General features: G+C 62.7%; 49 protein-coding genes and 1 pseudogene (1 of these 50 cut by a window edge). 19 read left to right on the top strand and 31 right to left on the bottom strand.

The features are described from left to right. Positions 1 to 286, top strand: the final stretch of a protein-coding gene (locus ACIPL0_RS23645) for a peroxiredoxin-like family protein (protein WP_400601268.1). It extends 383 nt beyond the left edge of the window; the window shows 286 of its 669 coding nt (coding positions 384–669); the start codon falls outside the window, past its left edge; it ends in the stop codon at positions 284 to 286. Here ACIPL0_RS23645 and ACIPL0_RS23650 read toward each other — a convergent pair. The 6 genes from ACIPL0_RS23650 to ACIPL0_RS23675 form a co-directional block, all read right to left on the bottom strand. Continuing rightward, the gene (locus ACIPL0_RS23650) at positions 216 to 1,211 is read right to left on the bottom strand and encodes a sulfotransferase family protein (protein ID WP_400601270.1); all 996 of its coding nucleotides are present in this window, start codon (positions 1,209 to 1,211) and stop codon (positions 216 to 218) included. The genes ACIPL0_RS23645 and ACIPL0_RS23650 overlap by 71 nt on opposite strands. Next, a complete protein-coding gene (locus tag ACIPL0_RS23655) occupies positions 1,199 to 2,020 on the bottom strand; it encodes an aspartyl/asparaginyl beta-hydroxylase domain-containing protein (RefSeq protein WP_400601272.1) in 822 nt (273 codons plus the stop codon). The genes ACIPL0_RS23650 and ACIPL0_RS23655 overlap by 13 nt, the downstream gene beginning before the upstream one ends. Continuing rightward, positions 2,002 to 2,571 carry an adenylyl-sulfate kinase gene (gene cysC, locus ACIPL0_RS23660; protein ID WP_400601274.1) on the bottom strand — a complete coding sequence of 190 codons (570 nt, stop codon included), beginning with the start codon at positions 2,569 to 2,571 and terminating at the stop codon, positions 2,002 to 2,004. The genes ACIPL0_RS23655 and cysC overlap by 19 nt, the downstream gene beginning before the upstream one ends. Positions 2,572 to 2,584: 13 nt before the next feature. Then, the gene (locus ACIPL0_RS23665; RefSeq protein ID WP_400601276.1) at positions 2,585 to 4,105 is read right to left on the bottom strand and encodes a TolC family protein; all 1,521 of its coding nucleotides are present in this window, start codon (positions 4,103 to 4,105) and stop codon (positions 2,585 to 2,587) included. 74 nt (positions 4,106 to 4,179) lie between these two features. After that, positions 4,180 to 11,247, bottom strand: coding sequence for an Ig-like domain-containing protein (locus tag ACIPL0_RS23670; RefSeq protein ID WP_400601278.1), 7,068 nt, complete (start codon positions 11,245 to 11,247; stop codon positions 4,180 to 4,182). 51 nt (positions 11,248 to 11,298) lie between these two features. Continuing rightward, on the bottom strand, positions 11,299 to 12,144 hold the full coding sequence (locus ACIPL0_RS23675; protein WP_400601279.1) for a sulfotransferase family protein: 846 nt from the start codon (positions 12,142 to 12,144) through the stop codon (positions 11,299 to 11,301). Positions 12,145 to 12,298: 154 nt separating this feature from the next. Between ACIPL0_RS23675 and ACIPL0_RS23680 the strand changes: the two genes are divergently transcribed. Both ACIPL0_RS23680 and ACIPL0_RS23685 read left to right on the top strand, forming a co-directional pair. Beyond that, positions 12,299 to 12,886, top strand: a complete 588-nt coding sequence (locus ACIPL0_RS23680) for a phage tail protein (RefSeq protein ID WP_400601281.1) — start codon at positions 12,299 to 12,301, stop codon at positions 12,884 to 12,886. A gap of 56 nt (positions 12,887 to 12,942) precedes the next feature. Continuing rightward, the gene (locus ACIPL0_RS23685; protein ID WP_400601283.1) at positions 12,943 to 13,254 is read left to right on the top strand and encodes a DUF6916 family protein; all 312 of its coding nucleotides are present in this window, start codon (positions 12,943 to 12,945) and stop codon (positions 13,252 to 13,254) included. A gap of 547 nt (positions 13,255 to 13,801) precedes the next feature. Here ACIPL0_RS23685 and ACIPL0_RS23690 read toward each other — a convergent pair. Genes ACIPL0_RS23690 through ACIPL0_RS23705 form a run of 4 tightly spaced genes read right to left on the bottom strand, consistent with a single transcriptional unit; the run spans position 13,802 to position 18,544 of the window. Then, positions 13,802 to 14,311 (bottom strand): GNAT family N-acetyltransferase, encoded by a 510-nt coding sequence (locus ACIPL0_RS23690; RefSeq protein ID WP_400601285.1) that lies wholly within the window; start codon positions 14,309 to 14,311, stop codon positions 13,802 to 13,804. Between the two features lie 19 nt (positions 14,312 to 14,330). After that, the gene (locus ACIPL0_RS23695; protein ID WP_400601287.1) at positions 14,331 to 16,427 is read right to left on the bottom strand and encodes a biotin/lipoyl-binding protein; all 2,097 of its coding nucleotides are present in this window, start codon (positions 16,425 to 16,427) and stop codon (positions 14,331 to 14,333) included. Beyond that, positions 16,428 to 17,756: an efflux RND transporter periplasmic adaptor subunit gene (locus ACIPL0_RS23700; protein ID WP_400601289.1), complete on the bottom strand. Its 1,329-nt coding sequence runs from the start codon at positions 17,754 to 17,756 to the stop codon at positions 16,428 to 16,430. Further along, positions 17,753 to 18,544, bottom strand: a complete 792-nt coding sequence (locus ACIPL0_RS23705; RefSeq protein ID WP_400601291.1) for an efflux RND transporter periplasmic adaptor subunit — start codon at positions 18,542 to 18,544, stop codon at positions 17,753 to 17,755. Before ACIPL0_RS23705 ends, ACIPL0_RS23700 begins: the two co-directional genes overlap by 4 nt. Positions 18,545 to 18,883: 339 nt before the next feature. On the opposite strand from ACIPL0_RS23705, the gene ACIPL0_RS23710 reads away from it, so the two are divergent. After that, a complete protein-coding gene (locus tag ACIPL0_RS23710; protein ID WP_400601293.1) occupies positions 18,884 to 19,117 on the top strand; it encodes a hypothetical protein in 234 nt (77 codons plus the stop codon). A 10-nt stretch (positions 19,118 to 19,127) separates the two neighbouring features. Here the strand turns inward: ACIPL0_RS23710 and ACIPL0_RS23715 are convergent, their stop codons facing one another. Next, positions 19,128 to 19,442, bottom strand: a complete 315-nt coding sequence (locus tag ACIPL0_RS23715; protein WP_400601295.1) for a hypothetical protein — start codon at positions 19,440 to 19,442, stop codon at positions 19,128 to 19,130. A 145-nt stretch (positions 19,443 to 19,587) separates the two neighbouring features. On the opposite strand from ACIPL0_RS23715, the gene ACIPL0_RS23720 reads away from it, so the two are divergent. Beyond that, positions 19,588 to 20,361: a ParA family protein gene (locus tag ACIPL0_RS23720; RefSeq protein WP_400601297.1), complete on the top strand. Its 774-nt coding sequence runs from the start codon at positions 19,588 to 19,590 to the stop codon at positions 20,359 to 20,361. A 187-nt stretch (positions 20,362 to 20,548) separates the two neighbouring features. Continuing rightward, positions 20,549 to 20,704 (top strand): hypothetical protein, encoded by a 156-nt coding sequence (locus ACIPL0_RS23725; RefSeq protein ID WP_400601298.1) that lies wholly within the window; start codon positions 20,549 to 20,551, stop codon positions 20,702 to 20,704. 78 nt (positions 20,705 to 20,782) lie between these two features. On the opposite strand, the gene ACIPL0_RS23730 is transcribed toward ACIPL0_RS23725, so the two are convergent. Continuing rightward, a complete protein-coding gene (locus ACIPL0_RS23730) occupies positions 20,783 to 21,052 on the bottom strand; it encodes a hypothetical protein (RefSeq protein ID WP_400601300.1) in 270 nt (89 codons plus the stop codon). Between the two features lie 150 nt (positions 21,053 to 21,202). Next, positions 21,203 to 21,595: an NUDIX hydrolase gene (locus ACIPL0_RS23735; RefSeq protein WP_400601302.1), complete on the bottom strand. Its 393-nt coding sequence runs from the start codon at positions 21,593 to 21,595 to the stop codon at positions 21,203 to 21,205. A 256-nt stretch (positions 21,596 to 21,851) separates the two neighbouring features. On the opposite strand from ACIPL0_RS23735, the gene ACIPL0_RS23740 reads away from it, so the two are divergent. Further along, positions 21,852 to 22,340 carry a cupin domain-containing protein gene (locus tag ACIPL0_RS23740; RefSeq protein ID WP_400601304.1) on the top strand — a complete coding sequence of 163 codons (489 nt, stop codon included), beginning with the start codon at positions 21,852 to 21,854 and terminating at the stop codon, positions 22,338 to 22,340. Positions 22,341 to 22,365: 25 nt separating this feature from the next. Here ACIPL0_RS23740 and ACIPL0_RS23745 read toward each other — a convergent pair whose 3' ends face one another. Beyond that, positions 22,366 to 23,115 (bottom strand): hypothetical protein, encoded by a 750-nt coding sequence (locus tag ACIPL0_RS23745; protein ID WP_400601306.1) that lies wholly within the window; start codon positions 23,113 to 23,115, stop codon positions 22,366 to 22,368. Between the two features lie 255 nt (positions 23,116 to 23,370). Beyond that, positions 23,371 to 24,090: a FadR/GntR family transcriptional regulator gene (locus ACIPL0_RS23750; RefSeq protein ID WP_400601308.1), complete on the bottom strand. Its 720-nt coding sequence runs from the start codon at positions 24,088 to 24,090 to the stop codon at positions 23,371 to 23,373. A 938-nt stretch (positions 24,091 to 25,028) separates the two neighbouring features. Here ACIPL0_RS23750 and ACIPL0_RS23755 point away from each other — a divergent pair. After that, positions 25,029 to 26,249: a putative DNA modification/repair radical SAM protein gene (locus ACIPL0_RS23755; RefSeq protein ID WP_400601310.1), complete on the top strand. Its 1,221-nt coding sequence runs from the start codon at positions 25,029 to 25,031 to the stop codon at positions 26,247 to 26,249. Further along, entirely contained in the window at positions 26,246 to 27,142 is an 897-nt protein-coding gene (locus tag ACIPL0_RS23760; RefSeq protein ID WP_400601312.1) for a TIGR03915 family putative DNA repair protein, read from the top strand. The genes ACIPL0_RS23755 and ACIPL0_RS23760 overlap by 4 nt, the downstream gene beginning before the upstream one ends. A 4-nt stretch (positions 27,143 to 27,146) precedes the next feature. Here ACIPL0_RS23760 and ACIPL0_RS23765 read toward each other — a convergent pair whose 3' ends face one another. The 8 genes from ACIPL0_RS23765 to ACIPL0_RS23800 form a co-directional block, all read right to left on the bottom strand. Then, positions 27,147 to 28,187 (bottom strand): alpha/beta hydrolase family protein, encoded by a 1,041-nt coding sequence (locus ACIPL0_RS23765; RefSeq protein ID WP_400601314.1) that lies wholly within the window; start codon positions 28,185 to 28,187, stop codon positions 27,147 to 27,149. A 380-nt stretch (positions 28,188 to 28,567) separates the two neighbouring features. Further along, complete coding sequence (locus tag ACIPL0_RS23770) at positions 28,568 to 29,173, bottom strand: FMN-dependent NADH-azoreductase (protein ID WP_400601315.1); 606 nt, start codon at positions 29,171 to 29,173, stop codon at positions 28,568 to 28,570. Positions 29,174 to 29,336: 163 nt separating this feature from the next. Then, complete coding sequence (locus ACIPL0_RS23775) at positions 29,337 to 30,803, bottom strand: ArnT family glycosyltransferase (RefSeq protein WP_400601317.1); 1,467 nt, start codon at positions 30,801 to 30,803, stop codon at positions 29,337 to 29,339. A 136-nt stretch (positions 30,804 to 30,939) separates the two neighbouring features. Beyond that, positions 30,940 to 31,638, bottom strand: coding sequence for a VacJ family lipoprotein (locus ACIPL0_RS23780; RefSeq protein ID WP_400601319.1), 699 nt, complete (start codon positions 31,636 to 31,638; stop codon positions 30,940 to 30,942). Positions 31,639 to 31,717: 79 nt separating this feature from the next. Further along, on the bottom strand, positions 31,718 to 34,345 hold the full coding sequence (locus tag ACIPL0_RS23785) for an MMPL family transporter (protein ID WP_400601321.1): 2,628 nt from the start codon (positions 34,343 to 34,345) through the stop codon (positions 31,718 to 31,720). Continuing rightward, positions 34,342 to 35,091 (bottom strand): purine and other phosphorylase-like protein, family 1, encoded by a 750-nt coding sequence (locus tag ACIPL0_RS23790; RefSeq protein ID WP_400601323.1) that lies wholly within the window; start codon positions 35,089 to 35,091, stop codon positions 34,342 to 34,344. The genes ACIPL0_RS23785 and ACIPL0_RS23790 overlap by 4 nt, the downstream gene beginning before the upstream one ends. Then, a complete protein-coding gene (gene shc, locus ACIPL0_RS23795; RefSeq protein ID WP_400601324.1) occupies positions 35,088 to 37,070 on the bottom strand; it encodes a squalene--hopene cyclase in 1,983 nt (660 codons plus the stop codon). Before shc ends, ACIPL0_RS23790 begins: the two co-directional genes overlap by 4 nt. 137 nt (positions 37,071 to 37,207) lie before the next feature. Then, on the bottom strand, positions 37,208 to 38,302 hold the full coding sequence (locus tag ACIPL0_RS23800) for a phytoene/squalene synthase family protein (protein ID WP_400601326.1): 1,095 nt from the start codon (positions 38,300 to 38,302) through the stop codon (positions 37,208 to 37,210). A gap of 179 nt (positions 38,303 to 38,481) precedes the next feature. Here ACIPL0_RS23800 and hpnA point away from each other — a divergent pair, with 179 nt between their 5' ends. Continuing rightward, on the top strand, positions 38,482 to 39,459 hold the full coding sequence (gene hpnA, locus ACIPL0_RS23805) for a hopanoid-associated sugar epimerase (RefSeq protein WP_400601327.1): 978 nt from the start codon (positions 38,482 to 38,484) through the stop codon (positions 39,457 to 39,459). A 1-nt stretch (position 39,460) separates the two neighbouring features. Here the strand turns inward: hpnA and ACIPL0_RS23810 are convergent, their stop codons facing one another. The 5 genes from ACIPL0_RS23810 to hpnI form a co-directional block, all read right to left on the bottom strand. Further along, on the bottom strand, positions 39,461 to 40,354 hold the full coding sequence (locus ACIPL0_RS23810) for a ferritin-like domain-containing protein (RefSeq protein WP_400601329.1): 894 nt from the start codon (positions 40,352 to 40,354) through the stop codon (positions 39,461 to 39,463). Continuing rightward, positions 40,344 to 41,369: a flippase-like domain-containing protein gene (locus tag ACIPL0_RS23815; RefSeq protein WP_400601330.1), complete on the bottom strand. Its 1,026-nt coding sequence runs from the start codon at positions 41,367 to 41,369 to the stop codon at positions 40,344 to 40,346. The genes ACIPL0_RS23810 and ACIPL0_RS23815 overlap by 11 nt, the downstream gene beginning before the upstream one ends. After that, a complete protein-coding gene (gene hpnK, locus ACIPL0_RS23820) occupies positions 41,366 to 42,196 on the bottom strand; it encodes a hopanoid biosynthesis-associated protein HpnK (RefSeq protein WP_400601332.1) in 831 nt (276 codons plus the stop codon). Before hpnK ends, ACIPL0_RS23815 begins: the two co-directional genes overlap by 4 nt. Beyond that, a complete protein-coding gene (gene hpnJ, locus ACIPL0_RS23825) occupies positions 42,197 to 43,624 on the bottom strand; it encodes a hopanoid biosynthesis associated radical SAM protein HpnJ (protein ID WP_400601333.1) in 1,428 nt (475 codons plus the stop codon). Positions 43,625 to 43,701: 77 nt separating this feature from the next. Continuing rightward, positions 43,702 to 44,862, bottom strand: a complete 1,161-nt coding sequence (gene hpnI / locus ACIPL0_RS23830; RefSeq protein WP_400601334.1) for a bacteriohopanetetrol glucosamine biosynthesis glycosyltransferase HpnI — start codon at positions 44,860 to 44,862, stop codon at positions 43,702 to 43,704. 132 nt (positions 44,863 to 44,994) lie between these two features. Between hpnI and idi the strand changes: the two genes are divergently transcribed. The 7 genes and pseudogenes from idi to ACIPL0_RS23865 all read left to right on the top strand — a co-directional run bounded on the left by idi (position 44,995) and on the right by ACIPL0_RS23865 (position 52,473). Next, complete coding sequence (gene idi / locus ACIPL0_RS23835; RefSeq protein ID WP_400601336.1) at positions 44,995 to 45,582, top strand: isopentenyl-diphosphate Delta-isomerase; 588 nt, start codon at positions 44,995 to 44,997, stop codon at positions 45,580 to 45,582. A 35-nt stretch (positions 45,583 to 45,617) separates the two neighbouring features. Further along, positions 45,618 to 46,745: an adenosyl-hopene transferase HpnH gene (hpnH, locus tag ACIPL0_RS23840; protein WP_400601338.1), complete on the top strand. Its 1,128-nt coding sequence runs from the start codon at positions 45,618 to 45,620 to the stop codon at positions 46,743 to 46,745. Positions 46,746 to 46,749: 4 nt separating this feature from the next. After that, positions 46,750 to 47,856 carry a glycosyltransferase gene (locus tag ACIPL0_RS23845; RefSeq protein WP_400601340.1) on the top strand — a complete coding sequence of 369 codons (1,107 nt, stop codon included), beginning with the start codon at positions 46,750 to 46,752 and terminating at the stop codon, positions 47,854 to 47,856. Between the two features lie 181 nt (positions 47,857 to 48,037). Then, a complete protein-coding gene (gene ispA / locus ACIPL0_RS23850; protein WP_400601341.1) occupies positions 48,038 to 48,949 on the top strand; it encodes a (2E,6E)-farnesyl diphosphate synthase in 912 nt (303 codons plus the stop codon). 98 nt (positions 48,950 to 49,047) lie between these two features. After that, positions 49,048 to 50,970: a 1-deoxy-D-xylulose-5-phosphate synthase gene (gene dxs / locus ACIPL0_RS23855; protein ID WP_400601343.1), complete on the top strand. Its 1,923-nt coding sequence runs from the start codon at positions 49,048 to 49,050 to the stop codon at positions 50,968 to 50,970. Positions 50,971 to 51,056: 86 nt separating this feature from the next. Then, positions 51,057 to 52,016, top strand: coding sequence for a LysR substrate-binding domain-containing protein (locus ACIPL0_RS23860; protein ID WP_400601345.1), 960 nt, complete (start codon positions 51,057 to 51,059; stop codon positions 52,014 to 52,016). A 113-nt stretch (positions 52,017 to 52,129) separates the two neighbouring features. Then, a pseudogene (locus ACIPL0_RS23865) lies at positions 52,130 to 52,473 on the top strand (MmcQ/YjbR family DNA-binding protein). A gap of 122 nt (positions 52,474 to 52,595) precedes the next feature. Here the strand turns inward: ACIPL0_RS23865 and ACIPL0_RS23870 are convergent. Next, the gene (locus tag ACIPL0_RS23870) at positions 52,596 to 53,030 is read right to left on the bottom strand and encodes a DUF1294 domain-containing protein (RefSeq protein WP_400601348.1); all 435 of its coding nucleotides are present in this window, start codon (positions 53,028 to 53,030) and stop codon (positions 52,596 to 52,598) included. Between the two features lie 4 nt (positions 53,031 to 53,034). Next, the gene (locus ACIPL0_RS23875; protein WP_400601410.1) at positions 53,035 to 53,865 is read right to left on the bottom strand and encodes an undecaprenyl-diphosphate phosphatase; all 831 of its coding nucleotides are present in this window, start codon (positions 53,863 to 53,865) and stop codon (positions 53,035 to 53,037) included. A gap of 324 nt (positions 53,866 to 54,189) precedes the next feature. Between ACIPL0_RS23875 and pnuC the strand changes: the two genes are divergently transcribed. Further along, on the top strand, positions 54,190 to 54,753 hold the full coding sequence (gene pnuC / locus ACIPL0_RS23880; RefSeq protein WP_400601350.1) for a nicotinamide riboside transporter PnuC: 564 nt from the start codon (positions 54,190 to 54,192) through the stop codon (positions 54,751 to 54,753). Between the two features lie 4 nt (positions 54,754 to 54,757). Further along, positions 54,758 to 55,285 (top strand): AAA family ATPase, encoded by a 528-nt coding sequence (locus ACIPL0_RS23885; RefSeq protein ID WP_400601352.1) that lies wholly within the window; start codon positions 54,758 to 54,760, stop codon positions 55,283 to 55,285. Between the two features lie 80 nt (positions 55,286 to 55,365). On the opposite strand, the gene ACIPL0_RS23890 is transcribed toward ACIPL0_RS23885, so the two are convergent. After that, positions 55,366 to 56,685, bottom strand: coding sequence for a sigma-54-dependent transcriptional regulator (locus tag ACIPL0_RS23890; RefSeq protein WP_400601354.1), 1,320 nt, complete (start codon positions 56,683 to 56,685; stop codon positions 55,366 to 55,368). Between the last annotated feature and the right edge of the window lie 159 nt (positions 56,686 to 56,844).

Below are 56,844 nucleotides of genomic sequence, written 5' to 3' on the forward strand. Positions count from 1 at the left end.
CCAGAACAAGCTGGGCTTCCCGATTCTGGTCGACCCACAGGGCGAACTGGCTGACGCCTTCGGCATCCGTTTCACCTTCCCGGACTACCTGATCGACATCTACAAGAACGTGTTCAAGAACGATCTGGCAATCGTCAACGACGATCCTTCCTGGAACCTGCCGATGCCGGCGCGCTACGTCATCGGCCAGGATGGGGTCATCGCTTTCGCCGAGGTCAACCCGGACTACACCCGCCGCCCGGAACCTGCCGAATTGCTGCCGACACTGGATCGTCTGCGTGGTTGAGGCGCAGCGCTTCCAGCTCCCGGTAAGCCGGCTCGCAGTATGACTGCAGCCACCGCCTGAGTTCCGCCGACGCGCTCCGCTGTTTGTCCTGGCTGTCGGCGACAAAAGTCTGATGAGGCGCCTTGGCGTGTTGCCCGACCGCCGTGAACGCCTGTTCACGCTGGTCGGCGTTCAGGTCGAAGAAGGTTGCCAGGCGTTCGCTCATGGCGGTCGGCAGTTCGTTGTAGTTCACCGGCACGCCGTTGTATGCGCGGCAGAAATCGGCGCCCTGTTGCAGGATCTGTCCCAGGCGGCGGGCGATGCCTTCTTCCTGTGACAAATCACCCGGCAGGTCGTCTGGACCGTTGCCACCGAGCAGGCCCGGCACCATGTGCATGCCGGGTCGGCGCAGGTGCGATACGGCAATTTCCAGCGGATCCCGGTAGACGAACAGCCACGGCGTCTCGGCAAAACAGTCGCGCAGCAGCGGCAGCTGGGCGATGTTCCAGGCGTCGAGCTTGATCACCAGCGCACGCTCCGGGCCCCGGCGACATTGGCCGTAGGCGGCGAGCAAGCCACGCAATGCGGCGTCACGCAGGTCAGCGGGCAATGGCGCGCGCAACAGCGTATCCAGCGGTGGCGGTTCGGAGACGACGATGTGATCGTCAAGCTGCGCCAGCATCTGGCTGATCAGCGTCGAGCCACAACGGGAGGCGTGATAAATGAACGCGGTGGGCGCCAGCGCCGGCAATGACCACTGACACAACACCGCCAGCGGCGTTTCGCGGCGAAAGGCCTGATTGAACGGCAGGCGCAACGCCTCGTCCACCGACTCGCGAAAGAACGGCCGAGTCAGCGCATGCTCGCCGAACCAGCACCAGTCCACCCACCATTCCCCGGTGCGCTGATAAATACTGATCGGCAGCCAGCCCTTCAGACTGTCCATTGGCGATTCCAGCGGCTGCGGCCTTCGCGCATGGCGGCCCGCAACACCGGTTCCGACAGGCTTAGCCCGTGCTCGGCGGCCAGTGCCAACGCGCGGGCAATGAACGTCGAACTGTCGGCGATGCCCTGCAGCGCCGCGCACAACTGCGGGTCGTTTTCCAGCCGCTCGCGAAATCGCGCCAGTGCCTGCTGCGCACGACCGACACCTGCTGCCGGCGTGGTCGCCAACCCCGACTGGATCTGCTGGTCGAGCCAGCCATTGGGGCGGCAATCGAGGACCAGGTGAATACGCGCATGAGCGCCGTGATTGTCCACGCTGTGGGCGCGGGCCAGGTCGAGAAACCAGCATTCGCCGGCACTCATCGGCACCCGCCGATCTTCCAGCATGAAGTCCACGTCGGGCGGGCTAAGCAGCGGAATGTGCAGGCGCCGATCGGCATCTTCGCCGTGCAGGTCGTAGTCGCGGTGCTCATGGATGCAACTGCCCGGCCCCAGCCGCAGCAAGCGAGCCGAGCGAATCTCCAGCAGCAGATCCTTGAGCGCCAAACGCCAGTGCGGATCGCCCAGCCAGGGCGCACGCTCGACCGCCGGGCCCTGCCCCGGCGCCAGTTCGCTTGGCGCATCGGCCTGGGAAATCAGTGCCACGCCCGCCCAGTCGCCGCTGTAATGACCGCTGTTGAAGTGCGCCTGCCACTGTGGCTCGGTGATCCGCGACAACGCCCGCAGCAACAGCGGCAGATTGACCGCCACCGGCAGGCGCGAGAAGGCCGCGACGTTTTCGCGATCGGCGCTCAGGCAATCAGTCGGCATGCACTCAGCCAGCCCAGCAGTTGATCGACACAGGCTTCCACCGACTGTGTGGCGGTGTCGAGCACCAGCCCCGGCGCTTGCGGCACTTCATAGGGCGCCGACACCCCGGTGAAACCCGCCAGTTCGCCGCGTCGCGCACGGGCGTAGTGGCCTTTGGGGTCGCGCTGCTCGCAGATGTCCAGCGGCGCATTGCACCAGACTTCGCGATAACGCTCGCCCAGCCGCCGGGCGAACAGTTCGCGCTGCTCGGCCTGTGGCGCGATCATCGCCAGAATCACCACCTGGCCGTTGTCCACCAGCAGACGCGCCAGCTCGCTGGCCCGACGAATATTTTCGTGGCGGTCCTCGGCGGAAAATCCAAGGTCACTGCTCAGCCCGCTGCGCAGCACGTCGCCATCGACCACCATGCTGTGCAACCCCTGACGCAGCAACTGCCGGTGCAGCGCCCGGGCCACGGTGGATTTTCCAGCGGCCGGCAACCCGGTGAGCAGAATGGCCGCACCCCGAGCGGTCGTACACTCCGGCACCGCCTGCATTTCACGGTTTGGCATGTGCGCGGTCATGTCATTTGCTGCCTTGCGGTTGGCTGACCGCTGCCGTGGCGATGTTGCCAGCTGCCCATTGCGATTCCCGCGCGGCCATCGCGCCGGCAATCGCTTGCACCTGGGTCGAGGAGACTTCCTGCGGCAGCGGGTCGAGGCCGGCACTGGCGAAGATCTGCCCGTAGGCGTTGCGCAGGTCGGCATAGGCCAGGTCGCGGCGCAGGTCGGCCTGCAAGTTGTTCAGCTCGCCCTGGATCAGTTCCAGTTCGCCGATGCCGGCCGCCTGACGGCGATTGCGCAGCTGGCCGACGATCTGGCCGTCGATGTCCGACAGTTGCTGGCTGGTCTTGAACTGATGCAGCGCCTCCTGATAGTTGGCGTTGGCGACGTAGAGCTGCGCCAGCACGGCGATGGACATTGCCTGACGGCGCGCCGCCGCGACCTGCTCGCCGGCCTTGGCGACGTCGATGGCCGCCGGTGCCGAGATCACATTGAACAGGTTCCAGGTGACCTTCACGCCGTAGTCCGCCCAGCGATCGTTGACCAGAAACGAGTTGCTGTCGTAATGCCCGCCGGCGGAAAACTCCAGCCCCGGCAACAGACGCAGCATGGCCTTGCGGGTTTCCGCCGAGCTGATGCGGGTCTGGTAATCCTGCTCGCGCAGTTCGGGGCGGCTGGTCAGCGCCTCGTGTTCAAGCTGCGCCATGCCGACTTTCAGTTCCGGCACCTCGTAAGTGTCCGAAGTCGCCAGGGTCAGTTCGCTGCCCAGCGGCAGGTTGATCAGCGTCGCCAGTTCGGTCTTGGCCAGAGACAACGCCTTGCGCTGCTCTTCCAGTTGACGGGTCGCTTCGATCAGCGAGCGCTGATAGCCCAGCGCCTGGATCGGGTCGCCGATGCGCTGGTCGCTCATCTGCTGACTGTTGTTGCGAGCCTGATCGACCCGTGCCATCAGGCTGTCGATCTGCTTGAGCAGCCGTTCGGCCGCCACCGCCCGCCAGTAGGCCGAGCGCACGTCCTGCACGATGGTGTTGATCACCTTGCGCCGGCGTTCCTGCACGATCAGGCGCTGGTCGCCCTGCTGCTTGGCGCTGATGTAGCTGACGCCGAAGTCGAGGACGTTCCACACCATAGTAAGGTCGGCGACGCGGCGGTCGCGGTCCTGAGAGGTCGACGGTTCCAGGGACTGGGTGTTGGTCAGCACGCTCTGACTACTGGAGGCGCCAACGTTGTTGCGACCGGCATAACCGGCGGACAAGGCCATGCGCGGCAGCATGTCGAAACTGGCCAGGTCCAGCTGACGCTTGGCCAACGCTTCTTCCATGACTTTCAAACGGGCTTCGAGGTTGTATTTCACCGCCCGGGCCATGGCCTGGTGCAGGGTCAGCGGCCCGGACAGCGGCTCCTGATCCTTGTACATGGCGACCAGATCGCTCTTCGCCCGCTGCTCGCTGACGCTGCGCTCGATCGGCTGGGTGGTCACCGCACAGCCGCTGATCGCCAGTGTCAGCAGACTGACACCGAATACCTTTTGACTTCTCTTCATCCTTGCACGCCCCTGACGACAACTTTTCTGTTCACAGGCGCCGACCCCTGCCGACGCGGATTTTTTATTCGGCTTCAGGCCTCGGTTTCGCGGGTGCCGATCTCTTTCGAGCTCAAGGCCCAGGCCAGTGCGTGGAGCTGTTGTTGTTCCGTGTCCCTGAGTTGCTGCAGCTGCTGGCCCAGGCTCGGTGCGCCAAAGATGCCGCGCAGCCCCTGCGCCGGATCCCCCAGACTCTTGGCGCCGCCGGGGCGGTCGAAGGTTTTCAGGCCGCTGCTTTCGCTCGACGTGTCGCGGTTGAACACCCCGGACAGCGTGCTGCTGCCGAACACGCCGCCGTCGCCGCCACCAAAACCGAGGAAACCGCTGCCATTGCCGTCGCTGGTGCTGAGATTGCCGAACACTTGGGCGATGAAGCTGTGCGCCAGTGCGCCGTTGTTGATGAAGATGCTGCCCAGCGGCGGCATGTCGGCCCCGGACGTGCGCACCTCGAACAATGGCGGGAAGCCCAGCGGTGCGCCCAGATCCCCCCTCGGTGGCGCGAAGATCACCGGCTGCAGCGGTGTGTCCGGCAGCGAGGGCAAGGCTGGCGCCACCGAGCCGTGAACCAGAAACTCGGTGTCGCCGACCTGTGTGGCCGGATCGCCCGGTTGAGTCGGTTGGGTCGGCTGCGTCGGTGGGTTGATGGCGAAATTGTTGGAATTGGCAAAGCTGCTGCCGGCGTTGCCTGCCAGGTCAGTGACGTTGCTGGTGTCCAGGGTGATGAAGTTGCTCGGGTCGGTAACGCCAGTCGCCGCCGTCAGCGTCGCCGTCCAGGTCTTGCCGCCGTCACTGCTGGACAGGTTGCTCAAGGTCCCGTTGGCGACGCTCAGGTCCGACAGGTCGAAGCCCTTCACCGCCTCGCTGAAGGTAAAGGTCACCAGCGTGCTCTGCCCGTCTTTCAGGTTCGGGTTGGCGATGACAATGGTCGCGGTCGGGCGGTCGGCATCGAGGGCGTAGTTGTTGGAGATCGCAATCTGCGAACCGGTGTTGCCCGCCGCATCGAAGACCCGCCCGGTGTCGAGCACGATCAGGTTACTCGGGTCGGTGACGTTGGCGGTCGGGGTCAGCGTCGCGGTCCAGGTCTTGCCGCCATCGCTGCTGGTCAGGTTCGACAGCACGCCGTTGGCCACGCTCAGGTCCGACAGGTCGAAACCGGACACCGTCTCACTGAACGTGATGGTGACTGTAGTGCTCTTGCCGATGCCCAGTATCGGGTCGGCGACCACGATGCTCGCGGTCGGACGCGCAGTGTCGATGGCGTAGTTGTTGGACACGGTGGTGCCCACACCCGGGCTGCCGCCCAGATTCTGCACGCCGGCATTGTTCAGGGTGATCAGGTTGGTCGAGTCGGTGACGTTGGCGTTCGGCGTCAGCGTGGCCGTCCAGGTGATGCCGCCGTCGCTGCTGGACAGCCCTGACAGGTGCCCGTTGGCGACACTCAGATCACTGAGGTCGAAACCGGTGACCGCGTCGCTGAAAGTGATGGTCACCAGCGTCGTCTCGCCGGCGGTGAGTGACGTGTCGGCCACCACGATGGTGGAGGTCGGGGCCAGGGTCTGCACGCTGTAGTTGGCCGAATCGGTAGTGCCGGTGCCGCTGTTGCCGGCCAGGTCCGTGTAGCCGCTGTTGTCCAGGCTGATCACGTTGGTGGCGTTGTTGACACCCGAGGCCGGGGTCAGCGTTGCGGTCCAGGTGACGCCGCCATCGCTGCTGGACAGGTTGCTCAGGGTGCCATTGGCCACGCTCAGGTCGGACAGGTCGAAGCCGCTGACCGCCTCGCTGAAGGTGATGGTCACCACCGAGGTTTCCCCCGAGTGCAGCTCGGTGTCGCTCAGGGTGATGGTCGCGGTCGGCCGGTCGTTGTCGATGACGTAATTGTTCGAGAGCGTGGCGCCGGTGCCCGTGTTGCCGGCCAGATCGGCGACACCGCTGTTGTCCAGGGTGATCGTGTTGGTCGCGATGGTGCCGACGGTAAACGGTGTCAGCGTCGCCGTCCAGGTGATGCCGCCATCGCTGCTGGAGAGGTTGGACAACACGCCGTTGTCGGTCGTCAGATCGCCGAGGCCGAAGCCGGTCACCGCTTCATTGAAGGTGATGGTCACCTGCGTGGTCTCGCCGATGCCCAGTGTGCTGTCGGCGACCACGATGGTCGCATGGGGACGCTCGGTGTCGATGGAGAAGTTGTTCGAATCGGTGGTGCCGACGCCAGCATTGCCGGCCAGATTCTGAACCCCGCTGTTGTTCAGGGTGACCAGGTTGGTCGGGTCGGTGACATTGGCGGTCGGCGTGAAGGTGGCCGTCCAGGTGATGCCGCCGTCGCCGCTGGTGACATCGCTCAACGTGCCGTTGGCGATGGTCAGGTCACTGTTGTCGAAACCGGTCACTGCCTCGCTGAAGGTGATGGTCACCAATGAGGTTTCACCGACCTTGAGCGATGGGTCGGACACGACGATGGTCGCGGTCGGCACTTGAGTGAATACGGTGTAGTTGGCCGAGCTGGTCGTGCCGGTGCCGGCGTTGCCCGCCAGGTCGGTAATACCGGTGTTGTTGAGGACGATCAGGTTGGTGGTGTCGTTTACCCCGACGTTCGGCGTGAACGTCGCGGTCCAGGTGGTGCCGCCGTCAGCGCTGCTCACCGCACTCAAGGTGCCGTTGGCAACGCTCAGGTCACTGTTGTCGAAACCGGTCACCTTTTCGCTGAAGGTGATGGTCACCTGGCTCGTTTCACCGGGTCGCAGGTCAGTGTCGGTCATGACGATGGTCGCGGTCGGCCGCTGACTGTCGACAACGTAGTTATTCGAAAGTGTGATACCGCTGCCGGTGTTGCCGGCCGCGTCGGTAACGCCGCTGGTGTCGAAGGTGATCAGGTTGGTGGTGTCGGTGACGCCGGCCATCGGTGTCAGTGTGGCGGTCCAGGTGATGTTGTCCGAGGTCGTCAACCCACTGAGGGTGCCGTTTTCGACAGTCAGGTCGGCCACCGTGAAACCGCTCACCGCCTCGCTGAAGGTGATGGTGACCTGTGAGGTCTGACCAACGCCCAGTGCCGTGTCTGCAACCACAATGGTCGCTGTCGGACGCTGGGTGTCGATGGCGTAGTTGTTGGAGTTCGAAACGCCGACACCCGCATTCCCCGAGCTGACCCCTTGCACGCCGCTGTTGTCCAGCGTGATGACGTTGCTGGCGTCGGTGATGCTGGCGGTCGGGGTCAGGGTCGCGGTCCAGGTGAGGCCGCCGTCACTGGTGCTCACCGCGCTCAAGGTGCCGTTGGCAATGCTCAGGTCGGCGTTGGTGAAGCCCGTCACCGCCTCGCTGAAAGTGATGGTCACCAGCGAGGTTTCGCCGATTTTCAGGCTGCTGTCCGCCACCACGATGGTGGCCGTCGGCGCCATGGTGTCGATGGTGAAGTTGCCGGAACTGGTGGTGCCGGAGCCGGCGTTGCCCGCGATGTCGGCAATACCAGTGTTGTTCAGGCTGATGATGTTGGTGCTGTCGCTGATACCGGCGGTTGGCGTGAACGTCGCCGTCCAGGTGATACCGCCGTCGCTGCTGCTCACCGCCGTCAACGTGCCGTTGGGCACGGTCAGGTCGGCGTTGGTGAAGCCGGTCACCGCCTCGCTGAAGGTGATGGTCACCAGGCTGGTTTCCCCGGCAGTCAGGCTGGGGTCGGCCATCACGATGGTCGCGGTCGGGCGCTGAGTGTCGATGGCGTAGTTGTTCGAGTCGGTGCTGCCGGAACCGGCGTTGCCCGCCTGGTCGGTCACGCCGGTATTGTCCAGGCTGATCAGGTTGGTCGAATCGGTAATGTTGGCGGTCGGCGTGAACGTCGCCGTCCAGGTGATACCGCCATCGCTGCTGCTCACGGCCGTCAAGTTGCCGTTGGCAATGGTCAGGTCGGCATTGGTGAAACCGATCACCGCCTCGCTGAAAGTGATGGTCACCAGCGAGGTCTCGCCGATTTTCAAACTGTTATCCGCCACCACGACAGTCGCCGTCGGGCGCTGGGTATCGATAGCGTAGTTGTTGGAGTTGGTGGTGCCAGCACCGCTGTTGCCACTGGCGTTCTGCACCCCGCTGTTGTCCAGGGTGATCAGGTTGGTCGAGTCAGTGATATTGGCGGTCGGCGTGAGCGTCGCCGTCCAGGTGATGCCGCCGTCGCTGCTGCTCACCGCACTCAGGGTGCCGTTGGCGATGGTCAGGTCAGCGTTGGTAAAGCCCGTCACCGCCTCGTTGAAGGTGATGGTAACCAGCGATGTCTCACCGACTGTCAAGCCGTTGTCAGCCACCACAATGGTCGCCGTCGGCTGTTGGGTGCTGATGGCGTAGTTGTTGGAATTGGTGCTGCCCGTACCCGCGTTACCGGCCAGATCGGCAACACCGGTATTGTTCAGGCTGATCAGGTTGCTGGCGTTGTTGACGTTGGCCGACGGCGTGAAGGTCGCGGTCCAGGTGATACCGCCGTCACTGCTGCTCACTGCGGTCAACGTGCCGTTGGCAATGGTCAGGTCGGCGTTGGTGAAACCGCTCACCGCTTCACTGAAGGTGAAGGTGACCAGCGACGTTTCGCCGGCCCTCAAGTCGTTGTCCGCCACCACGATCGTCGCCGTCGGGCGTACGGTGTCGATGGCGTAGTTGGTCGAACTGGTGGTGCCGGAACCGGCGTTGCTGGCCAGGTCGGCGATACCGGTGTTGTCCAGGGTAATCAGGTTGGTCGAATCGGTGATACTGGCGGTCGGCGTGAAGGTCGCCGTCCAGGTGATACCGCCGTCACTGCTGCTCACCGCACTCAAGGTGCCGTTGGCGATGGTCAGGTCGGCGTTGGTGAAACCGGTCACCGCTTCGCTGAAGGTGATGGTCACCAGCGAGGTATCACCGATTTTCAGCGCCGTGTCGGACATCGCGATGCTGGCAGTGGGGCGCTGGGTATCGATGGTGTAGTTATTGGACGTCGTGGTACCGACACCGGCCACGCCATCGGAAATCGCCGTCACCCCGGTGTTGTCCAGGGTGATGACGTTGGTGGCGTCGGTCAGGTTATTGTTGGGCGTGAACGTCGCGGTCCAGGTGACACCGCCGTCGGACGACGAAACGCTGGTCAGGGTACCGCCTTCGATGGTCAGGTCGGCGTTGGTGAAACCGGTCACCGCGCGGCTGAAGGTGAAGGTCACCTGCGACGTGGTGCCGACGTGCTGCGCCGGGGTGCTGACCACGATGGTCGCGGTCGGCGGCTCGACGTACGCGGTGTTGAGGGTGCCACCGTTGTTATAGATGGCGGCGAACGCCAGCGGCACGCTGCCGGTCACCCCGCCACCCAGCTCGGAACCGCCGGAACCACTGCCGGCGGCGTTGCCGCTGATGTTGCTGAAGTTGGAAGCGGTGATCAGCACCGTACCGCCCTGGTTCCAGATCGCCCCGACGCCACGACCGCCATCGCCGCCATTGAGGTTGTTGCTGCCTTGGCCGCTACCGCCGCCACCGCCGCCGCCTGCGCCGATGTTGTTGCTGATGACCGACGTGCCGATGACCTTCAGCGTACCGGTCGAAGCGTTGTAAATGCCGCCGGCCGCATTGCCGCCAACACCGCCGACCTTGTCCCAACCCGAGCCGCCGCCACCGCCGCCGATGGAAAGGGTGCCGTTGTTGGCCGTACCGCCATTGCCGCCGTTGCTGTAATAGGACACCCCGATACCGCCCGCGCCACCGATGGTGGAGCCGCCCCGGCCGCCCATGTGGGTGGCATCGTAACCGCCGCCGTAGCCACCGACGCCGCCACTGCCGGCCTGCCCTCCCAGCGTGCCGGTGCCCGGCCCGGCGGTCCCGCCATGGCCACCGCCCTGCCCGCCAAGACCGCCGCCGCCACCACCACCGCCACCGTAGTTGGCGCCGGTGACACCACCACCACCGCCACCACCGGCCGCCGCGTTGCCGGTCACCGAGACATTCTTGAGCGTAAGGATACCGGCGTTGAAAATCCCGCCGCCCATGGCACCGGTGGCACCATAACCGCCATTGCCGCCGTTGCCGGAGACCAGGCCACGGGTGATCACCAGGCCATCGAGGGTCACGGTACTGCCGGAGTTGATCTCCACCACCCGGGTTTTGTACTGACCGTCGAGGGTGACGTCCGCGACGCCGTCGTTGTTCAGGTCGCCATCGACGGTGATGTTCTTGTTGATCAGCAGTTCAGAGGTGAGCTGCACGGTCATGCCGGCGCTGAAGGTCACGATATCGCCGTTCTGCGCCGAAGCGATCGCTGCACGCAACGAACCGACCCCGGTATTGGCGTTGTTGGTCGCAGTCCACGTCGCCAGGCCCCACTGATACTCGCTCATGGCCTGGGTCGACAGCACGTTGACGCTCTCGATGCTGCCGGTGGCGATTTCCAGATCCCAGTCGCCGCCCACGCCGGTGCGGTTGCTGGACGCGGCGATGTCGCGCCCGGTCAGTTGCGCCAGCGAATCGACGAAGCTCAAGCCGCGCTCGCCTTCGGCGGTGTAGCAACCATAAATGAGGATGTCGCCGCCGACATTCATGTCCTGGCCGATCTGCGCCAGCACGGCGCTGCGCGCGGTAATGTTGTCGGCCGACAGATAGGTGTCGCCCAGCCACAGGTCGCCGGCATTGCCGTGGGCGATGATCTGCACCGAGCTGACACCGTGGTGCTGATCGAGGTAATCGGCGATCTGTTGCAGGCCGTCCTTGCTGGCATCGAGCTTGACGATCTGCGTACCGGGGGCGATGCCCTGCAGCAGGCTATCGGCATCCTTGACCCGCGAATCGACGAACACCACGCTCTGCCCCGGTACCGCCACCGGCGTGGCAGCAGGTGTGGCGTCGGCCTGGCCGTGGCTGTCCTTGCTGGTGGACGCGTGATCGCCATTGGCGGTCGGCGCCTTCGCCGCGTCGGTGGCCGCGTGGGTATCGGCCTGGGCGGCTGTGTCGGCAACGGTGGCCGCAACCGCGCCGTCGAACAGCATGCGCGGCTCCAGCGACACGATCAGCGGCGCTGCCGGTGTCGGCGAATCAGCGCTCGCCCGCGCCTTGCCCATCGCCTGTCCACGACTGTCCTGTCCACGACTGCCTTGCCCGCGAGTGCTCCACCACATGCTGCTCACCCAAATCGAACCGTTGTAACGCGTCAATGAAAAACGCCGCGATCAGTTGATCGCGGCGTCGGCTTTCATACGAATGACATTGGCGGCGCTGGCTGAGCCATCGAGCCAAAAGGACAAATCGGCATATTGTTTGAACAGGTCCGGCGGCAGGATCGTGCGCCGTGACTGCAGTGCCACCCGAGGCTTGACCCGATGCAGGCCGGCCACGCCGAGGGCCTGGTCGAACTCCGGCGCGTCGTAGGCCAGATGCTCGAAATCGTGCTCGAACCAGGGTTCTTCGATGAAGTCGTAGACCAGCCGCAGCACCCGCTCCGGTGCCTGGCTGAGCAGGTCGTAGTCGACGATCAGCAGCGAGTCGGCGTGCTCGCCGTAATAGGCTTCCTTGAGCGCCGCCCAGGCGAACCCGACCAGGCGGTTGCGCTGGGCCAGGGTTTCGCAGCGGCTGTAAACGGTATTGCGCTCCCCGGCATCGCCGAACAGCTTGGTGTTTTCGTAAGGATTGGCGCGGTACAGGCGTTCCAGGCTGTCCATCACCCAGGCGACATTGCGCACACAGGCAATGACTTTGGCCTGAGGGAACAGATCACGGACCGCAGGCAGGCGGGCCGACCACAGGCGGTTGGTGTCGAACACCACTTGCTTGTCGGCCTTGTCGGCATAGTACGAGTCGAACACGCCGCGCAGCAGACGGCGGCGCATATCGGTGTCGATCACCGCGCCGAACTCGCTGCCGGCGCTGCACTGATCGAGGATGCCCGAGCACAGCGCGCCAACGGGGCTGGTCATGCCGGCATGGAAACGAGGGTTTTGCAGGAGGATGGCTGACAGCAGGGTGGACCCTGAGCGCGGCAACCCGGAAATGAAGTGAAAACGGCGCAATCCTTTCACCCTACGACAGTCCTTTTGTAGGACAAAGCCTAGCGCAACAAATTATTTCCGCCCAATAGTATTTTGGCATCAATTTCCTGACAGGGCTTTTCGCCAGGGTCTACGCTTTTCGACGCAATGCAGCATCCCCCCTCAACGGCAAAGGAAAGCAGTCATGGAAGTATTCCTCGGCACCATTCAAGGCTTCGGTTTCAACTTCGCACCCTCCGGCTGGGCGTTGTGCAATGGGCAAATCATTGCCATCGCTCAAAACAACGCCTTGTTCGCGCTGCTCGGCACTTTTTACGGTGGCAACGGCGTGAGCAACTTTGCGCTTCCCAACCTGCAATCGCGCATGCCGATCGGCCAGGGCACAGGCCCGGGTCTGTCGACTCGCACCATCGGTGAAGTCAGCGGCACCGAACAAGTGAGCGTGATGGTCAGCAACCTGCCGCAGCTCCCGATCAACACCGCAACGCTGGCCGTCAACACCACGATCAAGCTGGCCAGCACCCCAAGCAACCCGGTCACCGCCCCGACCAGCACCAACGCCTATCTGGGTGCGTCGAGCGGCGGCCCGGGTTCGGCAAACATCTACTCCAATGCGCAAGGCTCGGAGCCGGTCAACCTGCTCGGCACCCAGAGCACCCTCACCGGGAACCTGTCGATTCCCGGTGGCAACCAGCCGCTGCAGACCATGAACCCGTACCTGGCGATCAACTTCAGCGTCGCCCTGTCGGGCATCTACCCGTCACGCAACTGATGGACGACGCCGGAGCCTGGTGCTCCGGCGTTCTTCACCTTTTCTGGAGACCGAACATGCTGCAACACGTGACCGGCGAACACTTCCGGCCCCTGCTCGACCAGCCCTGCCCGCTGCACCTGCCCGATGGCAGCCAGTTGCCGATTCAGATCGAGTCCGTCGATGAGCGCCCTCGTTCGCGTCTGTCGCAGGACCATCGAATATCCTTCAACGTCCAGTTGCGCAGCCTGGCACCGACCGATTTCATCGACGGCCTGTGCAGCCTCGACCTGCCGGGCGCGCAACGCTTGGAAAACCTGTTCGTCTCCCGCGAACCGGCCATGGGCCGCGACGAACGCTTCGGCTACTACTGCATCGTGTTCAACTGAGATTTCGGGTCGGGTAGGCGCACCCGATGACCGTATCAGTCCGGCTTGCCGGCGGTGGCGTTCTCGAAATCACTGCCGCCGGCAAGCCGGACTGCTACAGATGAGATTTATACGACCCCTGTGGGAGCGGGCTTGCCCGCGAAGGCTTTTGACTCTGGTCGAAGGCCGTGGGAGTGAGCCCTGCTCGCGAAAGCGTCAGGCCAGACAATGCCATGGTGACGGGGCCACCGCCTTCGCGAGCAGAGCTCCCTCCCGCAGGATTTTGAAGTGCCTGGGCGGCTTCGGTACGACACCCACCCTGTAGCAGTCCGGCTTGCCGACGGTGGCGTTCTCGAAATCACTGCCGCCGGCAAGCCGGACTGCTACAGATGAGATTTATACGATCCCTGTGGGAGCGGGCTTGCCCGCGATGGCTTTTGATTCTGGCCGAAGGCCGTGGGAGGGAGCTCTGCTCGCGAAAGCGTCAGGCCAGACAAACCCGTGGTGGCTGGTCTACCGCCTTCGCGAGCAGGGCTCCCTCCCACAGGATTTTGAAGTGCCTGGGCGGCTACAGTGCGAGCGCGGGCTGGTCCGGGTACCACACCAGACGCTGCGCCATCAGGTGCGTCTCTTCGACCTGAAACCCCAACGCCAGATAATGCTGGCGTGCATGGGGGTTGCTCGCCCACACCACTGTCGCCACCGGACAGCGCACCTGCTGCGCCGCCTGCTGCACGCCGCGCAGGACGATTCGCCCGTAGCCTTTGCCGCGGGCCGTCGGGATGAAGGCCAGGTACAGCACGCGGATCTCGTTGACGCCGAAGTCGGCGCTGATCACGCCAATCGGTGTGGCGAGCTTCTCCACCACATAGTGCATGGCGTTGGGAAACTCCTCGCCTATGCCGCGCTCCTGCACCTGAAACTGCTGAGCGACGATCTGTTCGATCTGCTCCTGCTCACCGTCGATCCATTGCAGGTCCGCCCGCGCCGAGTGATACAGACGCTGCAAAAAAGGACCATCACTGGCCCGTGCGGGGCGCAGGCTCAAGCCGTCGGCACTGGCTGAACTGTTCAACATGCTGTGTTCTCCCTGAAGGTCAAAAGCCGCTTTCCCGTACACCCAATGCCGCCATGCGCCGCCACGTCGCCCCCAGCAGCGACTCGTTGCGCCCCTGCAACACCGCCACGCCGCGCAACGGCCGCTCGGGGCTGAGGCTGTCGTCGAGCAGGCGCAAGCGCACGCCGTACTGGGCCTGCACCGGCTCGGGCCGACGGCTGTCGTCACGGCGCACGGCAATCGGGCCGTGGTTGTCACTGGTCAGCGCTTCCTGGTCGATGAAGGCGACGCCGTTGCTGTCCACCTCCTGCAACCGCACCGCCAGCGCCGGACGCGCCGGATCGTCGGCAATGAAGCGGCCATCGGCCCCCGGCGCCACTCGCCACAGCGCTTCTTCGGCGAGGTAACCGCGTAGTCGCGAGCCCGGCTCGACGATCCGCGCCAACGTTTCCCGGGACGACAGCCAGCGGCCCACCGCCAGTTGCGGCAACAGATCGCGCACCTGACCGCTCTGCGGGGCGCGCAACAGCAGGCGTTCCTTCTGCGCCGCCAGCCCGCGAAACTCGGCCACCGCCTCGGCCAGCCGCTGCTGAAGAATGCCGGCATCGGCAGCGGTTTCACTGCGTCCGGCCTGACGGCGCAGTTGCAGTTGAAGAATGTCGATCTCGCGCCGCACGATGACCTGCCGCGAGTCGATGTCCGGCGACTCCAGTTCCAGCAGCACATCCCCCGCCGCCACCCGCTGGCCGTCGACGACGTTGATCTGCCGCACCCGCGCGGCCGCCGGCGCATGCAGCGCAGTGACCCTGCCCGCCTCCAGCATGGCCGGCACTTCCACACTGCTGCGCCACGGCACTATTAGCGCCAGAACGATCAGCAACACCCCCGTGCCGGTCAGCAATACCCGTGGTCCGTGGGCCTGTTCACGCCGCGACCACCATTGACGGGCTTCGTTGAGCACCGGCAAGGCAATGAACCACGCCAGCTCCACGCCCATGAGAAAGATCCCCAGCAATTTGAAGAACAGGTGGTACACCGCCAAGGCGATGCCGAAGAACAGCGCCGCCCGCCACAACCACGAACAATACCCCCAGATCAGCAGGCGTTTTTTCATCGACGGCGACCACGGTTCCGGCGCCGCTTCGCCATAGCCAAACAGCCATTCGCGCAGGCGCCAGCGACACAAGGCAAAGGCCCGGCCTTGCAGGTTGTCGACCTCCCACAAATCGCTGAGCAGAAAGTAGCCGTCGAAGCGCATGAACGGGTTGAGGTTGATCGCCAAAGTGGTCAGCCAGGTGGCGCTGGCGAGCATGAACGCCGCCGAACGCAACGGCCCGTCCTCCAACAGCGACCAGACCAGCAAGGCCAGCACCGCCAGCAGCATTTCCGCCAGCACGCCACCGGCGCCGATCAGCAATCGGGCACGCCGGTCGTTGACCCGCCAAGCGTCGCTGACATCGGTGTAGAACATCGGCAGCAAGACCATGAACGCCACACCCATGCTTTGCACCCGGCAACCGGCGCGCTTGGCCATGAAGGCATGGCCGAACTCATGACAGAGCTTGGCGAAGAACAGCGACATGCCAAACGCCATGGCGCCGGCCAGACTGAACAGGTGTGGAAAGGTCGCGATGAAGCGCTGCCAGTCCCGCGACACCAGAAACACCCCCAGCAGCAACGTCAGCGGCAGGCCGAAGCGCAGCAATGCAGGGCCGAACCGCGCCAGCCACGGCCAGGCGCGATTGAGAAAGGCATCGGGCCGCCACAGCGGGATACGGAAAAACAGGTATTGATGCAGCACGGTCTTCCACAGCCCCTGACGGCTGGCGATGGCCTTGAAAAAATAACTGGCGCGCTGCTGCGGGTCGCTGGCACTGATCAGGTCATGGCTGCGCAGGAACGTCAGCAGCGCGATGACTTCCTGCTCCTGCAACGGCAGACCGGGCTCTCGATTGGCGGCCCGCAGCACTTGCGCCGGGTCGCCCAGCGACCAGTGCCGCAGCAGGCGCATGGCCTGCGCCCCCAGTTTGAAATAGCGCCCGCGCAGCGGATCGGCAAGGGTCCAGCGCGGCGAGCCGTCCAGCGCCGGTGCCGCAGGCGACAGTTGCAGATCGGCACGCAGGCTGGGCAGATTCATTTACAACCCCAGGCTCTGGCGCAACCCGGCCAGCGGTCGGCGCAGCAGATACAGCGCCAGCGGTGCGCGTTCACCGAAAACCTTGGCCGTGCCGCGCAAGCCGATGCGTGGCGTCGGCGCATCGAGAAAGCGCGCATCCAGGCGATAGGCCAGTTGCCCGCCCGGCGTCGGTTGCGCCTCGTAGGCCGCGCGCTCCAGTTGCGCCGGGTGGCGCTGCAACGGATCGCTGTCGAGGAACAACGCCACCTCCGCATCCGCAGCCAGCTGGATGGCGTCGCCCACCGCCAGTTCTATGCGCAGTTCGGCCTGCGCCGGGTCGGCAATCTGCAACAGCCGCTCGCCGGTCTGCACCGGCTTGCCGGTCCAGCGCTCGGCGTCGGCGAACACTGCGATGCCGTCGCGTTCGGCGCGCACTTCGCTGCGTTTGAGCAATTCCCGGGCGTAATCGCGCTCGGCGCGTTTCTGCTCGACCCGGGCTTTCAACAGATCAACCTTGGCATTCGACTCGGCATCGGCAAAGGCGCGCTGGGCGTTGGCCTTGAGCTCGGCTTCGGCAACATCCAGCGCACGCTCGGCAACATCGGCCTGAGCCTTGAGCGTGGTGCTTTCGAAGCGCAACAGCAGGTCGCCGCTTTTCACTGCCTGGTTGGGTTTCACCAGAAACTCGGCGATGACCCCGTCCAGCGGCGCCGTCACCACCCGCCCTTCCAGCGGCACCACTTCCGCCGGGGCCAGCACCGACTGGCGTACCGGAATCAGCAGACAGGCCAGAACCAGCAGTGCCAACACCACCAGCCGCTTGCGCTTGAGTTGCAGGCGCCATGGCTTGCGTGGCTGCACGGCCAGCCAGGCGTGGCTGTAGGTGTCGCCGAGCTGCGCCAGCAGCACTTGTTCAGCCGGATTCCACGGCACGTCCCGCGCCAGCCACAAACCGCCGAACACGTCGCCGTCACGGTCCTGCAACGGCAACCAGAACACCTGCGCTGCCGACAGGCTCTGCCAGTCGTCCTGCACCGACGCGGCGAACCCTTCGGCAGACACCACCGTCGCCAGCGTTCCTCGTCCCTGGCGGAACAGTTCGGCGCACGCCTGCTCGACAAAGGCGACAAAGGGCGCATTCGGTTCGACCTGGCTGACCCCGGTGACCGCCCGCACCTTGCCGGCGATCAGCAACGCTGCATGGCGAAAGCCGAACAGCGACTGGCCGTCATTCACCAGGCTGTAGGCCAGTTGTTCGCCACTGCGGGCTGCACGGGTCTGCCGCTCCAGATCGAGAAAACGGGCAAAGACCTGTTCGAGCTGGCCGGGCCCCGAAGCCGGAGCGTTCATTGCGACTCCGCGAAACGCGCGGTGCCGCTCATGCCGCTGAGCAAGCCATCGGCTTGAGGCAGGCTGGCCACCAGCAACAGCGTCTGGCTGCCTTCGTCGATGCGCGCGCCGAGGCGCTTGAGGGTCGCGGTCAGCGGGCGGCCTGTTTCATCGGGCACGAAGCTGAAGGTTTGCCCGATCTTGAGCTTGCCCATCCAGCGTGACGGCACCAGCACGTGTACTTCCAGAGTGTGGTTGTCGACGATGGAGAGCAGCGGCGAGCCGGCCGAAACACTTTCGAAACGCTGCACCTTGCGCTCGACGACTTGCCCGTCGTAAGGCGCGATCACGCTGCAACGCTTGACCTGGACCTGATAGACCTGTGCCTGCGCCTGGCTTTCGGCGACCTTGGCCTCGGCCCGTGCCACCTCGAAACGGCCCACCGAATTCAGCGAAGCCAGTTGCCGGTTATGCGCCAGCTCTTCACCGGCGCCACGGCTGGCGGCCTGGGCGGCACTCAGTTGCGCCTGATACGCCGAGCAGTCGAACCGCGCCAGCGTGTCCCCCTTGTTGAAGGTTTCACCCTCGCTGAACGGCAACTCGACGATGCGCCCCGACAGCTCGCTGGCCAGCATCGCCTGATCGCGGGCGCGCAATACGCCACGGGCTTCGCTGTCGCTTGCGGGATGTTCGACGGATGTGCCGGGGGATCGGGAATCGAGCAGCGGATCGCTGTCGGCATGAACATTGCCTTGAAACAGGCAGAGAGCAAACACACTCGGCAGAACTCGGGTCCACAAACGCTGCATTGCCGTGACTCCTTGTCACTTCAAAACCCATCATGGGGAGCGGTTTGCATCCATCGCAGCAGATGGCGATGTGACGAAAACAGGTCCGAAAACCAACGTCAATCGTACTCGGGAGTTCAGTATGGCGAATGGCTCGCCATGGGCAATGACGGTAATCGGGAATGGGGGGTATGTCAAAGTGTTGCGAATAACGGCACCGCGTCGACAAACACGACGATTCACCGCTCGTCGCGACAGCCGTGGCTGTCTTGGAACCATGATGTCGGGCCCTTACCCTGCAAGAAACAGCAGACGCCCAAGCCGCGTGTTTCCCGCCAACTCAAATAATTCGGGGGTCCCATGAGCTGTCTGATTTGTGCCAATCATGCAGAAACCATCCAGTGCCCGGAAGGCTGGGAAGAACGGTATTGCCCACAGTGCGGCCGTTACCGTATGTCACAGGCGCTGGTGCTGTCGCTGATGGATCAGGGACAGATATTCGATATCGAGAAAATGCGCCTGTGGCTTGAAAGCCGACGACGGGCGGACTCGCTGCCCTCGATCGAATTTCATGAGGCGTTGCTGGTGCAGTAATCGCGGCGTTTCAAATAAACAGGTACTCCAGGCTGTCGGCTTTCGCGGCCGTAACCTGCTCATCGATGCCTTCCAGATACTGCGACTTCAATTCCTCGATCAGCGGCCCGAGGATGGGGTTGGATCTGAAGTCCGCCAACAGCGTATCGATCACGCTGTCGACCTTCTCATGGGCCGCCCTCACGCTGATGGGCATCAGCGGGTCGAAACGAAGATTTTCCATTTCATCATCCAGGCGCTTGAGTAACGGCTCGGCCTCACGCATCTGGGCGCGCATCGCATCGGGTGAAGATGGCATCGCTGGCGTCTCTGTCTGCTGCTTCATTGAGAGTCGGCATTAAGCCGACCCCGCGTATCTGCAATGCAGCGTCATTGTCTTAAAACTGAAACGTAACGGTAGGCTACCTGCCACATAAATCAAAATATTTCGCTGGTATGATCGACATCTTTTTTTGCGGGTGATTTATCTCATGCGTCGCGCAGTCTTCAACCAAAAAGGCGGGGTTGGCAAATCCAGCATTGCCTGCAATCTCGCTGCGGTCAGTGCTGCCGAGGGTTATCGCACACTGCTTGTCGACCTCGATGCTCAGGCCAACTCCACTCACTATCTGACCGGCCTGACCGGCGACGACATCCCGGTGGGGATCACCGACTTCTTCAAGCAGACACTGTCGTCGAGCCCGGCGAGCAAAAGGCATCGCGTGGAAATCTGCGAGACCGGCCATGACAACCTGCACCTGATTACCGCCAGTGCCGAACTGGCGGATTTGCAGCCCAAGCTTGAGGCCAAGTTCAAGATCAACAAATTGCGCAAGCTGCTGGTGGAGCTGTCGGAAGATTACGAACGCATTTACATCGACACGCCGCCAGCGCTGAACTTCTACGCCTTCAGCGCGTTGATCGCAGCCGATCGTGTGTTGATCCCCTTCGACTGCGACACCTTCTCCCGTCAGGCGCTGTACAACGTCATCGCCCAGGTGGCCGAGTTGCAGCTCGATCACAATGAATCGCTGTCGGTCGAAGGCATCGTCGTCAATCAGTTCATCGCGCGCACTAACCTGCACGAAACGCTGATCAACGAGCTGATCGCCGAAGGTTTGCCGGTATTGCCGGTTTATCTGAACAGTTCGGTGAAAATGCGCGAATCCCACGAAGCATCGCTGCCGTTGATCCATCTGGACCCGCGGCACAAATTGACGCAACAGTTCGTCGAATTGCTGACCACGCTGGAGCGCGCGGCCTAGGTGCGCTGCCCTTGATTGCGTCGATGCTGATGCAGATCAACCGCCGCGGAGCACACAGCACATATCGTCGCTTTGTTCGGAGAAAATCAAAAAGCCGCGCTAACCTGTCTGGCGTGGCGAAGGTCCACCATCGTCGAGTGGTCAGATTTTCTTCGATGAACATCGACTGAACGGACGGAGGGCGAACATGATCATCAAAATCGAAAAAGCGGTATGCGGCTCAGACTGGCTGGTAATGCTCAATGACTATCCTGTGGCCTTTCGCTGCATGACCGAGGCAATAGCGTTCGCCGACCGGCTCAGAGCCAGGCTCGAAGCCCCCCACGTGATTCCCGTGCTCTGAAATGCGTTGACCCGGCGTCATCACCGCATCGCGTCGACATCAAGTGGCTGCCCTGGAGGCAGCCTTTTTTGCCGGAAGTCAGGCGGCGGCGCGGGCGGCGGCGACCTGCTCTTCGATGCCTTCCAGGTACTGCGCCTTCAATTCGACGGCCAGCGGCCCCAAGATCGGGTTGCCTTTGAAGTCCGACAGCAATGTCTCGATCACCCGGCCAATCTTTTCGTTGGCAGCATCGACGCTGGCGGGAATCAACGGATCGAACTGGATTTTCTCCATCTCGGCGTCGAGGGTCTTGAGCACGGGTTCCGCGTCCAGGATCTGGTTGCGCAGTGCGTCGAGTGATGATGGCATCGATAACATCCCTGTAAGTGAGCAGACCTGTACCCGCAGAGGCCGGGCTAGAGGTCCTGAGAAGCAGTGCTGATGGTGGTCATACAACTGCGGTGCCATGGTAGAGGACTTGTCGGCAACTGCAACCTGTTTATCGAAGCAGCCCCGCTGTCAGGCGCAGCGCTTGAGAATGGTCTTGATCGGATTGCGGACATTGCGCTTGGCGACATCCTTGGGCTTGATCCAGCGGCACCGGTCGATTTCATTGCCGGGGCGCGGCTTCTTCGGCACCGAAGCCTGCGCTTCAAACAGAAAGTGGATGACGTCGTCTTCGCGATACTCGGAGACATACACCAGCTCACCCAAGGCCAGGCCTGTTTCTTCGGACATTTCTCGCAGAGCGGCCTGCATCGGTGTTTCATCGCGCTCGATGCGTCCGCCGGGCAGGTTCCATTTCGAGCGGCGCTTGCGCACGAACAGAATCTGACCTTCGTGGCGATAGATCACCGTTGCGCGTCGCTTCATCCCTTTGCGTTTTGCCGTCTCGGCGTCCATTACTTTCATGTGCCAGCCCTGTCGTTTGTCTCAACTCACTGACGTGAACTTCGATGATCCACGATTGGCTGATATTGGTACCCGCAGAAGGTGTCCGAATGATGACAACGGTCTGTATCCCGGCGTATCTCACGGCCAACTGGCTACGTGCGCATACAAAACAAGGGTTGACCGACACCTCGCAGATACATCCCGCGACCAGTATGACCTCACCGCACCAGCAGGACCTTCCGGGTTCTCGTGATGCACATACTGGAGAAAACCGATGTCTCGCCCCAATCCTCACAAGTCCTCTCGAATCGCTGGCGCAGCACTGGCCGCCGCCGTCGCGTTCGCCGCATTGACCGGTGTCGCCCATGCTGAAGACAACAAGCCGGTCACCCAGGCGGCGCAACAGGCCGCGCAACAACCGCCTGCTGCAAAAAGCTGGCAGACCGGGCTGCACCGTACCGACCTCGTGCGTCAGGACCTGGGTGTCGCCGACCGTGAGGTCATTCAGGTCCGTGTCGACTTCGAACCTGGCGTCGCATCGCCGAAACACTCACACCCCGGTGTCGAAGTGGCTCATGTGATCAGCGGCACCTTCCAGTACCAGCTCGACGGTCAGCCGACCGTCACGCTCAAGGCCGGCGACTCGTTGTACATCCCGGCCGGCACCGCCCACGTCGCGACCAACATCGGCACCACCACAGGCTCGGAGCTGGCGACCTATATCGTGGAGAAGGATGCGCCGCTGGTGAAAGTCGAGCAGTAAGCAACCCTGCCCAAGACGGGCTGGATCAACCCTGTCGGGTCAACGTATCGAGCAGGCGCAGTTCGGACTTACCGGATCGTTCATCGGTGGCGTAGCTGAACACCGGAAAACTGCGCCCGGCGAATTCCTCGCCCCCGCTATCGATCGCTGTCTGGAAATCCTGTCTGGCGGCTTCCCATGACCGCGCCTTCGAGCTCGGCTGAAACAACATGCCGGCGATGGCTTCGGGCTTGACCCCGACGGTCTGGACTTCGTTGGTGATCAGAGGCTGGTCTGGCCGCTCCTGTTGATTGGCCTGGAGCCTGCCTAGCATCTTGTTCAGGCCGAACCGGGCGTCGGCTGGAAGCATCGCGCGTTTGTCATGCGGATTACCGGAACTGGCATCCGTGTCGTGAATACCGACAACGTGCTCACCCACTTTCTCAGGCAGTGCCAGAAATGCCATGTGCCGAGGAAAGCCTGTGTTTCCCCCCAGCAGGTAATAGTTTGGCCGCAGGTCGGTGTGGCCCAGGGTCCATTTGCGCATTCCGCCATGGCTCGTGGCCCCGTCGGTATGGCGCTGCTTCGCCTCATCGACCGTGACGTCACAGTGATGCAACTCATGATGGGCATTGGCTTTGGTCACCGTGCGGACCAGCAAGCCGCCCTGGGCGAAAGCGGCCTGGATATCACGAGGCTGGCTGTCGTGGGCCGCCATGCTGGGCGCCACCGGGGCAGCGTTCTGCAGCGGCGTGGCAGTGGAAACGTGTTGAGTCGTGAGGTTGTAGCTGTTCATGGGGACTTCCTGCGAGATGATCGTCCCCTGAGTGGCAAAACGTGCGCATGGGTTCCAGCCATGTTTGCCAGGCCTTGCGATGTCCGGCATGAGCGCTGTCCTGCGAACGTCACGCAATCTGTAGCAGCCTGGCTTGTCAGCGTCGGTGTTCTTGAAAACGCTGACGTCGGCAAGCCGGAGGGCTACAGGGATGGTGTCGAGCCGGACGCTATGGGGTTGCCCGCCTGAAAGCAGGCGGGTTCGGTAGTGACGCCGTTACGGTCGGGAAACCGGCTGTTCGGCATCCATGCCTTCCAGCCAGCGCGCCTCGGAACGGCGCAGATGTTCGCGCATCGCGGTTTGCGCGCCGATCAGGTCGCGGGCCTGAACAGCCTGCAGGATGGCTTCGTGCTCGGCGACCGCCGTGGCCCAGGTTTCGCGGTTTTCCGAGTGTTCGCTGATGTGCGCCGAGAGCGGGCTGTAACGCTCTTCGAAGAGCGAGGTGATGATGCGCAGCAGGGTCGAGTTGCCGCTCATTTTTGCCAGACGCTGATGGAACTTGCGGTCGTCGTCCAGCGCCGGCACGCCCTTGAGCGCGCCCTCGCGCATCTTGTCGATGCAGGTCTGCAGGTAGCGGTAGTCGGCCTTGGTGCCGTGAATGCAGGCCAGCATGATGCTTTCGCCTTCGATCAGCGCGCGGGCCTGCATGAGTTCGGAGGGGCTTTCGCCGAGGGTCAGGGTTTTGCCTTTCACGCCCAGCAGGTGTTCACAGACGTAGATGCCCGAGCCCATGCGGATCTCGACGCTGCCTTCGATTTCCAGGGCGATCAGCGCTTCGCGCAGGGAGGGTCGTGACACGCCCAGCAGTTGCGCGAGGTCGCGTTCGGGCGGCAGGCGGGTGCCGGGTTTGATGCCATCCTTGCGGATGTGCTCGCGCAGGCGGTCGGCGATGATCTGGTAAAGGCGGCGTTCGGTGGAGGGGCTGGCTGCGGTCATGGATCACGTTCCGTCGGACTGCGCCGGAGCATATCACAGGCGGTTTGTGGCGCTCTGAAACTGTAGGGTGTTACGCGGAGCTTGTAGGAGCTGGCTTGCCCTGCGAGCGCGCCGGGGTCGCGTCCGACCGAAGTCGTCGTAAAACCTGTGCACGCGGTGTGTCAGTTACTCCGCCGAGTCTGCTAACGCAGCCTGTTTCGCCTTCGGCACGTTACGCGGTCAAATGTAGGAGCTGGCTTGTCCTGCGAGCGGCGACGCAGTCGTCGTAAAACCTGTGCCTGCGGTGTGTCTGATGCACTGCATGGTCTGCTAACGCAGCCTGTTTCGCCTGACGGCGAGTTACTTGGAAAAGCCCCCCTCTCTGTTTCAAGAGCAGCCAAGGGCTTCTTACCCCGCCATACGGTGCCTCGCCACAGGCTCGACATACCCGCACTCCGGCAATGCTCCGTGGGCACGCCGCGAAAGGGCCATCCATGGCCCACGCGGCTCTCGCGGCATCCATGCCGCTCGACCCACTGCGCATCGCCTGCGTTCGGCCTTCTGGGATGGGGCCCCAAGATCAAAAGCTGAAAAGCACAAGCCAAGCGTGCGCATTCCCTGTGGGAGCGGGCTCGCCCGCGAAGGCGTCCTTGAGATCGCCATCGCCGGCAAGCCGGACTGCTTCGGATGGTTTTACGTTGTACCTGTAGGAGCGCGCTTGCCCGCGAAGGCGTGTTGCCAGATGCCGCCAGCATCCCTGGACAAACGAAGATCCACTGTGGGAGCGAATTCATTCGCGATGACCTTCCAGGCGATACACATCCATCGTCATGAACACCCCATCGCGGATGAGTTCGCTCCCACCGTTTTGCGCAGTGTCTGGCGAATTTCAGCCAGTCGGCGCTTGTCGACCTCGCGGGAACGCTTTACTGTATATAAAAACAGTATCGAGAATTCCCATGCAGTTGATCGACAAGCTGAGCATCCTCGCCGACGCCGCCAAGTACGATGCTTCCTGCGCCAGCAGTGCCGCGCCCAAGCGCAGTTCGGAGGGTAAGTCCGGTATCGGTTCGAGCAACGGTATGGGTATTTGCCACAGCTATACGCCGGACGGTCGCTGCGTCTCGCTGTTGAAGATTCTGCTGACCAATTTCTGTCTCTACGACTGCCAGTACTGCGTCAACCGCCGTTCCAGCGATGTGCCCCGCGCTCGCTTTACCCCGGAAGAAGTGGTCACCCTGACCCTGGATTTCTACCGCCGCAACTGCGTCAGCGGGTTGTTTCTCAGTTCCGGAATCATCCGTTCCGCCGACTACACCATGGAGCAACTGGTGCGCGTGGCGAAGCTGCTGCGCGAAGAGCACGAATTTCGCGGTTATATCCATCTCAAGACCATTCCCGAAGCCGACCCCGCACTGATCGAAGAAGCCGGGCGCTACGCCGATCGCCTCAGCGTCAACATCGAACTGCCGACCCAGCTCGGCCTGCAAACCCTCGCCCCGGAAAAGGAAATGGGCTCGATCAAGCACGCGATGAAGACCATCTTCACCGGCCAGCAGACCGTACTCAACGAACCCAGGGCGCCGCGTTTCACTCCGGCCGGGCAAAGTACGCAGATGATCGTCGGGGCCGACGACACCGATGACAGCACCCTGCTGCACACCGCCGAATCGCTGTACGGCGACTTCCGCCTCAAGCGTGTGTATTACTCGGCGTTCAGCCCGATTCCCAACAGCCCGAAAAGCGTTCCCCTCGCCGCCCCGCCACTGCTGCGCGAGCACCGCCTGTATCAGGCCGATTTTCTGTTGCGCGGTTATGGTTATCGCGCGGGCGAGTTGCTCAAGGGGCCGGGCGATCTGGCGCTGGACATCGATCCCAAGCTGGCGTGGGCGCTGGAACATCGCGAGGTGTTTCCGCTGGATCTGAATCGCGCCGAGCCGGCACTGATTGCGCGCATTCCCGGCATCGGCCTTCGTACCACCCAACGGCTGGTGGAGTTGCGGCGGCAACGGCGCATTCGTTATGAAGACCTGACCCGACTGCGTTGTGTGCTGACCAAGGCCAAACCGTTTTTCATCACCAGCGACTACCACCCGCGGCAGGCAGAAAGCACCAGTGGCGCGCTGCGCGAGCAGTTGCGCGATCGCCCGCAACCGCAACAGATGGCGTTGTGGGCATGATCGTTCTTGATTGCGACGACCAGTTCGACACCTGGCGCCAACAGGCACGCTGGCTGCTCAGCCACCAGATCGATCCGGATCAGGTCAGCTGGAGCGTGCAACAGGACGCCGATCTGTTTGGCAGCGACAGCCACTATCCGCAGCAACCCGGGCCCTTTCAGGCGCGTATTCCGCTCGCGCTGCTGGAGCTGTTGCAGAACGCCGCGCAGTATTGCGGCGAGCAGCGCTGGAGTCTGCTTTACGAGGTGCTGTGGCGGGTCAGTCATGGCGACCGCACCGCCATGTTGGCCGGCGACAGGCTGGGCAGCGAGCTGCATCGCCGACTGAAACGGGTCAGTCGCGAAGCCCATCACCTGCATGCGTTCTTGCGCTTCATCGCCTTGCCGGTCAGCGAAGACAGTGAGGATCTGAGCGCCAAGGCCGCGTTACTGGAAACCGAAACACTGCCGGAGTACGTCGCCTGGCATGAACCCGCCCACGACATTCTGCGCAGCGCCAGCGAGCATTTCATCGGGCGCATGGGCCGCCATCGCTGGATGATCGCGACGCCCAACGACGGTGTCTTCTACGACGGCGAGCGGCTGATTCATCAACGTCGCTGCCCTGCCGCCTGGCAAGCACTGGCTCGCAACGCCGACGATCCCCACGGCGAACTGTGGTTGACCTATTACAGCCACATCTTCAATCCGGCTCGTTTGAATCCGAAAGTCATGCAGGGCCATCTGCCCACGCGGTTCTGGAAAAACCTGCCTGAAGGGCCGTTGATTCCGGCATTGATCAGCGAGGCCCGCACCGGCAAGCAGCGTGACGGGCAAGCCCGGCAGATTGCCGGGCGTCAGGGGAAAGTGATCCGTGCGGGCAGCCGACTTCCGACATCGGCCGCTTCGAAATAACGTTCTACTGCCGGTGTACGGCGGTCTGCATGCCAGCGGTGCTGGTCGGTGCGCCGAGTGCGGTTTCGAAGAAACGCACGGCTTCGGCACTGAGGTTGCGGTGGATGTCTTCACGGTCGACACCGATGGCATCGGTACACAACACCGGCTGCGTCGCCCGCTGTTCGTCGTCACACGGCGCCATGAACACGAAGTGGCCAGCGCCCGCCAGCAATTTGAAGTCCGACACTTCCGGCAGTTTGCGCGCCAGTGCGGCGGCATTCTTGTCGATGGCCAGCAACTCGTCGCCATCGCCGCTGTACATCAATACCGGCACATGCACGTCGGCCAGGGTATTGCGCCCGAACATCAGGCCCAACGGCGCCATCAGCATCAACGCACCGACACGCGGATCGGCCTGGGCATGCAGGTCGTCGCGATCCGCCAGCAGCTCGCCCTGGGTCTTGCAGGCGTCGCGGTCTTGAGGGCGCTCGATGCAGTATTGACGCAAGCGCTGCAAGTCCGGCTGCGCGCCCGCCAGAATCAGCGCGGTCTCACCACCGGCCGAATAGCCAATGACGCCCACCCGCCGGGCACTGATGTATGGCGACAGCATCGGATCGAGCAGCGCGGCGCTGATCGCTTCGGAAATCTGCAATGGCCGGCCGTACAGGTTGCTCAAGGCACCCAGACGGCTGTGGTCGAGATAGTTGTCACCCGGATGAAACACTGCCACCACCACGAAGCCCTTGCGCGCCAGCGAAGTCGCCAGATCATGCTGGGCCAACGGCGTGCCGGTGTTGCCGTGGGACAGCATCAACAGCGGAAAACGCCCCATGGCGATTTTCGCGTCTTGCGCTGCCTGGATGGGATAGCCCTGCACGCGGGTGACCCGCTCACTGTCCGTGGACGGATAAAACGCGTAAGCGTGCATGGGCCGCGAATCCAGTGGATCGAGGAACGTCAGCTCGTGGAAACCCACGCTCCAGTCGTCCCGCTCGCTGGCCTGCACCGAAATCAGGCCGGCAAGCAGGCTAATTACCATCACTGCACAAAGACGCATCATTGCAATGCCCCTCACCTTGTTGACCCTGCGCTGCGCGTCATGCGCCGCAGGCCCCGCATCCCCCGTAAAACGGCGTCTGGCGCTATTCACAGGCAAGCTGTCGATAACATTCAGAGTCGCTTTGAGGTCAATAGTGCACAAGCCGGGCCAAGCTCAGAGAAATAAAAACGGTTGGCCGTACAAACTGCAGTGATGGCCGATGTCGGGGGCAATTTTACTGCCATCCGCCGTATCTTGCCCGCAAAGAATGCGCAAAGCCTGTCGCCAGGCTGAACGGTGCTACGGAAATGCCGAAAGCCCCGTTACCCAAAGACATGCGTCCTGGCTAACGGGGCTTTCGGTAACCGCGGCGGCAGCGCTGGGGGCTACCGCTTCGGGGATCAGGCGAACAGGGTTTCTTCGATGTGCTTCTTCGCGCTGGTCATGGCGTTGGCACGTGGCTCGTCGCCGTAGGCCAGGCCTTGAGCGTGAACGAATTGCAGGTCGGTCACACCGAGGAAGCCGAACAGCACTTTCAGCAGGTCGTCATGACCGGCGCTGGTTGGCTGGCCGCTGTGCAGGCCGCCGGCGGTGGAGACGATGATCACTTTCTTGCCGCCGCACAGGCCTTCCGGACCGGCTTCGCTGTAGCGGAAGGTGCGACCGGCAACGGCGATGCGGTCGATCCACGCTTTCAGCTGGCTCGGGATGGTGAAGTTGTACATCGGCGCGCCGATGACCACGACGTCGGCCGACAGGAACTCTTCCAGGGTGGCTTCGTTGGTTTCCACTTCCAGTTTCTGCGCAGCATCGCGGCCTTCGGCCGGAGTGCCGGCGGCGGCCAGGGTGGCGCCGGAGAAGTGAGTCAGTGCTTCGTTGGCCAGGTCGCGGTAAACCACTTGGGTGCCCGGCGCGGTGGCGACGAAGGAATCAACGACGCTACGGCTCAACTGGCGCGACGCAGAGTGATCGCCGAGGATGCTGGAGTCGATGTGCAAGAGTTTCATAGCGGGCTTCCTGAGTGAATATCGCCGCTTGGCGACTGAATGGCGATCATCCTACCTTGCAAACCAATGGTCGATTAGTCGGCAAAAATGTGATGGTTCGTCCCACTCATAGGACAGTCAGCATTTTCAGTGCACCCTCTCGATGTTTTTCTGGATCGCGACATTACTGCGGGATCTGTCCCGAATCCGCGCATAACGGACCCAACCCGATCAGCACAGCCGCCCGCCCGGGCTTCAGATACGACTCGATCCGCGTCAGGGTGCAAGGCTGCCATGCCTGCAACGCAGACGGCAGCGGTTCCACGGCGAACAACAGACCGGCCGTGTGGGTCAGGCCGCTGACCTGGGATTCGCTGACCGAAACGACGGGACGTCCCATGTAATAGACCAGCCGGATATCGGCATCCCCTGTCGCATAGGCCGGTACGCCCGGGTGTGCGTCGGTGGCAGCCTTTATCTGGATCAGGCCATCGACGCGATGGGCAAACACTCGCGCTTCCAGTCCCATGTAAAACACGACGTAGCCAGCCAGCATCAGCGCCGGGACGATAGACAGGCTTCTGCGCTGCCAGGAACGCCTGGCCTCGGTCAACAGTTGGTTCCAGCGCCACGCCAGCAGCAGTGCAAAGGCCGGGTAAATCGGCAACAGGTATTTGGCGTGTTTTTCGGTGAACAGCGAAAACAGCAGCAGCGGTACGCAGGTGCAGCACAGCAACAGGGTCAACTGCGGGCTCTTCCGGATGGACTGCCAGAACTGGCGCGGCCGCACCAGAACGATCAGCCAGAAAGGAAAGAAATCACCGGCCAGGTACAACAGGTAGGCGTACCAGGGCTCTGCCCCCTCACCGTTGATTTTCTTGACGATGTCTTCGTTGACGATGGCCGACCAGACGCCCCAGCCCTCCTGCACCGAGACTGCCAGATACCAGGAAGCGCCAATCAGCACCGCCAGCAGCCAGCCGCGGCCATCGCACAGATAAGCCCGGGCCCGGCGATCACCGGTGAGCAGCGCATAAACGAGTATCGGCACCGTCACCCACAGCAGGCAGACCGGCCCTTTGGTCAGCAACGCCAGGCCAAGCAACCCGTAGCTGAGCCAACTCCAGGTGCGTGAACCGTGTTCAAACAGAACGCGCCAGGCGCAAAACAGGGCCAGCAGGCACAGCCCGGTCAGGGTCATTTCAATTTCGGCGCGGCGGGCAAACAGGCTGAAACCGGCGTTGGCTGCCAGAAACACGACCGCCAGCAACGCGACCCGGCGCCCGGCGAACGTGCATGCCTGGCGATACAAGACCAGGCAACAGACCGTCGCGAACAATGCCGAAGGCAGGCGCACGCTCCATTCCGAGAGACTGCCAAGCAAGGACGTGCTGACCAGTGCCAGCCAATAGAACAGTGGAGGCTTGGCGAGATACAGCTCGCCGTTCATGTACGGCAGCAACCATTGCCCGGCCTCGTGCATCTCCCGTGCTGTCACGGCACGCCGGGCTTCGTTGACGCTCAAAAACGGCAGGTTTCCCAGGCCCCAGTAAAACAGCAGGAAAAGACAGACAGCCACACACAGGGTTGGCCAATCCAGGGTTCGTCGGGCCACGGGCATCGACTGTAATGCCTCACCTTCTGTATGCATCTTCGCCTCACTGCGTTTACGAGAATCGGACCTGTATGCCCGAGCGCGTCAGACGGGTCAAATGAAGGTCTCGTGAACCCAGGTTCAGCGCGGTTACACGGTGGCGCTCATGAAGCCGCGCCACTGTGCTGTCTGCTCAAAAATCATCCTCGACCTTGCCATTCTTGACCTTGAATTCCCGGCTTTGCAGGTAGGCGTTCCGGATGAACGTGTATTTGTCGCCGGTAATCACCTTCTCGGCCGACAGCAGACTCGCACGGGTGTCCACGATGTTGCCGCCGTAAAGGGTGTTGCGCGCGGGGATGTCGTTCATGTAGCGGTACGGCTGGGTGTAGGTGTCCGGATAGAGCGCCAGTCCGTCACGCACGGTGCTGGGCCCGAAGAACGGCAGCATCACGTAGGGACCGGTGGGCACGCCCCAGTGCCCCAGGGTCAGCCCGAAGTCTTCGTCGTTACGCTGCAGGCCCATTTTGGTGCCCACATCGAAAAAGCCGCCGAGCCCCAGCAGCGTGTTCAACAGCAGGCGTGCGGTGTCGACACCGGCAGCGTGTGCCTTGCCCTGCAGCACATCGTTGGCGAGGTTACTCAGGTCGCCAATGTTGTTGTACATGTGATGGATACCGTCTTGCAGAAACTGCGGCGTGACGAACTGGTACCCCTTGGCCAGTGGCTTCAGCGTGTAGGTGTCGAGGGTGTCGTTGAAGGTGTATATGGGTCGGTTGATTGCCTCCCACGGATCGTCGTCCGATGCCTGAGCCGCCAGCGGAAACCCTACGCCGGCGACGATGCAAAGCCGCGCCAGACACCCGGTGAAACCTCTATTGATCATGGACATAGCAGCAACTCTCGAATGAATGGAAAACGCTATGCCCAGCGGCAGTCGGGCGCGCCCGCAAAGGGCGAGTGGTCATGCCTCAAGCCGCTGGATGACACGCAGCCCTCCCTTCCCGTTCTTTCCGGGAAAGGCGGTAGAGCAAGGCAGGTAAAAACACGAAGGTCGACAGCAGCACTGCGAACAGGCTCAGCAACAATAGCAGGCCCATGCTGGCGGTGCCGGGGTGTCGGGCGATGGCCAGACTGCCGAATGCGGCCCCGGTGGTCAGTGCCGAAAACAGGATGGCGTGGGCAGTGGGTGAGCCCAGAAACTCCCGCCCGCCACTCCGCCAGTTCATCACGAAATAAACGTTGAACGACACGCCGACGCCCAGCAACAACGGCAACGCGATGATGTTGGCAAAGTTGATGGAAAGGCCCAGCAGGCGCGCGAGAAGCGCAGTCAACAGGGCTGACATCAGGAGTGTCAGCAACACCAGCAAGGTGTCGCGCAAGCGCCGCAAGACCAGCATCAGCACCACGGCGAGGGCCAGCGCCGCGCAGGCCGCCGCCTGATTGAACGCCTGCAGGATGGTGTCGGCCGACTCGACGGTGTCCAGTGCAGAGCCCACCGCCTCGGGCGCAACCGCCTGTACCGCCTCGACAAAACGGCGCAGCCCGACGGTCGTTTGCGCCTGTTCCCCCGGCGTCACCTGAATCCGGACCCTGCCGTCAGCGGTAAACCAGTCGCGGCGCAGCTCATCGGGCAGGCTCTGCAGGGTAATCCGTTGCGCCGACAGCGAAGCGCCCAGGCGTTTGAACGTCTCGGGCAGGAAGCGCGACAACGCCGCGTTTGCCGCAGTCAGCGTGCTATCCGGTGCCTGCGCCAGGCGCCCCAGCGACTCACCGAGGTCACGCAACGGCGAGTTCGCCGGCAATGCCCCGGCAATTCGGGCGATGGACTGGCTGGTGCTGCGTGCCACCTCACGCAGTTCGGCTGCGGTCGGCGTCGGCCGGGCTTCATGGGAGGCGACCACCGAGTACATCAGGTCCAGCGCCTGCTTGATCTGCTCCAGCTTGCCAGTCTGATCCTCAGGCACGAAATCGGCAGCGGAGACCACCTGCTCCACTTCCGGCAATGCCGACAGGCGCGCGCTCAGACTGCGCGCCGCCGCCAGGTCGGCCACCAGCACGTTGAGGGTGAAGGGGTTGGTATCCGGGTCGTTCATCAGCGAACTCAGGGTCTGCATCGCTTCGGTGTCTGCGCGCTTGGTGTGCAGCGGGTTGGCATCGAACGGCAAATCGAGCGCACTCCACGTCCCTGCCCCTGCCAGCAACACAAACAGCAACAGGACGGGTGCAGGGCGTTGCGCCAGCCAGCCGTCCGCCAGCCCTCCTCCCGGCAATTTCATGTCACCGAGACGCTGGCCGTTATCCAGCAGCCGCAACAGCGCCGGCAAGATCGTCAGCGTACTGAACAGCGCCAGCAACATGCCGACGCCGGCAATGATCCCCAGTTCCGCCATGCCGCTGAAATGCGTCGGCGCAAAGGCCAGGAAACCGCAGGCGGTCGCCAGTGCCGCCAGACCGATCTGCCCGGTCACGTGCAGCGCGGTGCGATGCAGCGTGTCGGCAAAACCCTGGTTCCCGCGCCGCAGTGCCTGCAGACGAACCCCGAACTGGATGCCGAAATCCACCGCCAGCCCGACAAACAGTACGGCAAACGCCACCGACACCATGTTCAGTCGCCCCACCGCCAACGCTGCGAAACCCAGAGTGAAGACAAGCCCGAACATCACCGTCAGCATCACCGCGAGCACCATTCGCCACGAGCGCAACGCCAGCGCCAGCAAGACCAGCACCATGACCACGGTGCCGATCGCGATGGGCACGGCGCGATCGGTCAGCGACTGGAACTCCTCGTCAGACAGCGGCACCGAGCCGGTGTAGTGCACCTGAACCCGACCGTTCTCGACGTCAGGCAACCGGGCGGCGATGTCGAGCATCGCCTGAGTCGCAGCCCGCCCCGGCTCCAGCGCTCCGTGATCCAGATCGGGATGGATCAGCACCAGTTCCACGGCACCGCCGGCGCTGGCGACCTGGGGGGTCAGCAGGGTTTGCCAGGACAACGGGGCAATCTGTCCGGCCAGTGCGGCGTTGAGCGTCCGGTCGATGCTGCGCAGTGGCGTGTCGAAACCGGAGAGATAGTCGGTCGCGCCGAAATCAACGACTTCCACCAGCCGATTGAGCGCCTTGAATAACCCCCGGGCCGATGGATCGGCGACCAGAGGGTCGAGTAACTGACTGTTCTGCAGCATGCTGTCGAGCACGTCGAACAGATCGCCAGACGGCAGCAGGAGCAAGCCCTGATGGTCAAAGAATGCGTTGATGCCCGGCGTCGATACCGAATGAAAGTGGCGGCTATCAGCGGCCAGTTCTGTGGCCAGAAGCAATGCGTTTTCCCGCGCTTCCTCAACCGTGGGGGCACGTACCACGGCCGTCAAGGTGTCGCTGAACTGCGGAAATTGCGCAGCAAACGCCTCGCTTTGCTGACGCCAGGGCAGATCCGCAGAAAACAGGTGATCGGAGTCACTGTCGATACTGAGCCAGGCATTGGCACTCGCCAGGCTGGCGGCGGCCATGATCATTGCCAGCATCAGCACCACCCACGGATGCCGACCGCTGGTATCCACCAGCCACACCAGCCACTGGCGGACTTTCTCGCTCATGATGGATGTACAACCGCGTGGGCCGACGGCAGCGGCTGCAAGCCGGGCACGATCAGCGCGGCGGCACGAAGCGAGCGAACGGCTTTGTTCATTCGCACGGCCAGCCCGGGCAAACGCAGCAGTAACTGCGGATTTTGCAGCAGCGCCGCAATCATCCGCGCCGGGCGCGGTCTGCCCCACGGGTCGATAGCGGCTTGCAGCGCTTCGGGTATCGGGTCGTCGCGCTCGTCGACAATGGCCCGCAACACCATGAAAGGCAGCTTGAGCTCCACAGCGACAGCGGCCACTGCCGCGCTTTCGGTGTCCACCGCTGCTGCTGAGCAGCGCTGGTGCGCAGAGGCCTTCTCCTCCACGGTCAACAGCGGCCGGGACACACTCAACAGATCAAGATCGAACGCCACCTTCAACACGGCGCCGTGCAGACGGCGATGAAGCTGCTCCCGCCACTCAGGGTCCGTGGCGTGGGCAAGGCCGCTGTCGTTCAATACCCGCTGCGGGCAGATCAAGGTTCCGCTGTGCAGACCGGCTTGCAGCGCACCCGCCACCCCAAAGCTGACGAGTGCCTGCGCTCCGGCATCGGCCAGCGCCAGCGCGCCTCGCCGGGCGGCGCCCTGGCCCATGCCGCTGAGCCACAGCGCACAGCCATCCACCAACGGAACCAGGGTTTCGGGCAACACCGCCGCTCGGGTCAAAGCCCTCGCCTCGGCGTGCAGAGCGACCACGAAACCCACCGAATTCAGTTTCACGGATGCGCCCTCGCCCGTCCCGCAAGGTAACGGTAGCGAGCCAGCGCATACAGCGGGAAATAGGCGGCGTAGCCGTGGTACTTGAGGTAGTACACCCGAGGAAAACCGGGGGCGTTGTGCGAAGGGTGCGACCACAGGCCGTCAGCCTGCTGGCTGGCGAGCAGACAGTCGATGCCGCGCCTGACCGAGTCGGACAACACCTCACCCAGCGCAAGTTGCGCCAGCACCGCCCAGGCCGTCGAATGCGGAGTACTGACGCCGGCGTTGGTGCCGGCCAGCGTCGGGTCAAAATAGCTGTCGTTGCTTTCGCCCCAGCCGCCATCGGCGTTTTGCCGGGAGCGCAGCCACTGGACCGCCTTGCGCAAATAGGCCTGATCAGGGTCTTCTCCGGCCAGTACCAGCCCGGACACCACGCTCCAGGTCCCGTAGATATAGTTGTTGCCCCAGCGCCCCCACCAACAGCCGTCATCCCGCTGGCTGCCACGCAGGTAGTCGACACAGCGGCGCAACGCCTGTTCGTCCTGCGCGCGCGACAAGATGCCGAGGCAGGCCGCCACACGGCCGGAGACATCCTCGGTGGGCGGGTCGAGCAGCGCGCCGTGATCGGCGAACGGAATCGCGTTGAGGTAGTAGTAGGTGTTGTCCGCATCGAACGCGGCAAACCCGCCGTTCTTCGATTGCAACGCCAGCATCCAGTCGGTAGCACGCTGGATATTGAAGGCGTGCTCGCCCGGATGACCGCGGCGGCGATCCCGCACATGCAGCAAGGCCGCCACCAACGCGGTGTCGTCAATGTCCGGGTAGTAAGCGTTGGCGTACTGAAAAGCCCAGCCGCCCGGCGTTGCGTCGGGCGCTCGCACCGCCCAGTCACCATGGCAGTCGAGCTCCTGGCGCGCCACCAGCCAGTCACAGGCGCGGGTGATGGCGCTCGCGGTCGCAGGATCGTCACCGCTGTGGAGCAAGGCCATCGCACTCCAGCCGGTGTCCCAGACCGGCGATACACAGGGCTGGCAGTAGGCCGAGCCGTCGGCGCGATGCACCACCAGTTTCTGAATCGAGCGCAGGCAGGTCTGACGCGCTGGATGATCCTTGGGATAACCCAGCAGCAACATGGCCTCGTAACTGTTGACCATCGGCGGAAAAATCGCGCCAAGGCCGTCTTCGCCATTCATGCGCGGCAGGAACCAGTTCTCGGCCTTGTGGATCGCGTAGCGACGCAAGCGGCGGGGAATCCAGCCATCAACGGCACGCCCCAGCTTGTCCACGCCCAGAAACAGCCGGTTCAACAAGCCGCCCTTGAGGAAATAGTTCTGTTCCTGCGCAGGGTCCACCGTGAACAGTTCCCGGATGCCGATACGTCGCGGGTTGATGGCTTTGGCTTTGAGGGTGCAGAGAATGGTCAGCGGCACGGTGGTCGTGCGCGCCCAATAGGACATTTTTTCGATGTGGATCGGCGCCCGCCGTGGAAACAGGATGATTTCCACTGGCAGGTACGGCGTGGCGCGCCACGGCACCTGCTCGAACATGGCAAGCAGGATGCGGGTGAACACGTTGCTTCTGGCGGCGCCTCCCAAGGCCAGTACGGCTTCCCGGGCAACGCGCATATGCGGCGCATCAGCCGCATCGCCCGCCGCCTTCAAGGCAAAATACGCCTTGACCGTACAACTGAGGTCCATCGCGCCGCCCACGTACTGTGCCCAGCCGCCGTGGCCGTCAAGCACTTGGGTGGCGCGCAGATAGCGCGCCATCTTGCTCTGCAGCCCGTCATCGATTTCGTCGGTGAAGTGCATCATCAGGATGTATTCGGCCGTGATCGTGCAATCGGACTCCAGCTCGAAACACCAGTGGCCATCGGCAGCTTGCCGCTTGAGCAATGCGCTGCGGGCGCGTCCGATGGCCGACTGCAGGAGATCGGGTTCGGACGTGCGGGGAACACTCTCGGCAATGCCGGGGGCAACAAGGGAAGACCGTTCCAACATGGCTGCTCATCACATGAGTCGTTGGCGTTGCGCCTGACCTGATGGCCAGGCGTGCGACGTGTATCCAGACGTTGTACAGGCTGTCACTGTGGGCCGGCACCGTCGCTGCAGTGCCGCCCGTGCTGCGTTGAAAAAGCCTAGACCAGATGCGGCTGCGCGGAAGTGCTCCACTCCGCCGACAACGGTGTCAGCGGGAGCCTGGAGGCCGCATTGGCGAACAGCCAGCGCAGGCCACTGTTGCTTTGTCCGCTCAATCGGGTAAGCAGCATGGTCGACGCCACTGCACCGTGAGAAATTTTCACCTGCTCACCGGCTGAAAAATCCAGGTGCTTCTGCAGCTTGCGCAAGGTCAGGACAGCCAACCCGATGTTCCACAGACAGAAGCGGCGAAACCCTTGATGCTTCGTCGGAATCGCCAGCGTGTAGTCCAGTGCGCAGCGCAAGTGGGCGTGAGCCACACCGATCAGCTCAGTCATCGCTCCCGCGTAACTGGCCTCCAGGTGGCAGGCTTCGAGCCCGTCGAGGCGCACGCCGTAGCGGGAAAAGACATCCTGCGGCAGCCAGCAGACCCCGTGTCGGTAGTCCTCCCACTGGTCCTTGAGAATGTTGGTCATTTGCAGGCCCTGGCCGAAAGATCGCGCCTGATGCATCAGCGTCTGACGCTGCCCCGCCAGCGCCGGGTCGAAATCGATGAGTAACTCGGTGAGCATTTCCCCCACGACACCGGCCACGCAATAACAGTAGCGATCCATGTCCTGCAGGGTGTCCAGACCGTGTACACCCACGGTCTGCTGGAAGCTGTGCATGCCCTGCGACATCACCGTCAGGCACTTCACGATCGCCAGCCGTTGCGACGGCTTCAGGCTCTGGGTCACCTGCAACACCAGCGGCAATTGATGCACCAGCTCGCGTTCGGCGACCGAGGTTTCCTGAGAAAACAGCGGCGCCACTTCGGCCGCAAACAGATGCGGGTCGATCCGTCCGGTCACGGCGTCGATGAAACCGTCTTCGTAGCGGCGTTTATCCTCGATGGAAAAAACCGGCTCGTCTTCGATGGTGTCGGCTATGCGGCACAGCAGGTAAGCGTTGGTGACGGCCCGGCGCAATGGCGGCGGCAACTGGGGAATGGTCAGAGCGAAGGTTCTTGAAACTTTAGGCAGTGTGGCGTCTTGATAAGCATCGGCACTGATATCGGCCGTATGGGGCGCAGGCGGGGGACTGAATAGGGTCATGCATGGCCCTCCTCTTCACCGAGTTAGGGATGGTTTGAAAATGCTGTGCTACACCCATCTTTTCAAATTTTCCGCTGCTCAAATGTAGTAGATATTTCTGGTCCATGCTGAATAACCTTGAGCCCTGAAATATCAACATTGCAGGCGTTGCCAAAGGATCATTTCGTGGTGAAATTTTCGTGAAGGTGTTGGTCACCGGCGCCACCGGTTTCGTCGGATCGGCCGTGGCCCGGCGGATTTTGCGCGAAGGCCATCAGGTCATCGTCATGGTTCGCCCCGGCTCGGACCGGCGCAATGTGCAGGGGCTGGACGTGCAGCTCGTGGAGGCCGACCTGACCCGGCCAGACACACTGTTGAAGGCGTGCGCGGGTTGCGATGCGCTGTTCCATGTGGCAGCGGACTACCGCCTGTGGGCGCCCCGGCCCGATGAACTTTATCTCACCAATGTCGACGGCACCCGTGCGCTGTTCGAGGCCGCCCGGGCGGCCGGGGTCTCACGTGTCGTCTACACCAGCAGCGTGGCCACCCTCGGCATTCCCGGCGATGGCAGCCCGGGCAACGAACTGACGCCGGTCTCTCTCGCCGACATGATCGGCCACTACAAGCGCTCCAAATTTCTCGCCGAAGCCTGTGTCAGGGACATGGCCGCTGCCGGCCTGCCGGTGGTGATCGTCAACCCGTCGACCCCCATCGGGCCGCGCGACATCAAGCCCACCCCCACCGGGCGCATCGTCCGCGATGCGATTGCCGGACGCTTGCCGGCCTATGTCGACACCGGTCTGAATGTCGTCCACGTCGACGATGTTGCCGAGGGGCATTGGCTGGCGTTTCAGCGCGGCGTGGTCGGCGAGCGCTATATCCTCGGCGGACAGAACCTCAGCCTGCGCGAGCTGCTCGGCGAAATTGCCGACATCGCCGGTCGTTCGCCGCCGCGCTGGCGCTTGCCGCACGCAGTGGTCATGCCCATCGCCCATGTTGCGCAAGGCTGGGCACGGCTGACAGGAACCTCGCCGATTGCCACGGTGGAGGAAGTGCGCATGTCGAAAAAACGCATGTTCTTTTCCAGTGCCAAAGCCGAACGCGAGCTGGGTTACGCTCCAGGTCCTGCGCGCCTGGCACTGGAAGATGCCGTGCGCTGGTTCCGGCAACAGCCATGAGTCATCGAATGAAACGCCGGGCCAGACGCGCCAGGCGCGGGATGAAGGTGGGCCGCAGCAGGCGCTTGTCGTAACCGGCCATGCGCCGTTGATCCTCGGCCAGGCACAGGTCGAGCAACTCAGGCAATTTCAGGTCCAGCCCGATCTGCTGGTGCCCGGTGAGGGTGAAGTTGGCGTCCTGCATTTGCTCGTGGCTGTCCAGGCCTCTGGCAATCCCGATGCGTTCCCAGACCAGAAACGCCCACACCCGGGCGACCTTGAACTCGAACTTCAGCCGCTGCCAGCTGTTCAGTTGTCGCCGGTGCCAACCGACCCAATTGGCGAAAAACAGAATGTGCCGCGCTTCTTCCTGAATCACCGGCTCGAAGGTCTCCACCAGCTCTTCCGGGAAAAACCCGGCCTGCCTGGCTGAGGCAAACAAGCCGAACGCGAAGAAGCTGTCGATGCATTCGCTGTAACCCGTGACCAGCCAGCCCCACTCCGGGTCTTTGGGCACCAGATACGCCGGCTCCGGTTCCAGCGCAATGCCGTACGCCTCCACCAGTTTGCTCAGCACGACTTTGTGTCGGGCCTCTTCACCGCCGTCCATGACCAACGCCTCGCGCAACAGCGGATCGCCGATGCGCTCGGCATAGGTCTGCACCCGCAACTGAGCGCGGCCTTCGGTCTGTACCGCGATGTCCCAGATCGGCAGCGACGTGATGCGCTGCAACACCTCCGGAGTGAGCTGCGGCCAGACCATGACCGCGGGTTTATAGGGGTTGTGGGTGTCCAGCAACATGCGACAGAACAGCCGTTTGTGCGCCTCGGAACCAATCTTTATGCGTCCGGGTTCTTCGCTGTTCCAGTGGCGCATGGCATGGTCAGCAGCCGCGATGGGGGCATCACTGGTCATCAAGGATCTCCTTTTGCCGGTTGACTGTCAGCGCATGGCGACCGTGCAGCCTGCGTATCTCCATCCATTGCCAGGAGAGCAGCGCCGGCACGCCGAAACCGACTTCACGCAGGCGTTTGACCAGCGACAGCGCGATGCTGACATCGGGTGGGACGCCGATCATGCTGCCGAACAGCAACAGCCCGCCCTCCTGCACACCCAACCCGGCGGGCACGATGAAAATGATATGGCGCAGCGCCTGGATCACCGCCTCGATGGCGATGGCATCCCAGACGCTGACCGGATACCCCAGCATATGCAGGGCCAGCCAGCACTCGAAACTGCCCAGCACAAAGCCCGCCAATTGCCAGGCACCTGCGCCCACCAGCAGCGCCGGGCGGGCACACAACTCGCCAATGGCCAGGTCCAGGCGGTTGCCGTCGATCAACTCGCTGAGGCGCGAACGCCCGCCCAGCATTCTTTCGGCGACCTCTTCCATGCGGGTGAATATCCGGCCGTATCGCACCACCAGAAACAGGCCTATAGGCAATGGCAGGCTGACGGCCAGAGCGACCAGCACTGAGTCGAGAGCACCCACGTGCTGACTGAGCACAATCAGCAGGACGATGCCCAGCGCGGTAAACAGGTACTGATTGAGCAGCGTCAACAGCACTTCGATGATCACGCTGGCGGTGGCTGACGCACCGTCGATGCCACGCCATTTGACCAGGCGAATGCCGACGATCTCACCACCGATATTGGCCACCGGCAGCAAACGGTTGCAGCCTTCGCGCACGGCAGCGACCCAGAACAGATAGCCAACGCCAGCGGCACGTTGCGGATCGCGGGGCGCCAGCAACAAGCGCCAGCCCACGACATCCAGCAGCAACGGCAAGACATGAAACGGTAGCAACCAGAGCAGCGCCCAGCCGGCGTGATCGAGTGCGCCGAGAATCGCCGAAGCGTCCTGATGCAACACCAGTGCGATCACCACCAGCAGGCCCAACACCCCGGCGATGTAGCTGGCGAGCTTCATGACAGCGCACCGGCGTCGCCGAATCCGTTGCACAACCGGTAGTGCCCGGCGATCACGCTGCGCACCCGCGGTGACAACAGCGCCGCCAGTTCGTCAGCGTGCCGGTAATCCGCCATGCCCGGCGTCAGCCCGCCATGGGTCGCCGGGTGCAGGTACAGCTCCGACAGGCCATCGGGCATGCGTTGCAACATGTCCAGCACCACGTTTTCATCCATGCCGCCACTGTGCTGCAGCCCGAACGCATGGTCGTTGTAGACCACCCCGGCGCGCTTCATCTGCCATCGCATCAGCGCAAGCCACGGACGCAGCCACGGCCCCATGCCGGGCTCGGCCGGCAGCCGGACGGCACGCAAGCCGAATTCGCGTCCGATGGACAACATCAACGACAACACCGTTGGATGCAGATGAAAGTGCTTGTGGGCGTTGACGTGGTCCAGCGTCAGCCCCGTGGCCGCAAAAGCCTCGAACTGGGCGCGGATTTCGGCGGCCAGCTGGCGTCTGACGCCGGGCAGGAAATAGAAGCGAAAACCGGCGCGCACCATGTCATTGCTGAAACAACCCTCAGCGTCCACCAGGTCCGGTATCCGCTCGGGCGTCAGCATCGCCTTGCCCTCGACCAATACCAGGTGCAACCCGACCGCCAGCCCCGGCAGTGCCCGGGCGCGGCTGACCGCATCAGCAGCTGCGGGCGCTGCCACCATCAGACTGGCAGCGCGCAGCACACCTTCGCGGTAAGCCTGTTCCACCGCCTGATTGACCGCCGGATGCAAGCCGAAGTCGTCGGCGGTGACGATCAGCCGCGGACGCGCCGCCCCTGCCGACTTCACTCACGCCTCGTGGGCGCGCAGGAAACGCATGAACTCCACGCCTTCACGCAAGCGGCGTTTGGTCATCTCCCAACTGCAGAGCATCTCCTTGACGATTTCCCAGATTTTCGAAGGCCGGAAATAGAAGCTGCGGTAAAAGGTCTCGACGCCATGGAAGATGTCTTCCCGCGACAAATGCGGGTAGGTGATCAACGCCAGTTGCACGCCCTTGTCGTTGACCAGATTGACGTCGCGGTTCGGCTCCAGCCAACCGTTCTCCACCGCTTCCTTGTACATCCGGGTGCCCGGATACGGCGCCGCCAGCGAAACCTGAACCGTGTGCGGGTTGATTTCCTTGGCGAAGGCGATGGTTTTGGCGATGGTTTCCCGGGTTTCGCCGGGCAATCCGAGAATGAAGGTACCGTGAACCTGAATGCCGAGTTTTCGGCAGTTTTCGGTGAACGTGCGGGCAATGTCAGTGCGCAGGCCCTTTTTGATGTTGTGCAGAATCTGGTCGTCACCGGATTCGTAACCCACCAGCAACAGGCGCAGGCCGTTATCTTTCATGATCTTCAGCGATTCGTAGGGCACGTTGGCCTTGGCGTTGCAACTCCAGGTCCAGCCGAGGGCGTGCAGCCCGCGGGCAATTTCGTGCACACGTTCCATTTGCGAGCTGTCGGTGAAGGTGTCGTCATCGAACATCAACTCCTTCACCTGCGGCATGTTTTCCTTGATCCATTTGGCCTCGGCCACCACGTTGGCGGCCGAACGCACGCGATAACGGTGCCCGCCCACGGTTTGCGGCCACAGACAGAACGTGCATTTGGAACGACAGCCGCGACCGGTGTAGATCGAGACATACGGGTGTTTGAGGTAGCCGATGAAATAGCGCTCGATTTTCAGGTCTCGCTGATAGACCGGCGCCACGAACGGCAACTGGTCCATGTCCTCGATCATCTCCCGCGCCGGGTTGTGCTGTACGGTGCCATCGGCCAGTGTGTAACTGATGCCCGCGACCTCGCTCAGGTGCCGCCCTTCGGCAATTTCCTTGCAGGTGAAATCGAATTCTTCCCGGGCGACAAAGTCGATGGCGGCCGAGGCCTTCAACGAATCCGTGGGGTCGACGGCCACTTTCGCGCCGATCATGCCGATCACGATGGCGGGGCGCCGCTCTTTCAGCAATTCAGCGAACCGGGCGTCGGTGGGAAATGAAGGGGTGCTGGTATGAATGATGACCAGCTCATACTCGGCGGCGATCTGTAATGACTGTTCGACGCTGAGTTCTTCCACCGGAGCGTCCAGCACACGCGAACCTGGCACCAGCGCTGCCGGCTGGGCCAGCCAGGTCGGGTACCAAAAGCTCTTGATCTCGCGTTTGGCCTGATACCGGGAACCGGCACCGCCGTCGAACCCGTCGAAGGACGGAGCTTGCAGAAAAAGCGTCTTCATTGGAATGTTCAGCCCCCAGGTTCATCTGACCGGAATAGACCACCACCAGCTGCCAACGCACCACAACAACGTGAGCGTCAAGGATAGCGTACCGATCCATCCTTGCGCGCATGCATCACCTGACCTCGCCATTTCACCCGCCAGCCGGTCAACGCCACCATCCACTCCAGCAGCAGCAACAGGTCCCGAACAGGCGTCAGCAGCACCTCGAACCAGGTTGTGGCAACGGGGATCACCGACCGCCCGAGGAAAAACTGCACCCCGCGCGCCAGCCCTGCCGCCAGCGCCACACACAGATTCAGCGAAGTGGGCGCCAGCCACAGCCCGAGCAAGGACACGGGCCAGGTGAAGCAGACAAAACTCATCGCAAAGCCGGCCGGCGCCAGCGAGCGAATGGTTCTCAACCAGCGCAATTCGTGGGTCCACAGTTCGGACAAACGACGCTCACTGACATCGGTACCCACCATCAGCCCGGACAACACCGTCTGCAATCCCGCCTGTCGGGTCAGCTCCCCCAGCCAGAAGTCGTCGGCCAACACATCGCTCAGCGCCTCGAATCCACCGATCGCCTGCAAGCTTTCCCGGCGCAGCGCAATCGTCGAGCCGAAAGCGAACCGTCGCGAACCACAGGCATGGGCCAGACGCACCGAGGGGGCGAACCAGTCATCGATGAACAGGCAGCCGAGCCGCGACCAGAACCCGCCTCGCGGTACGCCATAATAAAGACAGGTCACGATGCCCACCCGTCGGTCGGCCAGCGGTGCGGTGACCCGCGCCAGATAATCGCTTGGCACGCTGATATCGCTGTCCGCCAGCACCAGCCAGTCATGCCGGGCATGGGGCAGCATGTTCAGCAGATTGCTGACCTTCAGGTTGGCGCCGTACACACCCGCTTCCACCACACACTGGATGTCCAGCTGCGGGAATTCGGTACGCAGCCGCTTGACCACCTCGATAGCCGGGTCCGATGCTTCGCGGACACCGAAGACCAATTGATAGTGGTCATGGCGCTGCACGCAGAAACTGCGCAGGTTTTCATATAGACCGGGCTCGGCGCCATTCAGTGGTTTGAGCACGCTGACGGCACACGGGCAGGCGCCGTCGCCCGGCACGGTTTCCCTGGCCCGGAGACTTTTGTACACGGCGCCCAGCGCTGCCACGGCATAGCCGGCGGCCGCGAACAACAGCGCACTGCCCAGCCAGAAGGCAACAGTACTGGCAATCGATTGGTTCCACATGGGGCCAGCAGTATAGTCAGGGCTGCACAGGCGCCAGCGCTGAATCAGAAATCCTGTGCATCGGCCGAACTGCGCTACGCTAGCTGGACCCGCGCGACGCTTCGGCGCTGCAGCTCGTTGAGGAGGTTGATTTTGGCTAACCAAGAACAGGTGTGGCGTCAATCCAGAGAGGTGGTTTCTTTCAACGACGAGCCATTGGTGCTGGTCGATCAGAACGACCGGGAAATCGGTTTTCTCGACAAACAGTCCGCGCACCAGGGGCAAGGCCTGCTGCACCGGGCATTTTCCCTGCTGGTGTTCAACAGCCGTGGCGAGTTGCTGTTGCAGCAACGTGCAGAAGGCAAACGGCTATGGCCGGGCTTCTGGTCCAACACCTGCTGCAGCCACCCGCGTCGCGGCGAAACCCTGGACATTGCCATCGAGCGCCGTCTGGCCGAAGAGCTGGGCATGCGCTGCACCTCGCACTTCCTGTTCAAGTTCGAATATCAGGCGCAGTTCGATGCCGAAGGTGCCGAACACGAATTGTGCTGGGTGTATGCCGGGCGCAGTGACGATGTCCCGACGGTCAACCTCAACGAGGTCTCGGCATTGCGCTACATTTCTCCCGAGGCGCTGGATCTGGAACTGGCCGAACAGCCACAACGGTTCACGCCCTGGTTCAAGATCGAGTGGGAACGTCTGCGTCGGGATCACCCCGAGCTGTTCGAGTCCCTTTCCTGAGTTGGCGTCTGCGACCTGCGAGAGTGGAGAGTCCCTTGGGCATTCCCCTGATTCAGCAAGCCAGGATTGCGAAATACATCCTGGGCAAAAAACTGAAAGGCGAGCACCGGTACCCGCTGGCGATGATGCTGGAGCCCCTGTTCCAGTGCAATCTGGCCTGCGCCGGCTGCGGCAAGATCGATCATCCCAAGCATATTCTGAAGACGCGCATGAGCGTCGAAGATGCCTTGCGTGCCGTGGACGAATGCGATGCGCCGGTGGTGTCGATCCCCGGCGGCGAGCCGTTGATCCATAAAGAGCTGCCGCAGATTGTCCAGGGCATCATCGCCCGCAAGAAATTCGTCTACCTGTGTACCAACGCCATTCTGCTGCCCAAACACATTGACGAATACCAGCCCTCACCCTACTTCACCTGGTCGATCCATCTGGACGGCCTGCAGCAACGGCATGACGAATCAGTGTGCATGGACGGCGTGTTCGACAAGGCCATCGAGGCGATCAAACTGGTCTTGTCGCGTGGCTACCGCGTCACCATCAACTGCACGCTGTTCAATCAGGAGCCTCCTGACGAAGTCGCCGACTTCTTCGATTACGCCACGTCTCTGGGAATCGAAGGCATTACCGTTTCGCCGGGCTACAGCTATCAGCATGCCCCGCGACAGGATGTGTTTCTGGGGCGCACCGAAAGCAAGACGCTGTTTCGCGAGGTGTTCAAACGGGGTCGGCAGCGCAACAGCAAGTGGGTGTTCAATCAGTCGTCGATGTTTCTCGACTTCCTCGCCGGCAATCAGCGCTACCAGTGCACGCCCTGGTCCAACCCGACGTACAACATTTTCGGCTGGCAGAAGCCCTGCTACTTGCTGGTGGATGAAGGCTATGCCCCCACCTACAAGGCCCTGATGGAAGACACCGCGTGGGAAAGCTACGGGGTCGGCATCAACCCCAAATGCGACAATTGCATGGCCCATTGCGGATTTGAAGGCAGCGCGGTCAACGACACCTTCGCCCACCCGCTGAAAGCCTTGGGCGTGGCGCTGTTCGGGCCGCGTACCGACGGCGCAATGGCCCCCGAACTGCCGATCCTGTATCCGCCACGCGCTGAAACCCGACGCATCCCGCTGCATGCCATTGGCTCATCCGCCCAGGACCCGGACGAGCGCTGAAGGCATGTCCAGCGCCTTCGCCCTCCTCCCGCTGATCATCTGGGGCGCCGTGTTGCTGGCGCCCTGGCGCCCCTGGAGCACCCGCGAACGGCTGGAGGTCGAAGCGCCACCAGCAACGGCCCCGGACCTGAGCCAGATCACCGTCCTGATCCCCGCCCGTAACGAAGCCAGCGTCCTCGGAGCGACCCTCGACGCACTGCAACAACAGGGCCTGGGCCTGCAGATACGGGTCATCGACGATCAGTCCGACGATACGACCGCGCAGATTGCCAGCGGATTTGCCAACACCCGCGTCATCCATGGTCAACCGTTGCCTGAAGGCTGGGCGGGAAAGCTCTGGGCGCTGGAACAGGGCAAGTCTCAGGTACACACGCCCATGACGTTGTTGCTGGACGCTGACATTCAGCTACAGCCGGGCCTGCTGGCAACGCTGCTGGCCTTCAAGCAACGCGAAGGCAAACAGTTCGTCTCGCTGATCGCCGACCTGCGCCGCAGCAGCTTCTGGGATTGCCTGCTGCTGCCCGCCTTTGTCTACTACTTCAAACTGCTGTACCCCTTTGCCCTGTCCAATTCCCGTTTTCGTCATGTGGCGGCAGCCGCCGGCGGTTGTGTGCTGGTGGACACCGCGGTGCTCCAGCGGGTGGGCGCTTTTGGCTGCCTGCGTGATGCACTGATCGATGATTGTGCGCTGGCCCGCCAGGTCAAGAATGCCGGCCACAGCACCTGGCTTGGCCTCAGCCGTGATGTCATCAGCCTTCGCCCCTACGGCACGCTGGGCTCGATTCACGACATGGTCGCGCGTTCCGCGTTCACCCAGCTGGGTTATTCGACGCCCCTGTTGCTGGGCGTGACTTTGGTGTTTCTGATCGCCTACGCCGGGCCGTTCGTCCTGCTGGCGTCAACGGTTTACCGCCCGTGGGCGCTGGCCGCCTGGCTGACCATGACGGTCGGCTACCTGCCCATCCTGCGTTATTACCGCATGCCGCTGGCCTGGGCGCTGCTGCTGCCGTTGAGTGCAGCGTTTTATCTGGGCATGACCTGGAGTTCGGCATTGCGTTACTGGCGAGGCGTGCGTTCGCGCTGGAAAGGCCGGGTGTATACGCCCAGATGACGACGGCGCGCTTCGCCCCAATCGATGCGCAGCGGTATCCCGTCTCCGTAAACCGCAACACAGGCAGGCATTTGCCGGCGTACCCGGTTTCTTTGTGCGTGTATTTCGCCGCCCGGGACAGCCTCTGCTAGTGTCAATGCAGCCTGATTTTCACTACAGCCGACGACAATGGTTTTCAGCCATGACCGACCAGAAAATGCCTGTTGATTTCGCGACCTACCAAAAGACCTGTCAGATCCGTGTCGATGCTGTTCTGGAGCAGTTTCTGCAATCGCCCCGCCCCGAATTGCAGCGCCTCTATCAGGCGATGCACTACAGCGTCGTCAACGGCGGAAAACGCGTACGGCCGATGCTGGTCTATGCCGCCTGTGAAGCCCTTGAGGGCGATACGAACCATGCTCAAGGCGCAGCCTGCGCCGTCGAGCTGATTCACGCGTACTCGCTGGTGCACGATGATCTGCCGGCCATGGACGACGATGACCTGCGCCGCGGCCGGCCCACGACCCATATCGCCTTTGACGAAGCCTGCGCGATTCTGGTCGGCGACGGGTTGCAGGCGCTGGCCTTTGAAGCCCTGTCAGACGATCGCTTCAACCCGCATCAGGCTGATCTGCGCCTGCGGATGTTCGGCGTGCTGGCGCGCGCGGTCGGCCCGGGCGGACTGGTGGGCGGTCAGGCCATCGACCTTGAGGCAGTGGGTCATCACCTGGACCAGAGCGCGCTGGAAGTCATGCACCGGCACAAGACCGGCGCCCTGATCGAAGCCAGCGTTCAGCTGGGTGCTCTGGCCAGCGGCAATGCGCAGGACAGCTCGTTGCAAGCACTGCGTGAGTATGCACGGGCTGTCGGGCTGGCGTTTCAGGTGCAGGACGACATTCTCGACGTGGAGAGCGACACCGCCACCCTCGGCAAACGCCAGGGCGCCGACATTGCCCATGACAAACCGACCTACCCGGCGCTGATCGGCCTGGCGGCTGCCAGACAATACGCTCGCGTGCTGCACGACCAGGCCCTGTCCGCCCTGCACGGGTTGGGCGAAGGTGCGGAGCCGTTGCGGGCCCTCGCCCGCTTTATCGTCGAGCGACGCCACTGATACGGGTCAGTGGCGTGAAATCCTGATCACAGAAATTTCACACGCCATGGATCAGGGTCATTCGCAATCATTGGCCAAATCCGTTGAAGGATGTTCCGATGCCCACGACGTACCATGAAATGCCCCGCGTGCGCCCTGCCACCCCTCTGCTGGACCGCGCCGCGACACCGGACAGGCTACGTCAGCTCGGCGAAGAAGACCTGGTGCAACTGGCCGATGAACTGCGCCAGGAGTTGCTGTATGCCGTCGGTCAGACCGGGGGGCATTTCGGTGCCGGGCTGGGGGTCATCGAACTCACCATCGCCCTGCATTATGTGTTCAACACCCCCGTCGACCGCCTGGTCTGGGATGTCGGTCATCAGGCCTATCCGCACAAGATTCTGACCGGTCGGCGCGAGCGCATGCCCTCACTGCGGCAAAAAGACGGTCTCGCCGCCTTCCCGAAACGCTGCGAAAGCGAGTACGACACCTTTGGCGTCGGCCACTCCAGCACCTCGATCAGCGCGGCGCTGGGCATGGCCATTGCCTCGCGACGCAAGGGCGAAACCCGCAAATCCATCGCCGTGATCGGCGACGGTGCCCTCACCGCCGGCATGGCATTCGAAGCGTTGAACCATGCCGCAGACGTGCAGGCCAACATGCTGGTGATCCTCAACGATAACGAGATGTCGATCTCCAATAACGTCGGTGGACTGTCCAGCTACCTGACCCGCATCCTTTCCAGCCGCACCTACTCCAGCGTGCGCGAAAGCAGCAAACAGATTCTGTCGCACCTGCCGGGAGCCTGGCCGCTGGCGCGCCGCACTGAAGAATGCGCCAAGAGCCTGCTGGTCCCCGGGACGCTGTTCGAAGAGCTCGGCTGGCAATACAGCGGCCCGATCGATGGCCACGATTTGCCGACCCTGGTCGAAACCCTGCGCCGGTTGAGTCGTCTCGATGGCCTGCAATTCCTGCATGTCGTGACCCAAAAAGGCAAAGGCTTCTCCCCTGCCGAAGCCGACCCCATCGGCTATCACGCGATTACCAGACAGGAGCCGGTGCGGGCCGTGGCGTCGCCAAAGAAAGTCACCGGGCCGAAGTACTCCAGCGTCTTCGGTCAATGGTTATGCGACATGGCGGCGACCGATCCACGCCTGACCGGGATCACGCCAGCGATGAAAGAAGGCTCGGACCTGATCGAGTTCAGCCGGCGCTATCCGGATCGCTATTTCGATGTGGCCATCGCCGAACAACATGCCGTGACCCTGGCGGCTGGTATGGCCTGCGCCGGACTCAAGCCGGTGGTCGCGATCTACTCCACCTTTCTGCAGCGGGCTTACGATCAACTGATCCATGACGTCGCGCTGCAAAACCTTGATGTGCTGTTCGCCATCGACCGTGCCGGGCTGGTGGGCGAAGACGGGCCGACTCACGCCGGCAGTTTCGACTTGTCCTACCTGCGTTGCGTCCCTCATCTGTTGATCATGACGCCCAGCGATGAAAACGAACTGCGCCGGATGCTCAGCACCGGCTTTCTTCATGTCGGGCCTGCGGCGGTACGCTACCCCCGTGGCAACGGCCCCAACGCCAACATCGAGGCCGCTCTTGAACCGCTGGAAATCGGTAAAGGCGTGATTCGCCGCCGGGGCAGTCACGTCGCTCTGCTGGTGTTCGGCCCGGCGTTGCAGGACGCGCTGAAAGTCGCCGAAACACTGGACGCCACAGTGGCGGACATGCGCTTCGTCAAACCGTTGGACAGCACATTGATTCGCGACCTGGCCGACTCCCACGAACTGCTGGTGACCATCGAGGAAAACAGCATCATGGGCGGTGCAGGCAGCGCCGTGGCGGAGTTTCTGGCCGAGGAACACCTGCTCAAGCCGCTGCTCCATCTCGGTTTGCCGGACCGCTTCGTCGAACCTGCCAAGCCTGCTGAAATGCTTGCCGAGTGCGGGCTTGATGCTGCCGGTATCGAAGCGGCGGTGCGCCAGCGTCTGGGCTTGATCGCCTATGAAGCGCTGCCCCATGCGCATGCGCGCTAGCGTCGGATGAGCGCACGTTTCAAGCGCCGGTCAGCCGTGATAAAAACCACCGCCTGCTACCTGCCACCGCCAATCAACGCGTTGAAATGGTTCATACTGCCGCTTTTGATGGAAGCTACAAATTGCCTATCAGTGATCCTCGAAACCTGAACGATCTTTTTTATTTCGCCAAGGTGGTCGAGGCCGGTGGTTTCGCGGCTGCCGGTCGTATTCTGGGTATCCCCAAGTCTCGTCTGTCCCGGCGGATCGCTGAGCTTGAAGAGCGCCTCGACACACGCCTGCTCCAGCGCACCACTCGCAAGCTTCAACTCACCACTCTCGGTGAACGCTACCTTCGGCACTGTCAGGCCATGTTGCTTGAGGCCGACCTTGCCGACGAGATGGTGGCAAGCGCCGCCAGTGTGCCGCGCGGGCCTTTGCGGGTGAGCAGCCCGGTCGGTCTGGCCAATCAGTTCCTGACCCCACTGGTGAGGGATTTTCTGCTGCGTTATCCCGATGTCCAACTGGACCTGCTGCTGGTCAATCGACGCGTCGATCTGATCAACGAAGGCATCGATGTCGCGCTGCGGGTACGAGAAGCCAGCGACGAAGATCCGAATCTGATCGCCCGGCGCCTTCGGGAAGCGCATACCGAAGTGGTGGCGTCTCCCGAGTTCGCCGCGGCCCACGCACTCAATCACCCACGCGACCTCACGAAGCTTCCGTTTCTTGGCGCGCCGGATGCCGATCGTCTCGCGCGTGCGCGCTTGTACAGTGATGACGGCGAACGCTTCGAACTGGCCATGCCTGCTCGTCTGGCGGTTGAAGACTTCGGCATGCGAAAGGAAGCGGCATTGGCGGGGTTGGGCTTCACCGTGCTACCGATGATGTACTGCGAGGCAGAGCTCGCGGCCGGTACGCTGGTGCGCCTGCTTCCGGACTGGCATTGCCCTCCTGCCTGGCTGCAGGCGGTTTACCCCCACCGGCGCGGGGTGTTGCCTGCCGTCAGGGCGTGGCTGGAGCATCTTGAGCATGCGTTCAACCAGTGCGGGGAACTCACGCTGTAACTGCCCGCTCTCTTCAGGCGCACAAGGTCAGTGGCGAAGACGTCGATTCAACGAAGCCGCGCGGCCGGCCTGGCCGACCACCTGTTCAATTGCTTTCAAGAAAGGGAATCTGCATGACTGTCGACGAAATCGCCGCATTCTGCCTGAGCCTGCCCGGCGCTCGTGAGGACTACAAATGGGGTGGCGTGCGGGTGTTCTCCATCGCCGAGACTAAAATGTTCGCGCTGATGGGCCTGGCCGGCAACGATCTGTCATTCAAGGTCGGCGCCGAGCTTTTCCTCGGCTACGTCGACCGGCCCGGTATCCGCCCCGCGCCCTATCTGGCCCGAGCACACTGGATCACCCTGAGTGTGCCGCTGACCGTGAGTGACGAGGAATTGCGCGACCTGCTGATCCGCCCCACCAACTGGTGGTCAGCAAGTTGCCAAAGAAGCGTCAGGTCGCGCTCAAGCTCTAAGCTCCACGCTTCAAGCTTCAAGCTTCAAGCTTCAAGCTTCAAGCTTCAAGCTTCAAGCTTCAAGCTTCAAGCTTCAAGCTTCAAGCTTCAAACTTGCGGCTTGCGGCTCGCAGCTTGCAACTCTAATAAAGATGGCGAGCAATGAAGCGTCCGCCCAGCAAAACACGGTCGGCCCAGAACAATTCGTGCAACAGCACGATTGCCCAGAACACCAGTTGATAGGACAGCTTGCGGGTCTTGTGCCGGAACACCTGCTGCGCCAGCAACGCCCCCGGCCAGCCGCCCAGCAGTTCGGCGCCGTGCAGGACTTTCTCCGGCGTGCGCCGCCCTTCGTTGCGCGCCTGCTGCTTGTCCCAGCCATACAGACCGAAGGCAATCACGCTGAACAGCGCATAAAAGGCGGCCGGCAGCCACGCCCCGCCTCGCCAGCCGCCCATGATCAGGCCACAAGCCGGCAAGGCACAGAGCAGGACAAATACCAGCCACTTGAACCTGACGAAGCGCACCGTCGTGCTGGCCGTGCGCTTGTGGTCCTTCGTCTGCGGACGTTGAGTCATCGCTTCAAGCCTTCACGCTGCTCCAGTCGACCCAGCCGAACGCCCAGGTCGCCAGAATCAGCAGGCCGAAACCGATGCGATACCAGGCGAACACCGCGTAGCTGTGATTGGCGATGAACGTGAGCAACGCACGCACGGCGACCATGGCGAAAATGAACGAGGTCACGAAGCCGATCGCGAACACCGCAAAATCGCCGGGCTGGAACAGGCTGTGGTACTTGTAGCCGGAATACACCGACGCGGCGACCATGGTCGGCATCGCCAGAAAGAACGAAAACTCGGTGGCCGCCTTGCGCGACAGGCCGAACAGCAAGCCGCCGATGATGGTCGAACCGGAGCGCGAGGTGCCGGGGATCATCGCCAGGCATTGGGCAAAGCCGATTTTCAGCGCATCGGCCCAAGTCATGTCATCGACACTCTCGACCCGGATGGTGTGCTGACGGCGCTCGGCCCAAAGCATGATGAAGCCGCCGATCACCAGTGCCGCCGCAACCGTGATCGGGTTGAACAGGTACTCGTGGATCAGGTCGGAAAACATCACCCCCAGCACCATGGCCGGCAACACGCCGACGATCAGGTTGGCGGTAAAGCGCCGAGCCTGCGGGCGAGTCGTCAGGCCGAAGACGACTTCGAGGATCTTGTGGCGAAACTCCCACATCACGGCGAGGATCGCGCCCAGCTGGATGATGATGTTGAATGCCATTGCCCGATCGCCGCCGAAACCGATGAGGTCGGCAACGATGATCTGGTGGCCGGTGCTGGAGATCGGCAAGAACTCCGTCAACCCTTCTACGACGCCAAGAACGTACGCCTGTGCGGCGGTCCAAAAATCCATCATTCCCCCAATGGAGCCTGCTCTTGGCAGCGCTCTCTTACTATGTATTCGACGATTCAGCGAACGATAAACGGTCCGATGTAAAAAACGCATGAATGGTCAAGACGAAACGCTCTGGCACGCGAGCGCGGCGATGCTATCAGACCTCTCAGGCGAACGCCTCAGCAGGTTGTTGAGGCGAAGGCGCTGACGTTACTGTCCGTCCATGACGATTTATCCATGACGGCAAGGGCTTTTTCTGCAAATGCCATCCGCCCCCCACATTCCTGTGCAAAGCGCTTACAATCGCCGACCGATTTTTCTCCCTTTCCCACAGGAGCTTGCATGTCCGGGCTTGAGCTGTTCGCCGCTGCGCTGGGTGTCGTCGCCGTCTGGCTGACTGTCCGGCAGAACCCCTGGTGCTGGCCGATCGGCCTGGTGATGGTGTTGCTCTACACCTGGATCTTCTTCGACGTGAAGCTGTATTCGGACATGCTCCTGCAGGTGGTCTACGCCGCGCTGCAACTGTACGGCTGGTGGCAGTGGACCCGCCACGGCAGCGTCGACAACGGCCGCCGCGTCACCTCCCTGGGTGGCGGAGGTCTGATCGTCAGTCTGCTGATCGGTTCCCTGGTGAGCCTTGCATTGGGTGCGGCAATGGCGCATTTCACCGACGCGGCGCAGCCTTGGCTCGACGCCGCGCTGACCGGTTTCAGCCTGGTGGCGCAGGTATGGATGGCGCAGAAGCGCGTCCAGTGCTGGCCGCTGTGGATCGTCCTTGATGTCATCTTTGTTGGCCTGTTCCTTTATAAAGCGCTGTACCTGACGGCAGCCCTGTATGCCCTGTTCACGTTGCTGGCGGTGCAAGGCTGGCGGGAATGGCGCACCGACCCGGCACTGGCGCGCTGAAAACATGAAAGTTCTGGTACTGACCGGCCCCGAATCCAGCGGCAAGAGCTGGCTGGCAACGCATATCCAGCAGCGTTTCGGCGGTGAGCGGGTGGACGAGTATGTCCGCCACTTTATTGACACCGAGCAGCGCGACACCTGTTACGCCGACATTCCACTCATCGCTCAAGGACAACTGGACCAGGAAGACGCCGCCCGTGCCCGTCAGCCTGAGCTATTGATCCTCGACACCCACTTGCTGAGCAATATCCTCTGGAGTCGCACGCTGTTCGGCGACTGCCCGGACTGGCTGGAACAGGCCCTCCTTGCCCGCCATTACGACCTGCACTTGCTGCTGTCGCCCGACGGTGTCGAATGGGTGGGCGACGGCCAGCGTTGCCAGCCGCTGCTCAGCGAGCGACAGGCATTTTTCCAGGCCAGCCGTGACTGGCTGGACCGCCATGGTCAGCACTATGAGGTATTGAACGGAAGTTGGAGCTACCGCCTGGAACAGGCTTTACAGGCTGTCGCGACGCTGTTGGCGAGTCCGTAGCAGCTTGGCTTGCCAGCGGCAGCGACCTCAAGATCGCCACTGCCGGCAAGCCGGACTGCTACGGGCCGTTCGTAGATCAATCAACGAATCTGATGCTTGTGCAGCAACCGGTAGAACGTTGGCCGGGAGATGCCCAATACCTTGGCCGCAACACTGAGGTTATCGCTGTGCCGGGTCAGTACGTCGCACAAGGCCTGGCGTTCGGCGCGGCTCTTGTACTCGTCCAGCGTGCCCATGCTCGAAACAATCTCTTCTTCACCCAGCAAGCCCAGGTCGAAGGCCTCTATCTGCCGTCCTTCGGCCAGCACCAGACCCCGTCTGACGCGGTTTTCCAGTTCGCGGACGTTGCCCGGCCAGTCGTGTTTGCCCATCGCCACCAGCGCGTCCTGACTGAAACTGCGCGGACGCCGCCCGGTTTCCTGGCTGTAGAAATGCGCGAAATGATTGGCCAGCAGCGCCAGATCACCATGCCGCTCGCGTAACGGCGCCGTGCCGACCTGCAAGACGTTGAGGCGGTAATAGAGGTCTTCGCGGAAGCGTTTCTTGCGAATCGCCGCCTCCAGATCGACATGGGTCGCTGCCAGAATGCGCACGTCCACCGCCACCCGTTCGCCATCGACTTCGATGTGCCGGTCCTGAAGGAAACGCAGCAAATTGGCCTGCACCTCCATTGGCAGGTCACCGATCTCGTCGAGGAACAGCGTGCCGCCATTGGCCGCTTCGATCCGGCCAATCTTGCGCTGCTGACCGCCGCTGAAGGCGTCGTTGTCGTAACCGAACAGTTCCGGTTGCAGCAGATGTTCGGGCGTCGCCCCGCAATTGATCGACACGAATGGCCGCAGACGTCGCTGCGACTGCATGTGCAGTGTGCGCGCCACCAGTTCTTTTCCGGTGCCGGGCTCGCCGCGGATCAGCACCGGCGATTCGGTGGGCGCCAGTTTGGTCAGCAGACGCCGCAGTTCGCGGATGGGCCGACTTTCGCCGAGCATTTCGTGTTCCGGACCATTGCCGTAACTGGCCCCCTGCGCCCGCAGCCGCGCCATGCCATAGGCCCGCCCCAGCGTGACCTGAACCCGGGCGACATCGAACGGCAGAGTGTGGAAGTCGAAAAACCACTCGCAGACGAAGTCGCCGATCAGTTCTCGGCGCAGGTCATCGGCGGTGAGCACCGCAATCCATTCGGTATTGCTGCGTGTGATCAGATCCTTGACCACCTCCGGATGATCGAAATGCTGGGGCATCAGGCGGATCAGACCCACGTCGCAAGGACGCGCGGCCGCCGACTCCAGCGTGCAACTGTCGACTTCCCATCCTGCGATACGCAGGCCTGGAATCAAACGCAGACATTCATCGCACGGTTCGACAATTAACAGGCGACGGATTGATGCCGTTTCATGCATATGCACTTCCTTGGCGCCAGGATTCAAAGAACATTCCGGAGAAAAAACATTTTTTAAAACAGTGTCTTGGCGACCGTGATTGTTACATTAGCAAATTATTGACACGCGCTTGGACCGATTAACTATAAGGTTAAGATCGAAAAGTACTTAATCGTTGCA

Origin of the sequence: Pseudomonas sp. NPDC090208, assembly GCF_044746785.1 — a bacterium.
GTDB lineage: Bacteria > Pseudomonadota > Gammaproteobacteria > Pseudomonadales > Pseudomonadaceae > Aquipseudomonas.

What these genes read in the sequence shown, in the direction of transcription:
- ACIPL0_RS23650 (WP_400601270.1), bottom strand. Translation starts at nt 1,211, where the DNA reads ATGGACAGTCTGAAGGGCTGGCTGCCGATCAGTATTTATCAGCGCACC.
- ACIPL0_RS23655 (WP_400601272.1), bottom strand. Translation starts at nt 2,020, where the DNA reads ATGCCGACTGATTGCCTGAGCGCCGATCGCGAAAACGTCGCGGCCTTC.
- cysC (WP_400601274.1), bottom strand. Translation starts at nt 2,571, where the DNA reads ATGCCAAACCGTGAAATGCAGGCGGTGCCGGAGTGTACGACCGCTCGG.
- ACIPL0_RS23665 (WP_400601276.1), bottom strand. Translation starts at nt 4,105, where the DNA reads ATGAAGAGAAGTCAAAAGGTATTCGGTGTCAGTCTGCTGACACTGGCG.
- ACIPL0_RS23670 (WP_400601278.1), bottom strand. Translation starts at nt 11,247, where the DNA reads ATGTGGTGGAGCACTCGCGGGCAAGGCAGTCGTGGACAGGACAGTCGT.
- ACIPL0_RS23680 (WP_400601281.1), top strand. Translation starts at nt 12,299, where the DNA reads ATGGAAGTATTCCTCGGCACCATTCAAGGCTTCGGTTTCAACTTCGCA.
- ACIPL0_RS23685 (WP_400601283.1), top strand. Translation starts at nt 12,943, where the DNA reads ATGCTGCAACACGTGACCGGCGAACACTTCCGGCCCCTGCTCGACCAG.
- ACIPL0_RS23690 (WP_400601285.1), bottom strand. Translation starts at nt 14,311, where the DNA reads ATGTTGAACAGTTCAGCCAGTGCCGACGGCTTGAGCCTGCGCCCCGCA.
- ACIPL0_RS23695 (WP_400601287.1), bottom strand. Translation starts at nt 16,427, where the DNA reads ATGAATCTGCCCAGCCTGCGTGCCGATCTGCAACTGTCGCCTGCGGCA.
- ACIPL0_RS23700 (WP_400601289.1), bottom strand. Translation starts at nt 17,756, where the DNA reads ATGAACGCTCCGGCTTCGGGGCCCGGCCAGCTCGAACAGGTCTTTGCC.
- ACIPL0_RS23705 (WP_400601291.1), bottom strand. Translation starts at nt 18,544, where the DNA reads ATGCAGCGTTTGTGGACCCGAGTTCTGCCGAGTGTGTTTGCTCTCTGC.
- ACIPL0_RS23710 (WP_400601293.1), top strand. Translation starts at nt 18,884, where the DNA reads ATGAGCTGTCTGATTTGTGCCAATCATGCAGAAACCATCCAGTGCCCG.
- ACIPL0_RS23715 (WP_400601295.1), bottom strand. Translation starts at nt 19,442, where the DNA reads ATGAAGCAGCAGACAGAGACGCCAGCGATGCCATCTTCACCCGATGCG.
- ACIPL0_RS23720 (WP_400601297.1), top strand. Translation starts at nt 19,588, where the DNA reads ATGCGTCGCGCAGTCTTCAACCAAAAAGGCGGGGTTGGCAAATCCAGC.
- ACIPL0_RS23725 (WP_400601298.1), top strand. Translation starts at nt 20,549, where the DNA reads ATGATCATCAAAATCGAAAAAGCGGTATGCGGCTCAGACTGGCTGGTA.
- ACIPL0_RS23730 (WP_400601300.1), bottom strand. Translation starts at nt 21,052, where the DNA reads ATGCCATCATCACTCGACGCACTGCGCAACCAGATCCTGGACGCGGAA.
- ACIPL0_RS23735 (WP_400601302.1), bottom strand. Translation starts at nt 21,595, where the DNA reads ATGAAAGTAATGGACGCCGAGACGGCAAAACGCAAAGGGATGAAGCGA.
- ACIPL0_RS23740 (WP_400601304.1), top strand. Translation starts at nt 21,852, where the DNA reads ATGTCTCGCCCCAATCCTCACAAGTCCTCTCGAATCGCTGGCGCAGCA.
- ACIPL0_RS23745 (WP_400601306.1), bottom strand. Translation starts at nt 23,115, where the DNA reads ATGAACAGCTACAACCTCACGACTCAACACGTTTCCACTGCCACGCCG.
- ACIPL0_RS23750 (WP_400601308.1), bottom strand. Translation starts at nt 24,090, where the DNA reads ATGACCGCAGCCAGCCCCTCCACCGAACGCCGCCTTTACCAGATCATC.
- ACIPL0_RS23755 (WP_400601310.1), top strand. Translation starts at nt 25,029, where the DNA reads ATGCAGTTGATCGACAAGCTGAGCATCCTCGCCGACGCCGCCAAGTAC.
- ACIPL0_RS23760 (WP_400601312.1), top strand. Translation starts at nt 26,246, where the DNA reads ATGATCGTTCTTGATTGCGACGACCAGTTCGACACCTGGCGCCAACAG.
- ACIPL0_RS23765 (WP_400601314.1), bottom strand. Translation starts at nt 28,187, where the DNA reads ATGATGCGTCTTTGTGCAGTGATGGTAATTAGCCTGCTTGCCGGCCTG.
- ACIPL0_RS23770 (WP_400601315.1), bottom strand. Translation starts at nt 29,173, where the DNA reads ATGAAACTCTTGCACATCGACTCCAGCATCCTCGGCGATCACTCTGCG.
- ACIPL0_RS23775 (WP_400601317.1), bottom strand. Translation starts at nt 30,803, where the DNA reads ATGCATACAGAAGGTGAGGCATTACAGTCGATGCCCGTGGCCCGACGA.
- ACIPL0_RS23780 (WP_400601319.1), bottom strand. Translation starts at nt 31,638, where the DNA reads ATGTCCATGATCAATAGAGGTTTCACCGGGTGTCTGGCGCGGCTTTGC.
- ACIPL0_RS23785 (WP_400601321.1), bottom strand. Translation starts at nt 34,345, where the DNA reads ATGAGCGAGAAAGTCCGCCAGTGGCTGGTGTGGCTGGTGGATACCAGC.
- shc (WP_400601324.1), bottom strand. Translation starts at nt 37,070, where the DNA reads ATGTTGGAACGGTCTTCCCTTGTTGCCCCCGGCATTGCCGAGAGTGTT.
- ACIPL0_RS23800 (WP_400601326.1), bottom strand. Translation starts at nt 38,302, where the DNA reads ATGACCCTATTCAGTCCCCCGCCTGCGCCCCATACGGCCGATATCAGT.
- ACIPL0_RS23810 (WP_400601329.1), bottom strand. Translation starts at nt 40,354, where the DNA reads ATGACCAGTGATGCCCCCATCGCGGCTGCTGACCATGCCATGCGCCAC.
- ACIPL0_RS23815 (WP_400601330.1), bottom strand. Translation starts at nt 41,369, where the DNA reads ATGAAGCTCGCCAGCTACATCGCCGGGGTGTTGGGCCTGCTGGTGGTG.
- hpnJ (WP_400601333.1), bottom strand. Translation starts at nt 43,624, where the DNA reads ATGAAGACGCTTTTTCTGCAAGCTCCGTCCTTCGACGGGTTCGACGGC.
- hpnI (WP_400601334.1), bottom strand. Translation starts at nt 44,862, where the DNA reads ATGTGGAACCAATCGATTGCCAGTACTGTTGCCTTCTGGCTGGGCAGT.
- ACIPL0_RS23845 (WP_400601340.1), top strand. Translation starts at nt 46,750, where the DNA reads ATGTCCAGCGCCTTCGCCCTCCTCCCGCTGATCATCTGGGGCGCCGTG.
- ispA (WP_400601341.1), top strand. Translation starts at nt 48,038, where the DNA reads ATGACCGACCAGAAAATGCCTGTTGATTTCGCGACCTACCAAAAGACC.
- dxs (WP_400601343.1), top strand. Translation starts at nt 49,048, where the DNA reads ATGCCCACGACGTACCATGAAATGCCCCGCGTGCGCCCTGCCACCCCT.
- ACIPL0_RS23860 (WP_400601345.1), top strand. Translation starts at nt 51,057, where the DNA reads ATGGTTCATACTGCCGCTTTTGATGGAAGCTACAAATTGCCTATCAGT.
- ACIPL0_RS23870 (WP_400601348.1), bottom strand. Translation starts at nt 53,030, where the DNA reads ATGACTCAACGTCCGCAGACGAAGGACCACAAGCGCACGGCCAGCACG.
- ACIPL0_RS23875 (WP_400601410.1), bottom strand. Translation starts at nt 53,865, where the DNA reads ATGGATTTTTGGACCGCCGCACAGGCGTACGTTCTTGGCGTCGTAGAA.
- pnuC (WP_400601350.1), top strand. Translation starts at nt 54,190, where the DNA reads ATGTCCGGGCTTGAGCTGTTCGCCGCTGCGCTGGGTGTCGTCGCCGTC.
- ACIPL0_RS23885 (WP_400601352.1), top strand. Translation starts at nt 54,758, where the DNA reads ATGAAAGTTCTGGTACTGACCGGCCCCGAATCCAGCGGCAAGAGCTGG.
- ACIPL0_RS23890 (WP_400601354.1), bottom strand. Translation starts at nt 56,685, where the DNA reads ATGCATGAAACGGCATCAATCCGTCGCCTGTTAATTGTCGAACCGTGC.